Origin of the sequence: Noviherbaspirillum suwonense, from assembly GCF_900182955.1 — a bacterium.
In the GTDB taxonomy this organism is placed as follows: Bacteria; Pseudomonadota; Gammaproteobacteria; order Burkholderiales; family Burkholderiaceae_D; genus Noviherbaspirillum_A; species Noviherbaspirillum_A suwonense.
On record NZ_FXUL01000015.1, the window covers coordinates 1 to 57,671 of the forward strand.

At 63.7% G+C, this 57,671-nt stretch carries 46 protein-coding genes and 2 tRNA genes; 17 read left to right on the forward strand and 31 right to left on the reverse strand.

Annotation, left to right across the window (positions count from 1 at the left end; translation table 11 throughout):
- Positions 1-96, forward strand: a 96-nt coding sequence (locus QOL82_RS29290; RefSeq protein ID WP_430438509.1) for an integrase core domain-containing protein, incomplete at its 5' end; no start/stop codon positions are given.
- A gap of 363 nt (positions 97-459) precedes the next feature.
- Here QOL82_RS29290 and QOL82_RS17705 read toward each other — a convergent pair.
- A tRNA-Leu gene (locus QOL82_RS17705) sits at positions 460-552 on the reverse strand.
- 140 nt (positions 553-692) lie between these two features.
- On the opposite strand from QOL82_RS17705, the gene QOL82_RS17710 reads away from it, so the two are divergent.
- Together QOL82_RS17710 and QOL82_RS17715 are read left to right on the forward strand one after the other, a co-directional pair.
- A complete protein-coding gene (locus QOL82_RS17710) occupies positions 693-1,511 on the forward strand; it encodes a YdcF family protein (RefSeq protein ID WP_283443631.1) in 819 nt (272 codons plus the stop codon).
- A gap of 58 nt (positions 1,512-1,569) precedes the next feature.
- The gene (locus QOL82_RS17715) at positions 1,570-2,334 is read left to right on the forward strand and encodes a S1 family peptidase (RefSeq protein WP_283443632.1); all 765 of its coding nucleotides are present in this window, start codon (positions 1,570-1,572) and stop codon (positions 2,332-2,334) included.
- Between the two features lie 5 nt (positions 2,335-2,339).
- On the opposite strand, the gene QOL82_RS17720 is transcribed toward QOL82_RS17715, so the two are convergent.
- The 7 genes from QOL82_RS17720 to QOL82_RS17750 form a co-directional block, all read right to left on the reverse strand.
- On the reverse strand, positions 2,340-2,639 hold the full coding sequence (locus tag QOL82_RS17720; protein ID WP_283443633.1) for a hypothetical protein: 300 nt from the start codon (positions 2,637-2,639) through the stop codon (positions 2,340-2,342).
- A 147-nt stretch (positions 2,640-2,786) separates the two neighbouring features.
- Positions 2,787-4,220, reverse strand: a complete 1,434-nt coding sequence (locus QOL82_RS17725) for a mannose-1-phosphate guanylyltransferase/mannose-6-phosphate isomerase (RefSeq protein WP_283443634.1) — start codon at positions 4,218-4,220, stop codon at positions 2,787-2,789.
- Positions 4,221-4,333: 113 nt separating this feature from the next.
- Entirely contained in the window at positions 4,334-5,575 is a 1,242-nt protein-coding gene (locus QOL82_RS17730) for a pyridoxal-dependent decarboxylase, exosortase A system-associated (protein ID WP_283443635.1), read from the reverse strand.
- Complete coding sequence (locus QOL82_RS17735; protein ID WP_283443636.1) at positions 5,572-7,170, reverse strand: acyl-CoA ligase (AMP-forming), exosortase A system-associated; 1,599 nt, start codon at positions 7,168-7,170, stop codon at positions 5,572-5,574. Before QOL82_RS17735 ends, QOL82_RS17730 begins: the two co-directional genes overlap by 4 nt.
- A gap of 12 nt (positions 7,171-7,182) precedes the next feature.
- Positions 7,183-8,541 (reverse strand): PEP-CTERM-box response regulator transcription factor, encoded by a 1,359-nt coding sequence (gene prsR / locus QOL82_RS17740; RefSeq protein ID WP_430438510.1) that lies wholly within the window; start codon positions 8,539-8,541, stop codon positions 7,183-7,185.
- On the reverse strand, positions 8,532-10,625 hold the full coding sequence (gene prsK / locus QOL82_RS17745; protein ID WP_283443638.1) for an XrtA/PEP-CTERM system histidine kinase PrsK: 2,094 nt from the start codon (positions 10,623-10,625) through the stop codon (positions 8,532-8,534). Before prsK ends, prsR begins: the two co-directional genes overlap by 10 nt.
- Positions 10,626-10,641: 16 nt before the next feature.
- On the reverse strand, positions 10,642-12,039 hold the full coding sequence (locus tag QOL82_RS17750; protein ID WP_283443639.1) for a TIGR03013 family XrtA/PEP-CTERM system glycosyltransferase: 1,398 nt from the start codon (positions 12,037-12,039) through the stop codon (positions 10,642-10,644).
- Positions 12,040-12,667: 628 nt separating this feature from the next.
- Here QOL82_RS17750 and QOL82_RS17755 point away from each other — a divergent pair.
- Positions 12,668-13,780: a GNAT family N-acetyltransferase gene (locus tag QOL82_RS17755; RefSeq protein ID WP_283443640.1), complete on the forward strand. Its 1,113-nt coding sequence runs from the start codon at positions 12,668-12,670 to the stop codon at positions 13,778-13,780.
- Between the two features lie 68 nt (positions 13,781-13,848).
- Here QOL82_RS17755 and QOL82_RS17760 read toward each other — a convergent pair whose 3' ends face one another.
- From QOL82_RS17760 to QOL82_RS17770, 3 genes are read right to left on the reverse strand one after another with little or no spacing between them, the layout of a single operon-like run.
- Positions 13,849-14,727, reverse strand: a complete 879-nt coding sequence (locus tag QOL82_RS17760) for a hydrolase 1, exosortase A system-associated (RefSeq protein ID WP_283443641.1) — start codon at positions 14,725-14,727, stop codon at positions 13,849-13,851.
- Complete coding sequence (locus QOL82_RS17765) at positions 14,724-15,563, reverse strand: hydrolase 2, exosortase A system-associated (protein WP_283443642.1); 840 nt, start codon at positions 15,561-15,563, stop codon at positions 14,724-14,726. Before QOL82_RS17765 ends, QOL82_RS17760 begins: the two co-directional genes overlap by 4 nt.
- Entirely contained in the window at positions 15,563-15,811 is a 249-nt protein-coding gene (locus tag QOL82_RS17770) for an acyl carrier protein (RefSeq protein ID WP_283443643.1), read from the reverse strand. Before QOL82_RS17770 ends, QOL82_RS17765 begins: the two co-directional genes overlap by 1 nt.
- A 384-nt stretch (positions 15,812-16,195) precedes the next feature.
- Here QOL82_RS17770 and prsT point away from each other — a divergent pair, with 384 nt between their 5' ends.
- Entirely contained in the window at positions 16,196-18,976 is a 2,781-nt protein-coding gene (prsT, locus tag QOL82_RS17775; RefSeq protein ID WP_283443644.1) for an XrtA/PEP-CTERM system TPR-repeat protein PrsT, read from the forward strand.
- Positions 18,977-19,372: 396 nt separating this feature from the next.
- Here the strand turns inward: prsT and QOL82_RS17780 are convergent, their stop codons facing one another.
- The 3 genes from QOL82_RS17780 to rnr are packed head-to-tail and all read right to left on the reverse strand — an operon-like array spanning position 19,373 to position 23,307.
- On the reverse strand, positions 19,373-20,023 hold the full coding sequence (locus QOL82_RS17780) for a YceH family protein (protein ID WP_283443645.1): 651 nt from the start codon (positions 20,021-20,023) through the stop codon (positions 19,373-19,375).
- Between the two features lie 22 nt (positions 20,024-20,045).
- Positions 20,046-20,789: a 23S rRNA (guanosine(2251)-2'-O)-methyltransferase RlmB gene (gene rlmB, locus QOL82_RS17785; RefSeq protein WP_283443646.1), complete on the reverse strand. Its 744-nt coding sequence runs from the start codon at positions 20,787-20,789 to the stop codon at positions 20,046-20,048.
- 1 nt (position 20,790) lies between these two features.
- Entirely contained in the window at positions 20,791-23,307 is a 2,517-nt protein-coding gene (gene rnr, locus QOL82_RS17790; protein ID WP_283443647.1) for a ribonuclease R, read from the reverse strand.
- A 161-nt stretch (positions 23,308-23,468) separates the two neighbouring features.
- On the opposite strand from rnr, the gene QOL82_RS17795 reads away from it, so the two are divergent.
- A tRNA-Leu gene (locus QOL82_RS17795) sits at positions 23,469-23,553 on the forward strand.
- 234 nt (positions 23,554-23,787) lie between these two features.
- On the opposite strand, the gene galE is transcribed toward QOL82_RS17795, so the two are convergent.
- On the reverse strand, positions 23,788-24,807 hold the full coding sequence (gene galE, locus QOL82_RS17800; protein ID WP_283443648.1) for a UDP-glucose 4-epimerase GalE: 1,020 nt from the start codon (positions 24,805-24,807) through the stop codon (positions 23,788-23,790).
- A 230-nt stretch (positions 24,808-25,037) separates the two neighbouring features.
- On the opposite strand from galE, the gene QOL82_RS17805 reads away from it, so the two are divergent.
- A complete protein-coding gene (locus tag QOL82_RS17805) occupies positions 25,038-26,252 on the forward strand; it encodes a VanZ family protein (protein ID WP_283443649.1) in 1,215 nt (404 codons plus the stop codon).
- Here QOL82_RS17805 and QOL82_RS17810 read toward each other — a convergent pair.
- Complete coding sequence (locus QOL82_RS17810; protein ID WP_283443650.1) at positions 26,227-27,132, reverse strand: transglycosylase SLT domain-containing protein; 906 nt, start codon at positions 27,130-27,132, stop codon at positions 26,227-26,229. The two genes, QOL82_RS17805 and QOL82_RS17810, sit on opposite strands and share 26 nt — an antisense overlap.
- A 331-nt stretch (positions 27,133-27,463) precedes the next feature.
- Between QOL82_RS17810 and QOL82_RS17815 the strand changes: the two genes are divergently transcribed.
- From QOL82_RS17815 to QOL82_RS17845, 7 genes are all read left to right on the forward strand, one after another.
- Positions 27,464-28,129, forward strand: coding sequence for a hypothetical protein (locus QOL82_RS17815; RefSeq protein ID WP_283443651.1), 666 nt, complete (start codon positions 27,464-27,466; stop codon positions 28,127-28,129).
- Between the two features lie 29 nt (positions 28,130-28,158).
- Entirely contained in the window at positions 28,159-28,437 is a 279-nt protein-coding gene (locus QOL82_RS17820) for an HPr-rel-A system PqqD family peptide chaperone (protein ID WP_283443652.1), read from the forward strand.
- Positions 28,425-29,363: an HprK-related kinase A gene (locus QOL82_RS17825; protein ID WP_283443653.1), complete on the forward strand. Its 939-nt coding sequence runs from the start codon at positions 28,425-28,427 to the stop codon at positions 29,361-29,363. Before QOL82_RS17820 ends, QOL82_RS17825 begins: the two co-directional genes overlap by 13 nt.
- Positions 29,360-30,451, forward strand: a complete 1,092-nt coding sequence (locus QOL82_RS17830) for a nucleotidyltransferase domain-containing protein (protein ID WP_283443654.1) — start codon at positions 29,360-29,362, stop codon at positions 30,449-30,451. The genes QOL82_RS17825 and QOL82_RS17830 overlap by 4 nt, the downstream gene beginning before the upstream one ends.
- 238 nt (positions 30,452-30,689) lie before the next feature.
- Positions 30,690-31,634 (forward strand): hypothetical protein, encoded by a 945-nt coding sequence (locus QOL82_RS17835; RefSeq protein WP_283443655.1) that lies wholly within the window; start codon positions 30,690-30,692, stop codon positions 31,632-31,634.
- A gap of 33 nt (positions 31,635-31,667) precedes the next feature.
- Positions 31,668-33,110: an oligosaccharide flippase family protein gene (locus tag QOL82_RS17840; RefSeq protein WP_283443656.1), complete on the forward strand. Its 1,443-nt coding sequence runs from the start codon at positions 31,668-31,670 to the stop codon at positions 33,108-33,110.
- 83 nt (positions 33,111-33,193) lie between these two features.
- Complete coding sequence (locus tag QOL82_RS17845) at positions 33,194-34,234, forward strand: glycosyltransferase family 2 protein (RefSeq protein WP_283443657.1); 1,041 nt, start codon at positions 33,194-33,196, stop codon at positions 34,232-34,234.
- Between the two features lie 24 nt (positions 34,235-34,258).
- Here the strand turns inward: QOL82_RS17845 and QOL82_RS17850 are convergent, their stop codons facing one another.
- The 5 genes from QOL82_RS17850 to QOL82_RS17870 form a co-directional block, all read right to left on the reverse strand.
- The gene (locus tag QOL82_RS17850; RefSeq protein WP_283443658.1) at positions 34,259-35,233 is read right to left on the reverse strand and encodes a glycosyltransferase family 2 protein; all 975 of its coding nucleotides are present in this window, start codon (positions 35,231-35,233) and stop codon (positions 34,259-34,261) included.
- A 186-nt stretch (positions 35,234-35,419) separates the two neighbouring features.
- On the reverse strand, positions 35,420-37,711 hold the full coding sequence (locus QOL82_RS17855; RefSeq protein ID WP_283443659.1) for a glycosyltransferase: 2,292 nt from the start codon (positions 37,709-37,711) through the stop codon (positions 35,420-35,422).
- Entirely contained in the window at positions 37,698-39,023 is a 1,326-nt protein-coding gene (locus tag QOL82_RS17860; RefSeq protein ID WP_283443660.1) for a putative O-glycosylation ligase, exosortase A system-associated, read from the reverse strand. The genes QOL82_RS17855 and QOL82_RS17860 overlap by 14 nt, the downstream gene beginning before the upstream one ends.
- A complete protein-coding gene (locus QOL82_RS17865) occupies positions 39,016-40,173 on the reverse strand; it encodes a glycosyltransferase family 4 protein (RefSeq protein ID WP_283443661.1) in 1,158 nt (385 codons plus the stop codon). Before QOL82_RS17865 ends, QOL82_RS17860 begins: the two co-directional genes overlap by 8 nt.
- Complete coding sequence (locus tag QOL82_RS17870) at positions 40,170-41,348, reverse strand: glycosyltransferase family 4 protein (protein ID WP_283443662.1); 1,179 nt, start codon at positions 41,346-41,348, stop codon at positions 40,170-40,172. Before QOL82_RS17870 ends, QOL82_RS17865 begins: the two co-directional genes overlap by 4 nt.
- 463 nt (positions 41,349-41,811) lie before the next feature.
- Here QOL82_RS17870 and QOL82_RS17875 point away from each other — a divergent pair, with 463 nt between their 5' ends.
- Genes QOL82_RS17875 through QOL82_RS17885 form a run of 3 tightly spaced genes read left to right on the forward strand, consistent with a single transcriptional unit; the run spans position 41,812 to position 45,216 of the window.
- Complete coding sequence (locus QOL82_RS17875) at positions 41,812-43,179, forward strand: UDP-glucose dehydrogenase family protein (RefSeq protein ID WP_283443663.1); 1,368 nt, start codon at positions 41,812-41,814, stop codon at positions 43,177-43,179.
- Entirely contained in the window at positions 43,176-44,171 is a 996-nt protein-coding gene (locus QOL82_RS17880) for an NAD-dependent epimerase/dehydratase family protein (protein WP_430438507.1), read from the forward strand. Before QOL82_RS17875 ends, QOL82_RS17880 begins: the two co-directional genes overlap by 4 nt.
- 4 nt (positions 44,172-44,175) lie before the next feature.
- Positions 44,176-45,216 (forward strand): bifunctional UDP-4-keto-pentose/UDP-xylose synthase, encoded by a 1,041-nt coding sequence (locus tag QOL82_RS17885; RefSeq protein WP_283443664.1) that lies wholly within the window; start codon positions 44,176-44,178, stop codon positions 45,214-45,216.
- A 205-nt stretch (positions 45,217-45,421) separates the two neighbouring features.
- Here the strand turns inward: QOL82_RS17885 and QOL82_RS17890 are convergent, their stop codons facing one another.
- The 10 genes from QOL82_RS17890 to QOL82_RS17935 form a co-directional block, all read right to left on the reverse strand.
- Complete coding sequence (locus tag QOL82_RS17890) at positions 45,422-45,571, reverse strand: hypothetical protein (RefSeq protein ID WP_283443665.1); 150 nt, start codon at positions 45,569-45,571, stop codon at positions 45,422-45,424.
- Between the two features lie 753 nt (positions 45,572-46,324).
- Complete coding sequence (locus QOL82_RS17895; RefSeq protein WP_283443666.1) at positions 46,325-48,247, reverse strand: XrtA/PEP-CTERM system amidotransferase; 1,923 nt, start codon at positions 48,245-48,247, stop codon at positions 46,325-46,327.
- Positions 48,248-48,250: 3 nt separating this feature from the next.
- On the reverse strand, positions 48,251-49,381 hold the full coding sequence (locus QOL82_RS17900) for a TIGR03088 family PEP-CTERM/XrtA system glycosyltransferase (protein WP_283443667.1): 1,131 nt from the start codon (positions 49,379-49,381) through the stop codon (positions 48,251-48,253).
- 13 nt (positions 49,382-49,394) lie between these two features.
- Complete coding sequence (xrtA, locus tag QOL82_RS17905; RefSeq protein ID WP_283443668.1) at positions 49,395-50,939, reverse strand: exosortase A; 1,545 nt, start codon at positions 50,937-50,939, stop codon at positions 49,395-49,397.
- Positions 50,930-52,156, reverse strand: coding sequence for a TIGR03087 family PEP-CTERM/XrtA system glycosyltransferase (locus tag QOL82_RS17910; RefSeq protein WP_283443669.1), 1,227 nt, complete (start codon positions 52,154-52,156; stop codon positions 50,930-50,932). Before QOL82_RS17910 ends, xrtA begins: the two co-directional genes overlap by 10 nt.
- A gap of 4 nt (positions 52,157-52,160) precedes the next feature.
- The gene (locus QOL82_RS17915) at positions 52,161-53,246 is read right to left on the reverse strand and encodes a FemAB family XrtA/PEP-CTERM system-associated protein (RefSeq protein WP_283443670.1); all 1,086 of its coding nucleotides are present in this window, start codon (positions 53,244-53,246) and stop codon (positions 52,161-52,163) included.
- On the reverse strand, positions 53,243-54,115 hold the full coding sequence (locus tag QOL82_RS17920) for an XrtA system polysaccharide deacetylase (protein WP_283443671.1): 873 nt from the start codon (positions 54,113-54,115) through the stop codon (positions 53,243-53,245). The genes QOL82_RS17915 and QOL82_RS17920 overlap by 4 nt, the downstream gene beginning before the upstream one ends.
- Positions 54,116-54,165: 50 nt before the next feature.
- The gene (locus QOL82_RS17925) at positions 54,166-55,152 is read right to left on the reverse strand and encodes an XrtA/PEP-CTERM system-associated ATPase (protein ID WP_283443672.1); all 987 of its coding nucleotides are present in this window, start codon (positions 55,150-55,152) and stop codon (positions 54,166-54,168) included.
- Between the two features lie 16 nt (positions 55,153-55,168).
- The gene (locus QOL82_RS17930; RefSeq protein ID WP_283443673.1) at positions 55,169-56,710 is read right to left on the reverse strand and encodes a TIGR03016 family PEP-CTERM system-associated outer membrane protein; all 1,542 of its coding nucleotides are present in this window, start codon (positions 56,708-56,710) and stop codon (positions 55,169-55,171) included.
- Between the two features lies 1 nt (position 56,711).
- A complete protein-coding gene (locus QOL82_RS17935) occupies positions 56,712-57,662 on the reverse strand; it encodes an XrtA-associated tyrosine autokinase (RefSeq protein WP_283443674.1) in 951 nt (316 codons plus the stop codon).
- Positions 57,663-57,671 lie beyond the last annotated feature (9 nt).

The window sequence follows — 57,671 nt, forward strand, 5'->3', positions numbered from 1 at the left end:
GGATGGTTTGAGCACTACAATACAAAGCACCCGCACAGCGCGCTAAAGTACCTGCCGCCACGCAGGTTCAGGGAGAAACAGGCTTTGATTAACTAACACCGGTGGTCCGGGAATACAGGGGCGAGACCAGAGCGGTACTGCAAAAATTAGGTTCGTATTAATCGATGGAGTTCTTGAAAATGACGGGTCCCGAACGCGTCCTTACCTTGATTGCTGTGGCTGCATTGGAACTGTCTTCTTTGGTAAGCACTGGTTAGCGCTCATGGCGCACGTAGTAGCTTCGCCTGCTGCACCGCCAGCCACTTTGATTCTTTTTCTGCCACTTGGCGTTGCCACTTGGCGTTCGCTGCGATCGCCGAGTTTTGCTTGGTCCGATGCGGTCTATGACAAGAAAAAACCCGCCTCTCCTATGAAGAAAGCGGGTTTTGAGATGCCATGATACAAGAAAACACAGTAAATTGGTGCCCGAGACCGGAATCGAACCGGTACGCCCCCTCTCGGGTAAGCGGCGGATTTTAAGTCCGCTGTGTCTACCAATTTCACCACTCGGGCTTGAATGAGGTCAGGATTCTAGCATGCACGGATGTGGCTTCAAGGGAATTCAACGAAGGCTTATTTTGCTCCTTGCTTGACGGGCGCAAGCGCTATGCGGTCTACTTGCGCGGCATTCGCAGACCGGAGCGTAGTTAGCCATGAGCATCACCGCAATCCTTGCAGCACTGAACGACATCCCGCGGGAAATCATCCTGCCGCCCAGCAGCCTTTTTCTATTGATGGCCATCGGCTTGCTGATGCGCCGGCGCTTCCCGATGGGAGGACGGATCATGACGGGGGGCGCGATCGTCGCGCTGTTCGTGTTATCGACTACGGCCGGGGCGCGGCTGTTCGTCAAGCCGCTGGAGCAGCTGACCGCGCCGCTGCAGGTCGTCCACAATACCGGCGCGCAGGCAATCGTGGTGCTAGGCGCCGGGCGGGTGCGGGACGCGCCGGAGTATGACGGGCGGGACATTCCCGACTACATCGCGCTGGCGCGGCTGCGGTATGCGGCTCGGCTGCAGCGCGCGACGAAGCTGCCGGTGCTGGTCACAGGGGGCAATGGCCTGGTGGACGACACGGCGTGGTCCAAGGCCGATGCGATGGCGGCGGCGCTGCGGGACGACTTTGGGGTGCCGGTGAAATGGATCGAGGGCAAGTCGCGCAATACCGCTGAAAATGCGACCTTCAGCGCGGCGATATTGCGGCCGGAAAAGGTGCGCCGGGTGATGGTGGTCACCGACGCGATGCACATGGCGCGATCGCGGACGGCCTTCCAGCGTGCCGGACTGGAAGTGGTGGCCGCCCCTACCCTGTTCTTCAGCTATGCGCCGCTGACCGTCGGCTCCTATCTGCCGAGCGCCGAAGGCCTGCGCCAGTCCTGGTATGCGGTCTATGAATTGCTGGGCATCGCCTGGTACCGCCTGCGCTATCACGAACCGGTGGAAAGTAGTGCAACTTCTTCCGACATGCGATAGGCGCACAGTCTGGTATTCTGTAATCTTTCTTTCTGTTCACATTTCGAGATACATTGCCATGCTCAACCGTTTCCGCTGCGCCTGCCTGACCGTTTCTGCGCTGTGCGCCGCTGTCCCTGCCAGCGCCCAGGACATGGTGGACGTGATCAAGCGGGTGAAACCGGCGGTGGTCGCCATCGGCACCTTCCAGCAGACCCGCAGTCCCTCCGCCGACTTCCGCGGGACCGGCTTTGCGGTCGGCGATGGGCTGAGCGTGATCACCAACGCGCATGTGCTGCCCGCATCCCTCAATACCGATCAGAAGGAAATGCTGGGCATTATCACCGGCGAAGGTGCGAATCCGACTTTCCGGGTTGCCATGGTGGCGGGCGTGGACCGGGAACATGACCTGGCGCACCTGCGCATCAGCGGCGCGCCGCTGCCTGTGCTGCAGCTGCAGGACTCCGAAAAGGTGGAGGAAGGCGAGGAACTGGCGTTCACCGGATTTCCGCTCGGGATGCTGCTGGGCATGCGCCACGTGACGCACCGGGCGATGCTGTCGGCAATCACGCCGATTGCCATCCCGGCGTCCAACGCGCGTCAGCTGGACGCGAAAACCATCGCGCAGATGCAGCGCTCGCCTTTCGCGGTGTTCCAGCTCGACGGTACGGCTTACCCGGGCAATAGCGGCAGCCCGGTGTTCGACCCGAAGACCGGCGGGGTCGTGGGCATCATCAACATGGTCTATGTGAAGGGCGTGAAGGAAAACGCGATCAGCAACCCCAGCGGCATCACCTACGCGATACCGGGTAAATACATCACCCGCCTGCTCAACGGCAAATAATCGCTTCAGCCCTGGTGGCGCCTGCGCTCGCTGGGGCGCAGCAGCACCCGCATGGCGACGTCGAGATGGATGAAATTGTCCTTCAGGAAGGCTGCCGCATGCTCGACGCCAAACTGTTCCTGCAACAACAAGCCGACTTCAACGATATGAGCGCTGAGAAAATCGCGTCGGACGAATCGCGTCGACCTGATCTCTGGCAGGGTACTGGCAAATTGCTCTTGGGTGCTCATCATCTGTTTTATCCTGGTGTGGCAGCTATAGCGCCTTCCGACATGGTTAAGGCCGCCCGGAACGGTTTCATGCATGGTGTGGTCTCCCCCGCATGAACCTCTTACAAACTGTTACAGATGAATGTTAGCAATATCCATGCCCATAAAAGAAACAAGGTGATTCAAACACTTGCGTAATGCCTGTCATCACCCTGTAAGATTTTTCGACAGCAACTGTCCAGTTCAGGCCGATTCAGCCCTTGCATAGATGTCTTCGAAACGGACGATGTCATCCTCGCCAAGATAGCTGCCCGACTGCACTTCGATGATGTCCAGCGGCATCTTGCCCGGGTTTTCCAGGCGGTGGGTGACGCCGATCGGGATGTAGGTCGACTCGTTCTCGCTCAGCAGCTTCACCGTCTCGCCGCAGGTAATGCGCGCGGTGCCGCGCACGACCACCCAGTGCTCGGCGCGGTGGTGATGCATCTGCAGCGACAGTTTCTCGCCCGGCTTGACCATGATGCGCTTGACCTGGAAGCGGCTGCCGGCATCGATGCCTTCGTAATATCCCCACGGACGATAGACGCGGGTATGGTTGAGGTGCTCGGTGCGCTTGCTGTTCTTCAGGTGCTCGACCACTTTCTTGACCTGCTGTACCTGGTCCTTGTGTGCGACCAGCACCGCGTCGTCGGTTTCCACGACGATCAGGTCCTGCACGCCGATCAGCGCGACCATGCGGCTTTCGGCGCGCACAAGCGAGTTCTGCACGTTGTCGGTATAGACGTCGCCGCGCAGCACGTTGCCATTCTCGTCGCCTTGCTGGACTTCCCAGAGCGCCGACCACGAGCCGACGTCATTCCAGCCCAGCGCCGCCGGGACGACCACCGCATGCCTGGTATGTTCCATCACCGCATAGTCGATCGAGTCCGATGGGCAGGCGGCAAATGCCGCTTCGTCCATCCGGCAGAAATCGAGGTCGCCATGCCGGCCGGACACCGCAGCCGCGGTCTGCTCGGCGATGCGCGGCTGGAACCGGGTCAGCTCTTCAAGGTAGCGGGACGCCTCGAACAGGAACATGCCGCTGTTCCAGCTGTAATTGCCATCGTCCAAAAAACCCTGCGCGGTGGCGGCATCCGGCTTCTCGACGAAACGCTCGACCGCATAGCAGCCGTCGAAGCCGGCGACCTGCGTGCCGCGCCGGATATAGCCGTAGCCGGTTTCCGCCCCCGTCGGCTCGATGCCGAACGTGACCAGCGCGCCCTGCCCCAGCGCGACCTCGAGCGCACGGCCGATGGCTGCATGGAAGGCGTCGGTATCGCTGATGACATGGTCGGCCGGCAGCACCAGCATCACCGCTTCCTTGTCCCGCGCGAGCAGGAAATGCGCGGCGGCGGCGACTGCCGGCGCCGTATTGCGGCCCTCGGGTTCGAGCAGGATGCCGATCGGCTTGATGCCGATCTCGCGCATCTGTTCGGCGACGAGGAAGCGGTGCTCATCGCCGCAGACCAGCAGCGGCGGCTGCAATTCCACGCGGCCGGCGACACGCAGCGCGGTTTCCTGCAGCATGGTCTTTTCCGACGCGAGCGGCAGCAGTTGCTTTGGCAGCGCCGCCCGCGACAGCGGCCACAAGCGCGTGCCGTAGCCGCCGGACAGGATTACGGGATAAATGTTGGCCATCAGGTGGCTCCTTTCGTTGAACGCACAACGCTGCGTAATTTGTAAAATACACTCATCATTTTTGTAACTTTTCCATGTCGGCAATACTTTCTGTGCTGCGGCGTCCCGCGACCTCAGACCAGCACTTCGGCTGCGGCCGGTCGGCTCAGGAAACCGGACGGGCTGGCGCTCGGCCCGTAAGCACCCGACTGGAACACGACGACCAGGTCGCCGACATCGGCCTGCGGCAGCGGCATCCGGTCGGCGAGGATGTCGAGCGGCGTGCAGAGCGGGCCGACGATATTGACCGACTCGGTCTCGCCGGCCGGCGCTTCCATCCGCGTGCCGATGGCGACCGGGTAGTTCTTGCGTATCACCTGGCCGAGGTTGCCGGAGGCGGCAAGCTGGTGGTTCATGCCGCCGTCCGTGACCAGGAAAACCTGGCCGCGGGACACCTTGCGGTCGGTGACGCGGGTGACGTAGACGCCGGCTTCGCCCACCAGGTAACGCCCGAGCTCGATCGCCACGTTCGCCTGCGGCAGCGCGTCGCGCATGCGCGGCAGCCAGGCATCGAGGTTGTCGGCGATGGGCCGCAGGTCGAGCGCGGCCTCGCCGGGAAAATACGGGATGCCGAATCCGCCGCCGATATTGAGCAGCACCACCGGCGCCGGCGCATCGTCGGCGAGACGGCGGGCCAGTTCGAAGGTGCTGGACTGCGCATCGACGATGGTCGACACCGACAGGCTCTGCGAGCCGCTGAAGATCTGCAGCCCGTGGAAATCCAGCCCGAGCGCGCCGACTTTGCGCAGCAGCGCAGGCGCCTCCTCGGCATCGACGCCGAACTGGCGCGCGCCGCCGCCCATCTTCATGCCGGACGACTTCATCTCGAAGTCGGGGTTGATGCGCAGCAGCACCCGCGGCCTGAGTCCCAGCATGTCGCCGATGCGCGCCGCCCGCACCGCCTCGTTCGGCGACTCCAGGCTCAGCACCACGCCGGCGGCGATTGCCTGCGTCAGTTCGGCGTCGGTCTTGCCGGGGCCGGCGAAGCTGACCGAGGCCGGCGGCATCGGCGTGTCCAGCGCGACCCGCATCTCGCTGGCGGACGCGACGTCGAAACCGTCGACCAGTCCGGCCATGTGCTGCACCAGCGCCGGCATCGGGTTGGCCTTCACGGAAAAGTGCAGCTGGATAGCCTGCGGCAGGCTGGCGCGCAGGTGCGCGACGCGGCCGGTCAGCAGGCCGCGGTCATAGGCGAAGAATGGCGTGCCGCCGACGCGCTGCGCGAGGCGATGCAGCGGGATGCCGCCCACCTGCAGGCAGTTGTCGACGACGCCGAAATGGGTCTGCGGCGCGTGTACGGGTTTGCTGTGGCTCATGATGCGGCGTTGCTCGTGTCCTGGTTGTGCCGGCCTGCAAGCTCGGCCTGCAGCAGCTTGCGGTCTATCTTGCCGTTCGGGTTGCGCGGCAGGCTGCCGTCGCGGATCTCGACCGACATCGGCACCATATAGGCCGGCAGCGCGCGCCGGCAGGCGTCGAGCACGCTGTCGGCGCTCGCCGGCGCTTCGGGCAGGGCCACCGCCACCACGGCGATGCTCTGGCCCAGCGTCGGATGCGGCAGGCCGATCGCCGCGACTTCCAGCACGCCGCCGGCCCCATGCACGACTTCCTCGACCTCGGTCGGGCTGACGCGATAGCCCGACACCTTGATCATGTCGTCGCTGCGGCCGATGTAGTACAGGAAGCCGTCCGCATCCATCCGCACCGTGTCGCCGGACCAGACCGCGATTTCCGGCAGCGGCAGGCCGGCATCGCGTCCCGGCGCGGGACGGAAGCGCTCTGCCGTGCGCGCCGGGTCGTTCCAGTAGCCCATCGCCACCAGCGCGCCGCGGTGCACCAGTTCGCCCGGTTCGTCCGGGTCGCACGGGCTGCCGTCGGGACGGACCACCATCACCTCGGCGTTCGGGATCGCGCGGCCGATCGAGTCGGGCCGGCGCGCCAGTTCGGCCGGCGGCAGGTAGGTCGACCGGAATGCCTCGGTCAGCCCGTACATCAGGTAGATCTCCGCCTGCGGCAGCACGGCGCGCAGCCTGGCGACGGTGGTGCGCGGCATCGCGCCGCCGGAATTGGTCAGGTAGCGCAGCGTGCCGCCTTCCGGCCAGTCCAGCTGCGCCAGCTGTATCCACAGCGGCGGCACCGCGGCCAGGCCGGTGATGCGTTCGCTGGCGACCATCCGCACGATGTCCCGCGGCAGCAGGTAATTGATCAGCACCGCGCAGGCGCCGGACAGGAAGGCCGTGCTCAGCTGCGACAGGCCGTAATCGAAACTCAGCGGCAGCACCGCCAGGATGCGGTCGTCGGGCCGGTTGTGCAGGTAGGCCGCCACGCTGCGCGCGCCGGCGACCATGTTGCGGTTGGACAGCACGACGCCCTTGGGCTGGCCGGTGCTGCCCGACGTGTAAAGGATGGCCGCGACATCGCTGTCGATGCGCCGGTGCGGCAGCCGCGGCGGCACCGGCGCCGGCAGTCCGGCGGCGGCGACCAGGCGCACGCCATGCGGCAGCATGACGCCGCCCGGCTGGCCGGTGGCGATCACGATCCGCAGGCCGGGGCAGCCGGCCAGCGCCGGCGCCAGCGCGGCCAGCCGCTCGGCCGACGTCACCAGGATGCGGACGTCGCAGTCGGCCAGGATGTAGGCGACCTGTTCGGCCTTGAGCAGCGGGTTGACCGGCACGAACACCGCGCCGGCGTCGGCCGCGCCATACATCGCCGTCACCGCCTCGATGCGTTTCTCGAGATAGATCGCGACCCGCTCGCCGGCGGCGATGCCCAGCGCGAGCAGCGCGCCCGACCAGGTCTCGACCTCGCGCGCCAGTTCGGCATAGGACAGCCGCCGGTCCTGGAAGACCAGCGCCTCGGCGTCGGGCGTGCGGATCGCCGAGGCGTGGATGAAGTCGCTCGTGCGCAAGCTCATTCGGTCTCCCGCCTACTTGATGCCGTGGCGGCTCATCAGGTCGTACAGCGTCGGCCGGCTCACGCCCAGCAGTTCGGCGGCGCGCACGATGTTGCCGTCGACCCGGGCCAGCGCCTTGATCGTGGCCCTGTATTCGGCTTCGTCGCGCACCTGGCGCAGGTTCATGAACTCGTCGGTCGCCGGCGAGTCGCCCAGTCCGAGGTCCTCGCCGACGATCTGCGGGCCGTCCGCCATGATGACGGCGCGCTTGATGATGTTTTCCATCTCGCGCACATTGCCCGGCCACGGATGCGACTCGATCATCGCCATCGCATCGTCGCTGAAGTTCAGCGACGACCGGCCTTCCTGGTTGCAGAAGCGGTTCTTGAAATGATGCGCCAGCAGCGCCGCGTCGCCGATGCGGTTGCGCAGCGGCGGTATGGTGATGACGATTTCCGACAGCCGGTAATACAAGTCCTCGCGGAAGCGGCCGGCGCTGGCCAGCTCCTTCAGGTTCTGGTGGGTTGCGCAGACGATGCGCACGTCGACCGGGATCTCTTCCCTGCCGCCGATGCGCTCGATCACCCGCTCCTGCAGGAAGCGCAGCAGCTTGGCCTGCAGCGGCATCGGCAGGTCGCCCACTTCATCGAGGAAGAAGGTGCCGCCGTTGGCCGTTTCGATCTTGCCCAGCGTCTGCTTGGCCGCGCCGGTGAACGCGCCCTTCTCGTAGCCGAACAGCTCGGACTCCAGCAGGTTCTCCGGGATGGCCGCGCAGTTGATCGCGACGAAGCGTTTCTCGGCGCGCGGGCTCAGCTGGTGCAGCGCCCTTGCCAGCACTTCCTTGCCGGTGCCGCTCTCGCCCAGCAGCATGACGCTGGCCGAGGTCGGCGCCACCTTCTCGATGCTGCGGCACAGCTTCAGCATGCCGGGGTCGCGGCTGATCACGCCGGCCAGCGGCGAATCGGCCTGGTTCTGCAGGATCTTGCGGTTTTCCTTCTGCAGCGCATGCAGGTAGAACGCGCGGTTGATCACCAGGCTCAGCATTTCCGGGTCGAACGGCTTGTGGTGAAAGTCGTAGGCGCCCAGCCCGATTGCCTTGACCGCATTCGCGCGGTCCTGGTTGCCGGTCAGCACGATGACCTTGGCGTCCGGCGTCAGCGACAGGATCTGCTGCAGCGTCGCGAAACCCTCGGTCGCGCCGTCCGGGTCGGGCGGCAGGCCCAGGTCCATGGTGATGACAGCCGGCTCATGCCGCCGCACCATGGCCAGCGCGGCGTCGCGGTCGCCTGCGACCAGCACGTCGTAATCGTCCAGGCTCCAGCGCAGCTGCTTTTGCAGGCCTGGGTCGTCTTCGATAATTAGCAGGTGTTTCTTGGACTGGCTCACGCAGATTCCTCTTGCTGTTCGTCTATCCGCTGTCCGGCGCGCGCGCCGTTCAACGGTAATGTCATGGTGAAGGTGGTGCCCTCGCCTGCACGGCTGGCTACATCGAGCCTGCCGCCCAGTTCCTGGATATATTCGCGGCTTTCGAACACGCCGACGCCCATGCCGGCCGACTTCGTGGTTTCGAAGGGCTTGAACAGGCGCGAACGCATGAATTCCTCGGTCATGCCTGCGCCATTGTCGCTGATCTCGATCACTGCGTTCTCGTCCTGCCGGCGCAGGGCGACCAGCACGCGGCCGTCGCGGGGCGAAGCCTCGATCGCATTCTGGATCAGGTGTCCGACCACCCGTTCCATGCGGCCCCAGTTGGCCAGCAGCGTCAGGCCCTTGTCATGCAGTTCCAGCGTCGGCCGCGGCTCGAACTGCGACTTCAGCTGCACCGCCTGCGCCAGCAGTTTATCAAGCGAAAGCGGCGCCGGTCCCTCGATCGAGTCGCCGCTGTTGAGCTTGTGCAGCAGCAGCTTCATTTTCTTCACCGAGTTATCCAGCGTATCCATCATGTCCTTCTGGAACTCCGGGTTGTCGCGATGCTTTTCGGCATTGGCGACCAGCAGCGACAGCTGGAAAATCAGGTTCTTCAGGTCGTGGACAATGAAGGTCGACATCCGGTTGAAGGACTCGAATTGCCGGGCCACCATCAGCGCATTGGCCGACTGCTGCTGCGCCAGGTAGCTGGCGGCCTGGTTGCCCGCGATCTTCAGCAGGTCGGTGACTTCCCAGTTGAGCCGGATGCGGCTGCGCGGCTGCGACAGCACGACGAAGCCCAGCAATTCCTCGTGCATGATCAGCGGCACCACCAGCCAGGCGCGCGGCAGCTTGCGCAGCCATTCGGGCGCGACCAGGCCTTCGTATTTTTCCGGGTCGGCCTCCAGTTCGTCGAGGTCGACCACCCATTGCCGGCCTTGCAGGAAGCTGCAGAATGCGCTGTCGGCCGGTTCGCTGCCGGCCGCGTCCGGCATATGCCAGTGCGCCAGCAGCGCATGATGCGCACCGTTGCTGAGCCACAGCGCGCCGGTCGGGCTCTCCACGAGGTCGGCGATCGCCTGCACCGCGCGCTCGCCGAGGTCCGGGCCCTTGGTCGAGAGCGTGCGCGTGAAGCGCAGCCATTCTTCCCGGTAATCGTAGTTGTAGTTGTAAAAGTTCTTGCTGATGAACACCTTGAGCCGCGAGCGCACGGTCCCCGAGAACACGATGCCCGCCAGCAGCGCCAGCGCGGCGGCGAAGAAGGTCACCTGCATCACCGAGCCCCAGCTGCCGCCGAAGAAGCGCAGCCAGTAGCCTGCCAGCGCCATCATCAGCAGGTAGAGCGCGGAGCCGACCACGGCCGCCGAATGGAAGATCACGCGGCGCGACACTGCGATGTCGAGCGACCACTTCGGGTTGCGCGCTGCCGACACCGCGATCAGCGGCACCGCCAGCGCGTTGACCATGCCGCGCGCGGCCCAGATATCGACATTCAGCGCGCGGAACAGCATGGCGTCGCTGTACAGGTAGAAGTCGTAGACATACAGGCCGCCGACGCCCAGGCAGGCGAACTTGATCGCCCAGCGTTCCTGCGGCGGCGTGCTGCGGTACAGCTGCTCGACCAGCAGCATGCCGATGACCGCCATCGCAACGCGGCCGACGAAGTTGGCCATGAAATAGATCTGGGTGTCGACATCGCGCAGGATCCAGCGGCTGTAGACGGTGCCGGCGGCGCAGAGGATGTAGAGCATGGCCAGGCCGGGCGCCAGCAGCCGCGACTGCACCACCGGCGCGCCGCTGTCCTTGCGGTAAGGACTCAGCACCGCCACCAGGAAGATGGTCCATGCGGCATTGCGCGCCAGTTCCAGCATGTCGCTTGCCAGCGAAAGCTGGATGCCGGCGCTCGCCTGCTGGGCGACCACTCCGGCCCACAGCGCGGTGATGCCGCTGGCCGCCGTCAGCGCCATGCCGTGCAGACGGCCGCGCCAGCTGGTCAGCAGCAGCAGCGTCAGCAGGAGGAAAGCCGCCGCCGCGATGCCGTAGCTGACCGCGATGACGTTGACTACCATGGCAGGGCTGCCCGGGTCACCTGCTGCCCTTGCTCAGCAATACGACCTGCAGCGTATCGAGGAGTATCAGCAAATCGAGGAACAGGCTGTTGTTCTTGACGTAATACAGGTCGTACTGCAGCTTCTGCACCGCGTCCTCGACGGATGCGCCGTACTGGTAGCGGACCTGGGCGAGGCCGGTGATGCCGGGCTTGATGCTGTGGCGCATATTGTAATAAGGCACTTTCTCGCACAGCTGCTCGACGAAGAATGGCCGTTCCGGGCGCGGACCGACGAAGCTCATCTCGCCCTTGATCACGTTCAGCACCTGCGGAATTTCATCGATGCGCAGCTTGCGTATGACGCGGCCGACCCGGGTCGTGCGGGTGTCGCCGGTCTTGGCCCAGATCGGCGCGCCTTCCTTCTCGGCGTCGGTGCGCATGCTGCGAAACTTCAGGACCATGAAGGTGTTGCCGTCCTCGCCTACCCGCTCCTGGCGATAGAAGATCGGGGAACGGTCCTCGAGCCAGATCAGCAGCGCGGTGATCGAGGTCACCGGCAGCGTGCCGATGAAGATCAGCAGGCTGGCGAACAGGTCGAAAGCGCGCTTGACGAAGCTGCGCATGAAGGTCTGGTCGAAACCGCTGCCGAACACGAACCAGCTCGGCTGCAGCGAGTCGACCCGGATCTGGCAGGCTTCGCGCTCGAAGAAGGTCGCGGAATCGATTACCTTGATGCCGTTGAGCTTGCAGTCCAGCAGTTCACGGATCGGGAAAGAGCCGCCGCGGCGGTTCTGCACGGCCACGACGATCTCGGACGCATTGTGCTCGTTGGCGATGGCGACCAGCGAGCGGCCCACCGGCAGTACGGAGGCGGCCGGCACCGAGGTCGTTTCCTCCGGCATCGGCACGAAGCCGACCACGTCGTATTTATGGTAACCGCCGTTGTTGCTGGCAAGGTCGGCGCACTCCTTCGCCAGCGGGCCGGCGCCGAGGAACAGCACGCGCGACTCCAGCAGACGGGACTCGGAAGACTTGAACAGCACGACCCGCACCAGCAGGATGCCGCAGGCGGCAAAGCCCAGCATCAGCATCAGGATGCCGCGGCCGAAGTAGAAGCCCGGCATGATGTAGAACACGAAGGCGGTCAGCATGAAGCCGAGCAGGAAGGACGGCATCATCCGCAGCAGCGTGTTGCGGAAGCCTTCGCGGAAGTCGTGCTGGTACATGCCCAGCGCCGTCATCGCGAATACCATCGAGATGGCGAAGGCCATCGCGGACGGAAAGAACTGGTGATCGTCGGTCCGGAAAAATCCGGTGTCGCCTGAAAAACGCACGGCCGCCGCCAGGTAGGCCGACGCGATCAGGATGCCAATCTCGATGAGCAGCAGCGCTGACGCGATCTTGGATACGTAATGGTTAGAAATCTTTAACACGTTTCTCACTCCAAACTTGTTCCAGGCACTGGCCAGGCCGGCCAGTACCCGTGAATTGACGCGGTGCATGCAAGCGGGGCCGGCGATACCAGGCACAGCTCCCCTATGACACTGTCAATTTATTTCTTTAAAACAATATTACTATGAAGAAATGATTTAGGAAAGATTATTTGAACATATAAAATTTGCCAGACCTTCGGAATGTGCTGCAGTGCATCATACTTATCATCAAGCTTTGTTCTAACGGGGTGCGATTGTCGCATGTAAGGTACATAAACATATCAACCCATCAATGTATTGCCATGATGGAATTCGCGTTTGATGCCATAGACATAAGACGCCAGGAGCATGGTCACATTCCGCAGCAGGTGTTGTAAAAATCGATCTAGCGCAAGTCCGTGCATCGCGCATTCCAGATGTTGCATTTTGGAATGCTAAGAATTGTACCGATGTGCGTTGAACGAACCTCGGAAAAAATCTGGCCGCAATCACAACTACCATGATAGCCAAATTGCAACAGTCTGGCCGGGACTTGTGAAATAATATTGATAAGAAGCAATGGCATCCGCGGTGCGGTGGCCATAATCCGCAGCCTGACGCACGCGCCACTCCCCTTTTCTTCCTCCCCATGCCTATCGTTGAAAATTATCCTGACCTGGACGCCCTTCCCGCGGATGCCGACCGCGTGTTCGATGCGGCATCGGCGTCGAACGGCCTGTTCCTGTCGAAAGCATGGTTCGGGAACCTGGCTGACCGCGGGCTGGAAGCGCCGGCCAGGCTGCGGATCTACGGCGTGCGCGACCAGGCCGGGGCCGCGCTGTCGCTGCTGCTGCCGCTGCGGCATATGACCGGCCGCTTCGGCCTGCGCCGGCTCGAAGGCCTGGCCAACTGGTACAGCTCGCTGTTCGGCGTCGTCGCCGCGCCGGCGGACCTTCAGCCGCAGCGCCTCCGGCAGCTCGCGCACAGCCTCGCCGCCGAACGGCCGCGCTGGGACGTGCTGGACCTCCATCCGCTTGACCCGGCCGACCCGCTGTTCCAGCCGCTGCTGGACGCGCTGGCCGCAGCCGGCATGGCGACCCAGCGATATTTCTGCTTCGTCAACTGGTACCTGGACGTGGCCGGCCGTTCGTACGACGACTATGCCGCCAGCCTGCCCTCCAAGCTCAGAAGCACGCTCAGGCGCAAGGGCCGGCAGCTGGAGAAATCCGGCCGCGCGCAGTTCGCCATCGTGACGGGCGACGACAAGGCCGATGCGGTGGAGGCAGCCATTGCCGCCTACCAGGCGGTGTATGCGCGCAGCTGGAAGTCGCCGGAGCCTAGCCCGGAATTCATGCCGGGACTGATCCGCACCTGCGCGGCGCACGGATGGCTGCGGCTGGGCGTCGCCACCGTCGACGGCAATCCGGCGGCGGCGCAACTGTGGATCGTCTGCGGCGGCGTCGCGGCCATCTACAAGCTCGCCTATGACGAGCAATATGCGAGCCTGTCGATCGGCTCCCTGCTGACTGAGCGCCTGATGCGGCACGTGATCGACATCGACAAGGTGAAGGAGGTGGATTACCTGACGGGCGACGATGCGTACAAGCGCGACTGGATGTCCGCCAGCCGCGAGCGCTGCGGCATCGTCGCCTTCAACCTGCGCTCGCCGCGCGGGCTGGCCGCCGCCGCGCTGCACCTGGGCGGCGCCAGGGTCAAGGCGATGCTGCGCCGCCGCCGGCAACGAGCGCCGGAGAATGCCTAGCATCCGGCATGCGGCGGGAGGATCGCCGCTCGGTACGCCTGGTTCGCCGCCGCTCCGGCATGCAATTCCTACCAGCGTCGCAGCCAGTCGGCGGTCCATTGCGCGACCTGGTCGCGCCAGTCCGGGCGCGAGAACGTGTGGTCGGCCTGCGGCAGGGTCTGCCGGCTGATGCGCTGGCTGCGCATCAATTTGCGCCAGGCCGGCGCCGCCGCCATGTCCGAGAACTCGCGGCCGGTCAGGTCGGCGCCGCTGATGATGATCAGCGTGCGGCCCTGGAAACGCGAGAATCCGGCCAGCATTCTTTCCGGCAGCGATGGCGCCGTGCTTGCCGGCTGCGCGGGCGCGCCGTCGCTCCCGCCGGCCGCGTTCCCGCGGCGCAGCACGCTGCTGCAAAGCTGGAGGAAGGAACGCGCCGCCGCCGCGTAGTCGAACTGGCCGCGCGCGATCTTGCGCCACAGGCCGGCCTGCATCAGGCGCGACAGGTAGTAATGCTTCAGGTAGGCGCGCGCCTCGCCTTCCTCGGTCCGCGCCCACGGATTGAGCAGCACCAGCCCGGCCACTCGCGGGTCGCGGTGCGCATACAGCATGGCGGCGGACGCCGCGTCGCACAGACCCCACAGCACGATCTCGCGCACGGCCGGCACGCTGGCGGCAAATGCGTCGATCGCCGCCTGCAGGTCGGCGTCCACATTCAGGAAATCCCGCATCTCGCCTTCGCTGTCGCCCATGCCGCGATAGTCGAAGCGCAGCACCGGCACGCCCTGCCGCGCCAGTTCGCGGGCCAGCAGGGTGAACTGGCGATGGCTGCCGACCCGGTATTGCGGGCCGCCCACCACCAGCACGACGCCGCGCTGCGACGGCGGCGACGAGTCCGGCGGCAGCGACAGCACGCCATACAGCCAGCAGCCCTGGCAGGCGAAACTGATGCCGCGCTCGATTGCGCTCATTGCGCCTCCGCACCCAGCAGCATGGCGCTGGCGTCGAGCAGCGCCGGCGCTTCGGCGATCTCCTGGCTGGACCAGAACGCAGCACCCTGCACCACGCCCGTCTGCAGCGTCCAGCCTTGTTCCGCCAGCCGCGCGGCGACCGCCGCGCGTCCGGGCGCCATCGCGCGCCCCGGCTGCGCGGCCAGGTCCAGCCAGTGCACCGGGCAGCCGGGCGGCTGCATCGCGCCGAGCGCGGCGGCGTCGAGCGCGCTGGCCAGCGCCGGGGAAATCGTGTAGCCGGCGATGTCCAGGCTGGCGCCGCCGGCCAGCGCCTGGCGCAATGCGCCGGTGTCGCCCGTGCCGCCGGACGCCGTCAGCATGTCCGCCGCCAGCCGCAGCCGCAGGAACTGGGTCAGGTAGGCCGCGCCTTCGGTCACCGGCTGCCACAGCAGCACCGACGCCAGCCCCCCGTCCTCCTGCGCGGCGTCCAGCGCCAGCAGCGCGCCGAGGCGCAGGCCCCAGAGCGAGATCGGACCGGCGGTGCGCGCGCGCAGCCACGCCAGCGCGAGCAGCACGTCCCGCCGCCAGATTTCCCAGCGCGCATCGGCGGAAAGGCCGTCGCTGTCGCCGCAGCCGTACAGGTCCAGCTGCAGCACGCCCAGGCCCTGCGCTGCCAGCATCCGTGCCTGCCGGGCCACCATCCGCCGCGACTTGTTCATTTCCTCGGCATGGGCCGGCACGTGCAGCACCGCGCCGCGCACCCGTCCCTGCGGCGGGTGATACAGGCAAAACCGCCTGCCGGGACGCGCCTCCAGGAAAAAAGCCTCGGCCGGCGGATGGCTGGGCGCCGCCTGCATCAGCCCAGCTTGCGCCCGACGAAGGCAGACAGGCTGCCCAGGGTTTCGAACACGTCGGCGCTGATTTCGTCGTCCGCGATGGAAAACCCGTAGTGTTCCTCGAGCGCGGTGATCAGGTTGATGACGGCCATCGAGTCGAGTTCGGGCAGCGCGCCAAGCAGCGGGCTGTCCGCGCCGAGCGCGGCGCCGCGCTCGCGCAGGCCGAGGGTGTCGATGACGATCTGTTTCACTTCTTCAAGGGATTGCATGCCGTTGTGCCAGTCTGTAATTCGGTTGAACGAGTCGCGCGCGTTGGAAAATTTCAAGACCGCGATGATACAGCAACGACAATGTCTGCCGGACGCCGTAGGGAGACGCGGCGCGGGCCGCCGATGCGTTTCCTCAAAACAAGTGCAATCTTAGAAAGAATTCGGTTACAGGGGCAAGCGCTTGGTGTACTCTCCCATCAGGTCCAATTCAGCAGGCAGCCTGCGCCGCTACGCGATGAAGTTTGTTGCTTTACGGAATCTCTCGTGTCATTCTTGCAGTTATTCTTGCCAATTCGGCAGTGCGGTGCGGCATATTTGCTCCCGCACGTCGCGCTGCGCCTGATTACCCCCACATCAAGTTGTTCTTAGTTCAAAGGAATACTCATGTCAGTTAAAAAGACAAAAATGGCCGCATCGGCCGTGATGGTCACCAGCGTTCTGCTTCTCACCGGCAGCCTGGCGTCCTGCGGTCGCGGCGACAACCCGGAGCAGCTGGTCGCCGAAGCGGTCAAGTACCAGCAAAAGGGCGACCGCAAGGCCGCCATCATCCAGTTGAAGAATGCGCTGCAGAAAAAGCCGGACGATGGCGAAGCGCGCTACCTGCTGGGCGTCGTCTACAACGAAACCGGCGACACGCTGTCGGCGGAAAAAGAAATTCGCCGCGCCATGGAACTGGGAATCGCGAAAGCCAGGACCGCCCCGGAACTGGCAAAGTCGCTGATGGCCCAAGGCCAGTTCCAGAAGGCGCTGGACGAACTGGCCGCTGCCGGACCGGTCCAGGATGCGAACGTCGAAGTCATCCGCGGCGACGCCTATGCCGCGCTGAACAAGCAGGCCGAGGCCAAGACCGCCTACGAACAGGCATTGAAGCTGAAGGCGGATGCGCCGCTGGCCCTGGTCGGTCTGGCCAAGATCGCCTACTTCAACAAGGATGTCGAGGGCGCGACCCGCCTGATCGACCAGGCGGTGTCGAAGAATCCGCAAAATACCGAAGCGCTGGTCGCCAAAGCCGAACTGCTGCGCGCGCAGAACAAGAATGACGAGGCGTTGGCTGCCTACGACATGGCGCTGAAGATCAAGCCGGATCATGTGCAGAATCACATCGCCAAGGCCAATCTCGACATTTCGATGCGCCGTTTCGACGACGCCGCGAAGGAAATCGACGCTGCGCGCAAGCTCGCGCCGTCTGCGCCCATGGTCACCTACGCGCAGGCCCTGCTCGATTTCACGCAGGAAAAGCACAAGCCGGCGCTCGAGGCCATCCAGCAGGTGCTGAAGGTCGCGCCTGACCACATGCCCAGCGTGCTGCTGGCCGGCGCGATCCAGTACGCGCTTGGCGCCAACGAGCAGGCAGAGCAGTACGTGAAGCGCTACATGGAAGCCAACCCGGGCAATGTATACGCAAGCAAGCTGCTGGCGTCGATCATGCTGAAGAATAACGACCCGCAGCGCGCGCTGTCGGTCCTGAACCCGGCGATCCAGCAGGCGCGCGGCACCGATCCGCAGCTGCTGAGCCTGGCGGGCGAATCCTATATGCGCTCGCGCGACTTCCCGAAAGCCACCGAGTATTTCGAGAAGGCCAGCGCGCTGTCGCCGCAGACGCCGATGCTGCGCACGGCGCTGGGCATGAGCAAGCTGGCGCAGGGCGAGAACGCCAGCGGCATGGCCGAGCTGGAAATGGCCAGCAACATGGACACCAAGAACGCCCAGCCCGGCATGCTGCTGGTGATGAACCACCTGCGCATGAAGGAATACGACAAGGCGCTGGCGGCGGTCAAGAAGCTGGAAGCGGAAAAGCCGAACGACGCGATGGTCAAGACGCTGAAAGGCAATGTCTACCTGTCGCGCAAGGAATTGCCGCTGGCGCGCCAGAGCTTCGAGGAGGCGTCCAAGCTGCAGGCCAACTATTTCCCGCCGGTCGCCAACCTGGCCCAGATCGATTTTGCGGAGAAGAAGCCGGACGCGGCGCGCGCACGCATCGAGGCTTTCCTTGAGAAGGACAAGAACAACGTCGAAGCGATTACCGCGCTTGCCAGCCTGGCCCAGTCGCAGGGCAAGACGCCCGAGGCCGTCGCGCTGCTCGAGCGCGCGTCGAACGCGCAGCCGACGGACATTCCTGCGGCGCTGCGCCTCGGCGTCGCCTACCTGCGCACCAACGACAAGCAGAAGGCGTCTGCACTGGCGCAGCGCCTGATCGTCAGCTACCCGAGCAACCCTGAAGTGCTGGATTTCTCGGCGCAGACCCAGCTCGCCAACGGCGACAAGGACGGCGCGCTGGATACCTACCGCAAGCTCGCCGGCGTCGTGCCCAACTCGCCGGTGGCGCAGTACCGCGTCGCGACCGTGCAGATGAGCCTGCAGAACCAGCCCGGCGCAATCGACGCGCTGAAAAAGGCGATCGCGCTGAAGCCGGATTATCTCGACGCCCAGGTAGCGCTGGCGGCGCTGCACGTGCGCAACAACAAGGCGGCCGACGCCGTGGCGATTGCACGCCAGATCCAGACCCAGCGTCCGAAGGCGTCGGTCGGCTACTCGCTGGAAGGCGACATGATGATGCTCCAGCAGAAGCCGGCAGAGGCCGTGAAGCCTTATGAACAGGCCATGGCTGCGAATGGCGACAACGGCGTGCTGCTGAAGCTGCATGAAGCGCTGACCAAGAGCGGCAGGGCCAAGGATGCAGACGCCAAGGTCGCCGCCTGGCTCAAGGCCCATCCGGAAGACAATGCGGTGCGCCTGCATTTCGCTACGCTGAGCATGGCGACCGACAACAAGGCGGCGATCAGCCAGTTCGAGGCCATCCTGAAGCAGGAGCCGAATAATGTCGGCGCGCTGAACAACCTCGCCCTCGCCTACTACAAGGAAAAGGATCCCAAGGCGCTGGAGTATGCGGAGAAGGCGGCTGCGCTGGCGCCGGCGAACCCGGCCGTGATGGACACGCTGGGCTTCCTGCTGGTCGACAAGGGCGACGCCAAGCGCGGCCTCTCCTACCTGGAGAAGGCGGTTGCCGCGGCGCCGAACGCGATCAACATCCGCTACAACCTGGCGCTGGCTCAGGCCAAGACCGGCGACAAGGAAAATGCGCGCAAGAGCTTCGAGGAAGTGATCGCCAAGGGCGGCAACTCGCCCAAGGTCGAGGAAGCCAAGGCGATGCTGAAGTCGCTGTAAGCCTGGTTCGGCAAAAGAAGATGGCGCCCGCGGGCGCCATTTTTTTATGCAATCCGCTTGGAAACAGCGCGATGGGTTGATACCGATCCCAAGTCATGGCATGCCGGATGAGATCGATGGTTCCGATTCGTCTGCCTCGGTTGTAGGCTCGTAGGCTCGTGGGGTGTAATAAGCGCAGCGCATTACACCACTCGCCAATCAACCGCCATCGCCCGTTCGCAAGCAATGGTGTAATGCGCTTGCGCTTATTACACCCTACGCATTTTTGTGGCGTTTTGGGAACCGGGACTGGAGTAAGGGCTGCGGTGTCCCGCTCCGGGCGCGGATGCGCTGGGTTGCGCGCATAGGCAGAGCGATGGCGGCTTCGGGGCCGATGCGATTGGCCAAGCCTTGTCGCTAGTCCAGCAGGCGCCTGATTTCCGCGAACGCCTGGGACAGGCTCGCGAGTTCTTCCTTCAGCGCCGCGACTTCCTGCTCCAGCGCCGCGATCCGGTCCTGCCTGGGGCTAGCCGCCGCCTCCGGCGCGGCCTGCGCTTCCGGAGCCACGTCGCCGGAAAGCAGGTGCGCATAGCGCACTTCCTTGGCGCCGGGCGCGCGCGCCAGCCGGCATGCCAGCGGCGGATATTTGTCGATCAGGAATTGCAGCGCGCCCTCGGCCGCGGCGACGCTGTCGAACTCGTGGATGCGCCCGGCGCGGCTGCGCACTTCGGCCGCGGTCTGCGGGCCGCGCAGCATTAGCATGACCAGCGCGGCCAGCTTGTCCTGCTCCAGCGTCCAGCGCAGCCGCATCCGGTGTTCGTATTTCCTGACGCGGGCGCCGGCCTGGCTGACTTCCGCCACCAGCCGGGCGGCTGCCAGGGTGTCCAGCGACTGCTGCACGTCGGCTTCGGACACCGCCATCACCGGGTCGCGGCTGGTCAGCTGGTTGCAGCCGTTGGCCAGCGCATTCAATGAAAGCGGGTAATTGTCCGGCGTCAGCCGCTCTTTCTCGGCAAGCACGGCCAGCACGCGGATGTCGACCGCCGCCAGTTCAAGATCGTCCGTCATCGTCTGCGCGCCTCGTCCGGGCTCAGACGCCCTTGACCATGCGCTGCCGGCGCGCTTCGTACAGGCAGACGCCCGACGCCACAGACACGTTCAGGCTTTCCACCGAGCCCAGCATCGGCACCGACACCAGCAGGTCGCAGGTGTCGCGCGTCAGCCGGCGCATGCCCTCGCCTTCCGAACCCATCACCAGCGCAGCGCCGCCGCTGAAGTCGGCTTCGTACAGGCCCTTGTCGGCATCCTCGGTGGTGCCGATCAGCCAGATATCGCGTTCCTTCAGTTCGCGCATGGTCCGCGCGAGGTTGGTGACCGTGATGTAGGGCACCGTGTCGGCCGCGCCGCTGGCCACCTTGGCGGCCGTCGCATTGAGGCCGACAGCGCGGTCCTTGGGAGCGATGACCGCATGCGCGCCGGCGCCATCCGCCACGCGCAGGCAGGCGCCGAGATTGTGCGGGTCGGTGATGCCGTCGAGGATCAGGATCAGCGGCGGTCCGACTACCATGTCCAGCAGTTCATCGAGATTGCGCGCCAGCGAGACCGCGCCGGCCTTGGCCACCACGCCCTGGTGGCGGCGGCTGCCGACCATGCTGGACAGGCGGGTTTCGTCGGCCTGGATCACGCGCACGCCCGCAGCGGCCACGGCGCGCAGCAGTTCGCGCATGCGCGGGTCGTGCCGCGCCGCATCGACATAGATTTCCTCGATGCTTTCCGCCTCGTGGCGGAGTCGCGCGGTCACGGCATGGAAGCCGAAAATCAGTTTGCTCTTCATCTTATTTCTGCCGCTTCTTCCTGCTGCCCGACTTGTCGCCGGCATTTTTTCCTGACGTCCGCGCTTTTGGCGCCGATGCCGCATGCGCACCCAGCCCAGGCTCGCCATGACGGCTGCGTCCCTTGCGGCCGGCCGCGCCCTGGTCCTGCGTGGTCGGATAAGCCGGCGCGGGCGCATCCTGCCCGCCCTGCCCGTCGTCCGCCTTCTTCGATGGCTTCGCCTGCCTGGCCTGCTTGTTTTCCTGCTCGGCGTCGGCGCGGCGCGCCTCGTTTTTCAGCTGCGTATGGATGCCGGGTTCGGACACCAGCCGCAGGTCGATCTTGCGGGCGTCGAGGTCGACACGGCTTACCTGCACCGTCACGCGGTCGGTCAACTGGTAGCGCATGCCGGTGCGCTCGCCGCGCAGTTCATGGCGGGCATCGTCATACTGGAAATAATCGGCGCCCAGCTCGGTGACATGCACCAGGCCTTCGATGAACAGCGTGTCGAGCTGCACGAATATGCCGAACGAGGCGACGCCCGACACGGTGCCGGTGAACTCCTCGCCCAGGTGGTCGCGGATGAAATAGCACTTGAGCCAGGCTTCGACGTCGCGCGAGGCTTCGTCGGCGCGGCGCTCGTTGGCCGAGCAATGCACGCCCAGCGACTCCCAGATGGCAAGCTCGCCTTCCAGCTTCTTCTTGCCGCTCAGCTTGTCCGCGGCCTGCTTGCGGCGCGCGGCCGGCGACAGCGTCGTGTTCAGTTCGCTGACCTCGATGCCGCGCGGGTCGTAGCGCTTGCCGGCGATGATGGCCTTGATTGCACGGTGCGTCAGCAGGTCCGGGTAGCGCCGGATCGGGCTGGTGAAGTGCGCATACGCCTCATACGACAGGCCGAAGTGGCCGATGTTTTCCGGGCTGTAGACCGCCTGCTGCATCGAGCGCAGCAGCATGGTCTGCAGCAGCACCGCGTCCGGGCGCAGCTTGATCTTCGGCAGCAGTTCGGCATAGTCGGACGCCGACGGCTTGTCGCCGCCGCCCAGGTTCAGGCCCATCTGCTTCAGGAAGGTGCGCAGCTGGTCGAGCTTTTCCTTGCTCGGGCTTGCGTGCACGCGGAACAGCGTCGGATGCTTGTGCCGCTCCAGCAGGTCGGCCGCGCAGACGTTGGCGGCCAGCATGCATTCCTCGATCAGGCGGTGCGCGTCGTTGCGGGTGCGCGGCAGGATCTGCTCGATCTTGCCCGAGCCGTTGATGACGATATAGGTCTCGGTCGTCTCGAAGTCGATTGCGCCGCGCGCATGGCGGGCCTGCAGCAGCACGTGGAACAGCTCGTACAGGTTCTGCAGGTGCGGCACCAGTTCCTGCCGCTTGGCCGCCTCGATGCCGCGGGTATTGGTCAGGATGGCCGCGACCTCGTTATAGGTCAGCCGGGCGGCCGAGTGGATGACTGCCGGGTAGAACTGGTAGGCCTTGACCTCGCCCTTGGCCGTGATCACCGCGTCGCAGACCAGCGTCAGGCGGTCCACGTCGGGGTTCAGCGAGCACAGGCCATTGGACAGCTTTTCCGGCAGCATCGGGATCACCCGTCGCGGGAAGTAGACCGAGGTGCTGCGTTCCAGCGCGTCGGCGTCCAGCGCGTCGTTCGGACGGACGTAATGGCTGACGTCGGCGATCGCGACGATCAGGCGATAGCCCTTGCTGCGGCCGATCTTGACCGGCTCGCAATACACGGCGTCGTCGAAGTCGCGCGCATCTTCACCGTCGATGGTCACCATCGGAATGTCGCGCAGGTCGACCCGGCCTTCGAGGTCGCTTTCGCGCACTTCGCCCGGCAGCTTCGCCGCCTGCTTCTTCGCATCCTCGGAAAATTCGTGCGGCACGCCGAACTTGCGGACCGCAATCTCGATCTCCATGCCCGGGTCGTCGATGTCGCCCAGCACCTCGATCACCCGGCCCACCGGCTGGGTATAGCGCGACGGCTGCTCGGTCAGCTCGACGCTGACCACCTGCCCGCTCTTGGCCTTGCCCGGCGAACCCGCCAGCAGGATGTCCTGGCCGATGCGCTTGTCCTCGGGAACCACGATCCATGCGCCATTTTCATTCAGCAGCCGGCCGATGACACGGGTATTGGCCCGTTCCACCACCTCGACGATGGTGCCCTCGGGCCGTCCACGGCGGTCGGTGCCGGTGACCCGCGCCTTGACGCGGTCGCCATGCAACACCTTCTGCATTTCCTTTTCCGACAGGAAGAGGTCGTCGCCGCCGTCGTCCGGTATCAGGAAGCCGAAGCCGTCGCGATGGCCGCTGACCTTGCCCGCAATAAAATTGGGCGCGTTGCTCAGCTTGTAGAACCCGCTGCGCTCCAGCACGATCTGGCCGTCGCGCTCCATTGCATTGAGCCGGCGCGTGAGCCCCTCCATCTCGTCAGGCCCCACTTGCAGCGCGGCGGCGACCGATGCGGCGTCTTGCGGCTCGCTGGCGGTGCGGAGGATGCCGAGAATGTCCTCGCGACTTGGTATGGAGTAGGGAAATTGGCTCAAAAGCGTGGGGTTTCAGGTTAAAAAATAGAGCGGGTAGTGTACCGGACTAAGGCAATATTCGCCTAGCACAATGCCGGCCGCCGAAATTCGCCTCGCCGAATTGACTTCGGGAAGTTTTTCTCTATAATGCCAGTCTTCTTTGGGAAGCAGCATCTCCCCGAGCCCACGTGGCGGAATTGGTAGACGCGCATGGTTCAGGTCCATGTGCCGCAAGGTGTGGGGGTTCGAGTCCCTCCGTGGGCACCAAAACAAGAAAGGCCGGTTGCGCAAGCAACCGGCCTTTTGCGTTTGGCGCCCACGAGCAAAGCGCCTGCGCGCTTTGCGGGAGGGACTCGAAAGCCCGGCCCCGCAGGGCCGGGCGGGGTCGCGGAACGTGACCGAGCTCCCTCCGTGAACAAAAGACTGGCTTGATTTCATCAAGCCAGTCTCTGACCAGACCCGCAATGATCCGCCCCGCGGATCATTCAAATCAAAACAGCCCTACCCCCCAAACCCTTCCGGATTCCCTTCCTGCCAGCGCCAGTGATCCTCGCACATCTCGCGCATCCCCTTCTCCGCCTGCCATCCCAGCAGCTCCCTGGCTTTCACCGGCGACGCATAGCAGCTCGCGATATCGCCAGGACGGCGCGGCACGATCTGGTACGGCACCGGCCGGCCGCTGGCCGCCTCGAATGCCTTGATGGTTTCCAGCACGCTGTAGCCCTGCCCGGTGCCGAGGTTCACGGTAAAGCCGCCGTCGTGCGCGAACAGCCGGTTCAGCGCGGCCACGTGGCCCTTGGCGAGATCGACCACGTGGATATAGTCGCGTACGCCGGTGCCGTCGGGCGTCGGATAATCATTGCCGAACACCGACAGCCGCTCGCGCCGGCCGACCGCCACCTGCGCAATGAACGGCATCAGGTTGTTCGGTATGCCGCGCGGATCCTCGCCGATCAGCCCGCTTTCATGCGCGCCGACCGGGTTGAAGTAGCGCAGCACGCCAATGCGCCATGACGGGTCGGCTTTTTCCAGGTCGCCCAGGATCTGCTCGACCATCAGCTTCGAACGCCCGTACGGATTGGTCACCGACAGCCGCGCGCTTTCGACCAGCGGCAGCACTTCCGGGTCGCCGTAGACGGTGGCCGACGAACTGAACACGAAATTCTTCACGTTCGCCGCGGCCAGCGCCTCCAGCAGGTTGATGGTGCCGCCGACATTGTTATCGAAATAGAACAGCGGCTTCTCGACCGATTCGCCGACCGCCTTGAGTCCGGCGAAGTGGATCACCGCGTCGATCTGCTGCGCCGACAGGATCGCGTCCAGCGCCGCGCGGTCGCGGATGTCGGCTTCCTGCAGTGGCAGGTCCTTGCCGGTGATCTGGCTGACGCGGTCGAGCGACTTGCGCGAGCTGTTGCACAGGTTATCCAGCGCGACCACCTTGAAGCCGCTCTGCAGCAGCTCGACACAGGTATGCGAGCCGATAAAGCCGGACGCGCCGGTCACCAGTATGGTTTTAGACATAAAAAAAGAAACCTTCCGAAATTGGGATAGCGCCGACCGGTCAGGTACGGCGCGCAATTGGCCCCGGGGCCAGACGCACAACGCAGAAAGACTTGCCGTTGTGCACGGAAGCAATTCTACTCGCGTACAATCCCGCCTCACTCCTGTCTGATCAAAGCCTTCCGCTTTCCTTCATGCCGCCAGCCAGCACTCTCGAGCCGCAATCCCGCCAGCGCGCGCATGGCCAGCGCATGGCCCTGGCCGTCTTCGCCTACCTTGTGCTCCTGTTCTACGGCAGCCTCTATCCGTTCAGCCAATGGCATGCGCCCGCCTATCCGCTGATGCAGTTCCTGCCGCTGTGGCCGGACCACCTGGACAAGGGCGACGTGCTGCAGAACGTGCTGGTCTATGCGCCGTTCGGCATGCTCTGCACGCTATGGCTCGCGCAGTCGATGCCGGTGCTGCGCGCGGCGCTGCTGGCGGTGGCGCTGGGCGCGCTGGTCAGCTTCAGCATTGAAACCCTGCAGCAGTTCAACAGCGCGCGCGTCGCCTCGTCGGTGGACATCGTGATGAATACGCTGGGCAGCGCCGGCGGCGCCACGCTGGCGACCACCGTCCTGCGGCACACGCTGTCGGGAAGGCTGGTGCTGGCCTGGCGCGACCGCTGGTTCCGCGACGGCGCGCTGGCCAACACCGGGCTGGTCGTGATCGGCTTCTGGATGCTGTCGCAGACCAGCCCGCTGGTGCCCACGCTCGATATCGGCCACCTCCGGCATGCGCTGGGCGGCCTGTGGCGCGCGCTGCACGACCCGCATCCGATCGACCTCGCCCGCCTGGCGCGCTACACACTGATGACAGCCGGCATCGGCCTGATGCTGATGCTGCTGGCGCGGCCGGGCCGTGCGGCCTTGCGCCTTCTGGCGGCGATGCTGGCAGCGGTATTGCTGGCCAAGATCATCGTGGTCAGCCGCGTGCTGTCGCTCGAGGCGATCGGCGGCTCGATGCTGGCCCTTGCGGCCTGCTGCGCGATGCGGCTGCTGCCGGCCAGGCTGCTGCCATTGGCCGGCATCGCGCTGGTCGCGGCGGGCTTCACGGTTTCCGAACTGGCGCCGGTCGACGGCGGCGGCATCGGCCTGTCGTTCAACTGGATTCCGTTCGCGGGCCACATGCGCTCCATTACGGCGCTGGAGAACATCCTCGAGCTGCTGTGGCCGTTCATGGCGATCGCCTGGTTCACCCGCTGGCATGCGCCGGCCCGGCTGTCGAAGCCAGGCATCGCCGCCGGCGCGGTGCTGGTCGGTGCGGCGGTATTCGCGATGGAATGGCAGCAGCAGTGGATGCCGGGCCGTTATGGCGACATGACCCAGGTGCTGCTGTGCGTGGTGGGCTGGATCATGCCGTGGTGCGTGCGCGAGGACGGCGCCGCGAGCGTTGCCCCGCCTAGTCGGCAGCCACCACGCGGCTGACCATCGGCGACGCCGGCACCAGGTTCTGGCGGTACGGGTGGCTGGTCTTGCGATACAGCGCGGTGATGCGGCGGACGTAGTCGCGTGTTTCCGGATAGGGCGGAATGCCACGGTACTTCTCCACCGCCCGCTCGCCTGCATTGTAGGCAGCCGCCACCAGCGGCACGTCTCCCTTGAAGAAGGCCAGCAGCCATTGCAGGTAGGCGACGCCGCCCTTGATATTGTCCTCGGCATTGAACGCGTCCTTCACCCGGAAGCGGCGCGCCGTTTCCGGGATCAGCTGCATCAGGCCCTGCGCATTCCTGGGCGAGACCGCGTTGGCATTGAAACCGGACTCGACGGCGATGAACGCCAGCACCAGCTGCGGGTCGACCTCGTACTTGGGCGACACCTTGCCGACCATGTTGTAGATATGGCCGCGGGGATAATTCGGCTCGCGGCCGGCCGGCAATTCCGCCGGCGCCGGCGCCTGAACGACTTTCGGCGGCGGCACCAGGCAGGGCGGCATCACCGGCTTGGCCGTGGCAGCCAGCTTCTGCATGTTCTGCGCCTGCAGATGCCCCTGCTGCGCGGCCAGGTTGAACAGGTAGGCGGCAATGGCGTCGTCACGATCGACGCCGCGGCCATTCGCATACATCCAGCCAAGTCCATACTGCCCGTCCGGATGGTTGGCCTTTGCCGCCGCGCAGTACAGGGAGATCGCACGGCCGTAGTCGCGCGGCACACCTTCCGCGTGTTCATACCGGGCCGCTTCGCTTACAAGCGCCGCCGCATTGCGGGCGGCGCCTTCCGGCGCGGGCTGGTTGTTGTCGGCAAGCGCAACGCCTGTCACGAGCAGGGCTGCCGTCAGGAAGGCCAGTTTGGAACGGGCAAAATGCATGAAGCCACCTTTCATCAGCGCTTTGTTGATGGAGTTCGCATCCCACCGGGCAAATGCGTGGGATAATTATTTCAATAATTGCAACTATTCTGGCACGGCGCAGAGTATAGCGAACTTTTCGCACGCATGTTCGACCCGGCACGGATTGCTTTCTGGTTGGGTATAATGCCAACTATTGCGAAATACATGTGATTTTAACAATATCCGATTGCGTGACATCAAGCAGATAGCAAGATGGCATCATTCTTGATATCAACTATTTGAACGAATCTGTTAGTATCTGCATAGCTTCATCTACGCAGCAGCGAACCGGATAAGACGGAGTAACTATATGACGATGGAAAATTCAGGGCACGAAGACAAGAGCCAGGCGGCTGACCAAGCACAACCGCCGGCCCACGCAGTCGTGCCAAATCCATCGCGTCGGCGTTTCACCCGCGTCGGCGTTGGCGCATCGGCCGTCGTCGCGACGCTGGCAAGCCGCTCGGTGCTGGCGAACCTTGCCTGCACCACGCCTTCCGGTTTCACTTCGATGAACCAGAGCCATCGCGCCGCTGACGGCGTTATCCAGTGCAATGGGCTCAGCTATATGGACTGGATGCGCACCGAAGGCTGGGCGCCGCCAGGCACGGCGATGTTCTCCATCGAATTCAGCCCGGCGCGCCCCGATCTTCTCGTGGGCGAGCCAGTCACCGGCACCGGCATTGCCGATACCGGCGGCGGCACCAGCGGCCTTCTGCTGGACAAGGCGACGCTGCGGCAGGCATTGTTCGGCACCCAGACGCCATTGATCGTCAAGCACCTGATCGCTGCGCTGCTCAATGCCAGCACCAACAGAAGCACCTACCCGACAACAATCCAGGTCAAGGAAATTTTTCGGGACTGGAATGCGAACAATTCCTATGAAGTCACGGCGGGCGTGCGCTGGTCCACCGATGAAATCATCAAGTACCTGAGCTACACGCAAACGCCCGGCTCGCCACTCAACAACTCTTGAACCTGCCCGACCCGCAAGGCCGTGCCCGGATGAAATGGAAGCTGCGCGACGGGCAATCGCTGCGCATGCTGGCCGGACAGGATGAGTCCGTTGTCTACAACGATCACTCCGGCGACACCCATCTTCTCAGCGCCATTGCCATTGCTTTCCTCCAGCACCTGCGCAAGAGCCCGGACAATCTCGCCGGCATCTGCGCTGCCCTTGCAAACGACTGGGAATTCGAGTCCGACGACGAACTGCAGCAGCTTGTCATGTCGCTCGCGGATGAACTCGATGGCCTCGGACTGATAGAACCTTGCCTGCCCTGACGATCTCCGCCTTGCCTGCGGCCGAACTGCGCCGGCGCCTGAAATCGGATGGCGTTTACTTCCGGACCGGGGTATTTACCGCCTGCCTGAAGACACGCCTTGAACATGTCGCCTCCTCATTCGCGCTGCTCTACGGCGACTATGCGCTGGCCGACGGGGCCTATGCCGACTTCCACGTCGCCCTGACGACGCCGCGCGGGCTGCGGCGCTGGTTCCGGCCGCAGGTGGACTTCATTGCGGATGGCGCCTCGCCGTTTGCCGCCCTGCCGCGCGACCAGGCATTCCCGATGTTCGAATGGGGCCTGAACTGGTGCGTATCGAGCAATGCGCATCATTACCTGATGATTCATGCTGCGGTCATCGAAAGGAACGGCCGTGCGGCCATCCTGCCGGCGCCGCCGGGCTCGGGAAAGAGCACGCTGTGCGCGGCGCTCATCCACAACGGCTGGCGGCTGCTGTCGGACGAGCTGACGCTGGTGCGCCGCAGCGATTCGCGGCTGATTCCGCTGCCGCGGCCGGTGAGCCTGAAGAACGCGTCGATCCCGCTGATGCAAGCCTATGCGCCCGGCGCGGTCTTCAGTCCCAGTGTATCCGACACCGTCAAGGGCACCGTCGCCCAGATGAAGGCGCCAGCCGACAGCGTCGCCCGCGCCGGTGAAGCCGCCCTGCCCGGCTGGATCATCTTTCCCCGTTACGAGGCCGGCGCGCCGCTGACGCTGACCCCAGTGCCGCGCACGCGCGCGTTCATGCGCGTCGCCGACAATGCATTCAATTATGCGCAACTCGGCGTGGAAGGCTTCAATGCGCTGGCCGGCGTGGTCGGCGCTTCCGATTGCTACGACTTGCATTACAGCAGCCTGGACGAAGCCATCGCCGCGTTTGAACAGTTAAGCAGCCAACCGAGCAGCCAGGCAGGCAATCCGTGATCCCGACCCCTGTCATCGTCCGGGTCCTGCGCGACCCGCAGTCCGTGCGCAGCCTGGCGCTTGCCGAATGGGACCTGCTGCTGCGCCAGGCCCGGTCGGCCAACCTGCTGGCGCGACTGGCGGACCTGCTGCTGCGGCATGACCTTGCCGGCTGCGCGCCCGAAGCGGCGGCAATGCATCTCGAAGGCGCGACTGTTGTCGCCGCGCGCCACCGCGTCGCGGTCGAATGGGAAATTTCGCGGATCGGCCAGGCGTTGGACAGCGCCGGCTTGCCCCTGCTGCTGCTGAAAGGCGCCGCCTATGTCGCGGCCGACCTGCCGCCTTCCCATGGACGCACGTTTTCCGACATCGACATCCTGGTGCCCAAGGCGCGCATCAATGAAGCCGAAGCGGCGCTGATGATGCATGGCTGGGCGTCGTCCCACCATGACGCCTATGACCAGCGCTACTACCGCGAATGGATGCACGAACTTCCGCCGATGCAGCATGGCAAGCGCATGACGGTCATCGACGTGCATCACGCCATCCTTCCGGAAACCGCGGCCAGCAAGCCGGACTCGGCGAAGCTGATCGCCTCGTCGGTGGCCGTGCCCGGCCGTCCCGGCATCCATGTGCTGCAGCCGGTCGACATGGTAATCCACAGCGCCTGCCACCTGTTCCACGAGGAAGAGCTGGACAAGGGCCTGCGCGACCTGACCGACCTCGATGCGCTGCTGCGCCACTTCGCCGGCCAGCCGGACTTCTGGCCCCAGCTGGCGCAGCGCGCGCAGGAACTCGACCTGGCCCGCCCGCTTTACTATGCGCTGCGCTACGCGATGCGCCTGCTGCACACGCCGGTGCCGGACGCAGCGATCCGGGCCATGGCCGCGTCCGGTCCGCCGGCGTTGCTGGCGCCGCTGATGGACGCGCTGTATGGGCGCGCGCTGCTGCCCATCCACGCCAGCTGCGGCGATCCATTTACCGGCGCGGCGCGGCGCAGCCTGTTTTTCCGGGCGCACTGGCTGCGGATGCCGCCGATGCTGCTTGTGCGCCATCTGGCGCACAAGGCGGCGATGGCGATGAAGCAGGAGCCGGAAAACCAACCATGAAACTTGACCAAGGGTGCCGGAAATTCGCCCTGATCCCGTCTCGCAGCAAGCTGCCAGACGAATGCAGCACATACAGGTTGGCTCAATAATTCAGCAGGTTCACCATGATATACTTCGTCCTTATATTTCCTTATGACATCATTCATTTGAGCAATTACTTGACGTAACAACGTTATGTAGCGCTAGTTGTCGCACCTGCCTGCCTATCCCATCATTCCTACCCGTATCTGGAGACGCCATGGTTTCTGTTTCTTCAATTAAGCAACGTCTCCGGCGTGACTACTTTCGCTGGCAGCATAAGCGCGCCGTGCGCGCCGTGCTGAAAACTCCGGCCTTGAGCGTCGGCGACCTGCCCTTCACGCTTTTGTCGATGGTTCAGAAGCGCGACGTGCTTTCCTATTTAGTTGCGCTAAAATCGTTTACCACTTTTGCCAACCCGGCCCGCGTCGTCGTGGTGTGCGACCCGTCCATCGATGCGAAAGACAGGGATGTGCTGCGGCAGCATGTGCCGCACATCGAGTTGCGTAAAGCAGGGGAATTCGTGCATCCGGAAATCCCGCGTGGCGGTTGCTGGGAACGATTGCTGGCTATATGCAGCTATGCGGCTGAATCCTACGTGATCCAGCTTGACGCCGATACCGTTACGGTACGGTCACCTGGCGAAGTTCTGGATGCCATTTCCAGACAATCGGGGTTTGTCCTCGGAGAAGAAGCTGCGCAGACACTAATCACGCTGACGACGACCAGCAACAATGCAAAAGCAGATACTTGGGGCCAGACCCATATACAAGGCTATTCCGAGGCTTGCATGGCCGAAGTAGGCTTGCCGCCTGGATCGATGTATGTGCGCGGCTGTGCCGGGTTCACCGGATTTCCACCGTCGACAACCATGCTGACGCAGTTGCTGGACTTTTCCTCGCGCATGTCCGGCAAGATTGGCGCCGTACGATGGTCATCATGGGGAACTGAGCAGGTCGCCTCGAATTACCTGGTAGCCAATGCCCTTGGCACACAGTTGCTACCTTATCCAAAGTACGGAACGCCCGACGTTATGAACGAAGATGCAACTTTTGTCCACTTCATTGGTTCCTTGCGTTTTGTGAACGATACGTACGAAAAGACATCACGCACGGTAATCCAGCGTATGTCTGGCCCTGGCTATCGGCCAGGCCTGTCTTCCTGACAGTCAGGATTTTTCGAAAGATGTTCGTTATTCATGGTTAACCTTCGCCGTTCCCTGGTGATCAATTTTTTCTCGTCATCCGGTGCGACGATAGCCCAGTTCATTGTCAGCATCCTTCTCGCGCGGATGCTAAGCCCAGGTGAAATCGGTGTGTTTTCAATGACCATCGTGCTGGTTAATATCGTGCATATATTCCGCGACTTCGGGGTCGGGACTTACTTGCAGCGCGAACCTGACCTGACGCCCGAAAAGATGCGCGCGGCGACCGGCGTCATGTATACGACCTCCTGGATCATCGCCGCTGGCCTCTACCTGAGCAGCCCATGGATCAGCCAATGGTTCAAGGAGCCGGCTATGGTTCCAGTCATGAAGGTGCTTGCCGTCGGCTTTATTTTCATTCCGTTCGGCTCAATCACTCACTCGCTTCTGACACGCGAATTTGCGGCGGGAAAGCAGGCCATCGTGAACGTGGTTGGCACCGGAGCATTCACCGTGACTTGCCTAACGCTGGCCTACCTTGGTTTCGGCACAATGAGCATGGCCTGGGCTAACCTGGCCAACATCATTGCCTGCGCGATTGCCTACACGCCGCTGCGGCCCAAGAACCTTCCTTGGCTTCCTTCGTTCCGGAAATGGCGCAATGTGCTGCACTTCGGTATCGGCACGCTGCTGTCAAATTGCATCGGGGCGATCAATAATGCGGTTCCCGACATCCTGCTCGGAAAACTGGGCAATGCGACCATGGTTGGCCTGTTCAGCCGCGCTAGCTCTACGGTGTCCATCTTTACCTACATCGCGGGCAGCACCGTGAACTACGGGTCAGTGTCTTATATATCGCAGGCTTATCACCGGCGCGAACCTTTGGGGCCGCTGCTCAACCGGGTAACGGCACTTGTGACCGGCGTCGGCTGGCCCGCGCTTGCATTGACCTATGTGTTCAGCGCGGAAATCGTCACTGCGCTCTATGGCGAAAAATGGCTACCGGCGGTGCCAGCCATCGACGCGTTGGTCATTGCCGGCATGATCAGCCTGATATTCAACTATACGCCCACGGCCCTGACCGCGATCGGCCGTCCCTACTTGTCGGCGACGCCGCTAATCGCCACGCTACTGACCCGGATTGCCTTTGGCGTGGTGCTCTTCAATGGAGATATCCGGAACTTCTCCTGGGCAATCTGCGCGGCGACCGTGCTCGCGGCGCCGGTCATGATCTATCAGCATTACGTATACCTCAGCCACCGTTTCGGCACCATGCTCACGGCGCTCATGCCGAGCGCCTTGGTCGCCATCGCCTGCATGGCTGCGGCCATGCTGTTCAAAATGATGCTGCCGACATCGTTGCATGCGATGGCAGTGCTGCTGATCCTGACACTGCCGCTCGCAAGCGTCTGGTATCTCGCCTTGCGGCTGACAAGGCATCCGTTGATGGCGGAATTGCATCTGGTTGCCAACGGGTTGAAGGCCCGGCTGGCCTGAGCCGGGACTGCTGGCGGCCCCGTAAATCCACACCTGCCCAGCAACGCGCGAGGCCGCTTGGGCGAATCTATGGAGAACATCGGTTGAATCCTCTACCCATGCTATCGGACAAGACAAGGACACAGGCCGCCGCATGCTCAGTGCTCGTAAGCGTGCTGAACTGGAATTCCGCGGAAGTGACGCTGGAATGCTTGTCGTCGCTGATGCGCATACGTATCGAACCATCGGTCTCAGTGCGGCTCGTCGTCATCGACAATGGCTCGGACGAAGCTGACTACCACCGCCTCGCGGATGGTCTGGACCAAGGCAGGGTCATGCTGCTGCGCCAGAAAGTCAATGTTGGCTTTGCAGGTGGGCACAACGTCGCCACCCGGATCGCGCTGGAAGATGGAATCGACTTCATCTGGCTCGTCAACAGCGATGCGGTAGTCGATGCCGACTGCCTTAGCAGGCTAGTCGCATTGATGCAGGTACGCCCGGATTGCGGAGCAACATCGCCGGTCATCGTGTCGCTCGGGAATGACGCGGAAATTGACTTTTGCGGCGCCCGCCATGACTGGGGCCGCCTGGAATGCGAGCGCGCGACTAGCATTGCCGAAGCACGCAGGTGGGAGGCGGAAACGCCGGAGGCGATGTGGCTTGCTGGTACCGTGGTGCTGTACCGCGTCGCTGCGCTGAAGCAGGTGGGCATGCTTGACGAACGCCTGTTCGCCTACTACGAGGACGATGAGATCGGCGCGCGGCTGGCGCATGGCGGCTGGCGCAGCCTGATGACATTTGACGCGATGGCACGTCACCTGCATCCGGCGGACAACATGGATCATCGTCCTCCGTATTATTTCTATCTGATGACCCGCAATGCCATTCTGTTCTGGCTTCGGCACACGCCATCAACCCAACGCCGCCTGCTCCACCTGAAGTTGCTGGACCGGTCGATGTATCTCGCTAATATCCTGGAGAGCAAGGGCGAGCATGAAAAAGCACGCGCCTGCATGCTCGGTCTATCGGATGGCATGTTGGGCAAGAGCGGGCGGCCGAGGTTGGAACGCCGCGTGCCCAGGATCATAGCGCTGCTGCGCAGGATCATGATGGTCCAGCATGCTAGGCATATCGCGGCACGATAGGCTACCGGCCGCTCCTGCCAGCCGTCAGTGGTGGCCGACTGACTGGGTGAGACGCCAGGCCATATCGCGCATGATGCCCGGAAAATTGCTGATCGCTTTCTTGATGCGGAAATTGGAGTCAGTTGGTGCTACGCTGAAGTGAGCGGCCGTATAGATCGCCGAAGGAAAGTCGCCACGGGCGTAAGCAATGTCGAACGCTTGGCGTCGCCTCTGATCGACGCTAGCCCGGATAGCAGCGCGCTGTTGTATGGCGCCGGGATGATGGACCAGCGAATATTCCAGGATCTCCGCTTCGCCATTCAGCGAGCGCAACGTATCTTTCGAATCGTTGTGATCATGTTTGCGCACTGCTGCAAGTGGCAGGGTCGCATAACCCAGTTTGCCGTTGCAGATAACGCGCAGCAGGAATTCGAAATCTTCGGCGCCGACGCCGTTGAAGCGACGGTCGTAGCCGCCCAGTCTCTGATAAAAGGTTTTCCGGATCACGCTGCCGGTCGGGAAAAAAGGCTGAAACTTCAATACGCGTTCGTAAAGATTGGGAATGTTGACGCAGTAATCGTCGCCGCGCGTCGCGCCGTTCAGAAAACCCTCCGGCGCTTTTTCAAGTTTTTCCCTGTCCACAGCATCCGACGAGAACAGAAAAAAATTGGCGTACCAGGCGTCTACTTCCGGGTGCTCGCCGATACCTCGGAGCATGACCTTCGTAAATGTCGGCTGCAGTAAGTCGTCGGAGTCGCAGAAAGCGACATAGGGAGTACTGCATGCCGCAACGCCAATATTACGCGCTTGCTGGACGCCGCCCCTTGCAGACCTGATCAGCTGTATCCTATCGCCGAATGCGGCAAGACGGGCGACGGTGTTATCGGTAGAACCATCGTCGACCACGACGATTTCAGCGAATCCACTTTCCTGTGCCAGCGCGCTGGCGATCGTCTCTTCGATCAACGGGCCACGGTTGTAGGTAGGAACAACCAGGGATATCGGATAACTTTCAAACATGGAACACCTTTCATCGAATCAGCCTGTTGCAAAGGCGTTACGGGAAAGAGTGAATCAATTTCGTCAAGTTCCACTGCATTGCAGCACCCTTGTTCCACAGCAAGGATTTTGCTATTTATTGCCATTTCAACAGTTCCTGGCCACGCGGTCAAAAGCTTCGATACGTTCGCACCCATCACGCGGCGCTCAGCGCTGCCTCAGCACTCGCTCGGCAATTTGCACAAATCGCGATGCGACTTCGCGGGTGTTACTGGCCCTGGCTATCTCCAGGCCGCGAGCACCCAGGTGTGCGGCAAGGGCTTCGTCATCGAGGACATCGAGCACCCTTGCTGCGATGTCATCAACATTCTCGCCATTGACCAAGTAACCGGATTCGCCATCCACCACAGCCTCCACCGCGCCGCCGGCACGCCCGCCGATAACCGGCTTGCCACAGGCATTGGCTTCGCGGAACACGAGTCCAAAGCCTTCGGTGTCGCCGTCGGGCATCGTGCGATTCGGCATCAAGAACAGGTCACACAGCCGGAAATAACGGACTAAGTCCGGCTCCGAGACCGATCCCACCAGCGTCATCTGGGCGCCGAGGTCTTCTTGCGCAATCAGGCGTTCGAGTTCTGGACGAAGCTCGCCGTCCCCGACAATCAGGTAATGCACGTCTGGACGCTGCCTGATCACCTTAGCCATTGCTCGGACAGCCATATCCGCACCCTTGCGCGGCACTAGGCGACCGAGCGTCAGGACGACTTTCTTGCCTCCCAACCCATGCTTCTGCACCAGTTTCTGGTCCCGCTCACCTGGCGTGAAACGGTCAGTGTCGACGCCGTTGTGGACGAGCGACATCTGTTCCGCGCGCAATCCCATCTGTTGGGTCAGCGCATCGCAGGTAAAGGCGCTGACAGCGATCACCTTGTCCGCCGCATGCAGGTAATCGCGCCGCTTGTTGCCATGCATCCGGCCGCTGGTCGCAGTGGTGATTTCTTCGCCATGGACATAGATCATTAGGCGCGTGCCGAATACCTTGCGGAGCGCGATTCCCAGCCAAGTTCCGTACACCAGTTCGCCGATGCAGATGACATTGATCTGATGGTGCCGGACCAGCCTTGCCGCCGCCAGCAGAACGCGGGCGTACAGCGGTATGTCAGTAAACGCGAATCGAGCCATTGACACGCCGATATTGGCGGGCGGCGGCTGCATCAATGGTCGCAGCAGCGGAATGCGGTCTACCGGAAAAGATGCCGCCCGGTCATACTCGCGCCAGTCTTCGATCTCGTGGCCGGTCAGGTAATTGATTTTTGCGGAAAGGACCCTGACGCTCCCCGCCGGCATGTGCTTGCAGAGGTTTTCATATACCACGGCGGAGCCGCCGTGCAGCGGCGCGAATGTGCTTGCCACCAGCAGGCAGCGCACCGGTGTGGCGCGAACTTCGTGCTGGAGCGCGACTACTGCTTTGCGTTCGCGCTCGACCAGGTTTCTCGCCAGCTGCAGCGCCATGCGCTCATTGGTTGCGCCCCATGGGGTAAAACGCGGCAATTGATAGATGTCCGAGTCCTGCCGCGCCGCGCCGCCGCTGGTCGCCACCGCCACCGTGTAGCCGCAGGATTTCACCATGGCGACGTGGCGGCCATCGTAATCCTTTAGCGGCCGGCCGTTTGGATAGGCAAAAGCATGAACTTTGCCGCCGATGATTGTTTCAAGCTCATCCTTGCAGCCGGCAATCTCGTTCGTCGCCTGCGCGTCGCTGCACTCGTTAAGGATCGGATGGTTGATGGTGTGGCCGCCAATCTCGAAACCCTGGCTATGCAGCGCGCGCACCGACTCACGGTCGAACGGCCGAGGCCAGACCAGCGGCGAACGCGCTTGCGCTTCGATCATTTCTATAGCACCCAGTCGCTCCGGCAATGGTGCGTATTTCAACCGCTCCTGCAGTTCGGAAATCAAGCGTATCCGGCTGCTCGTATAGCGCAAGTCGTCATAGCTGGCGAATCCATAAGGCAGGCGCGCGCCGTGGTCGGGCAACGCTCTTACTGCGGCGATGATGCGCTCATGCCAGAGCGCTGGTCCATCGAGCTGCTCGGTGGTAACGAAGAAAGTCGCGTGCATGTTGCGCGCCCTGAGCGTCGGACTGACCGTGGTCAGCCACTCGTCGTAGCCATCGTCAAACGTCAATGCGACAGCCTTGCGAGGCAACTTCCCGCGCGCAAGCGCGGATGCGGCATCTGCCAGTGGCAGCACGGTTGCGTTGTCCTGCAGGAAGTCGAGGATATGCTCGAACTGACTGAACGTCGGCTCGGTTGGCGTCAGCGGGTCGGCCGCGAGCGGCACCTTGTGAAATAGCAGAACGGTCAGCTTGGCATTCTGGCCCTGCCGGGAAAGCAGCGAGAACAGGCCGCTGGATACCCGCGCGCCAACGCCCTGCCGGGCGGCGGAACCGCTGCGGCGCAGCGGCGACGAACCGTTCAGGATGTCAGGACCGTGCATGGACGGTTCCGGAATCGGTTGCAAGTGCCGGCTCACGCACCAACTCGCGACCGGTCATGTCGAAGGCGACGGCCGGTTTGAGCTTTCTGGCGACAATACGCTGGGTAATAACCAGCGCTGCAACGACATACCAGAAATAATCGTAGTAGGCGAGCGACAGGAATGCGCCGCCGACGACGTAGCCGATTAGGCTGACCTGGGCCATCGCTGCGAAATCGCTCGCCCACTTCAATTCGGCGTGCTTGCGGGTGGTCCTGATGATCTTGTTCGCGGTGAGCCATGCAGTGCCGATGATAGAGACGAAGATCACGAGTCCAATGTAACCATGCTCGCCCAGTACCTGGAAAAAAATGCTATGCGCGGCATGGAAGTCGGTGGGGTTAGGCGCATAGATACGGAACATCGCCGGATTGAAGACCATGAAGCCACCGCCCATCAGATGGGTCTTCGCCACCTCCATTGCAAAATACCATGCGTTGATGCGGCCCATTGCGGAGCCGTCCGTCTGGTAATCGTTGATCGTGGACATACGGTCGTGCCACTGTTCAGGCATGGCCAGCCAAACCAACGGAATGAGCATCAGCAGTACGAGGCCGGTGCTGACCTTGTTGCGGCTTTTTAGCCAGAGAAAACCCATCATCGCCGCGCCGGCAAGCAGAGCCCCGCGCGAATAAGAACCCGCGGCGGCTATCATGGTGAGACCGGCCATCGCGGTGAGGCCGTAGCGCATCCAGCGCTGCGTCGCCTGCAGACGCAGGTACCAGATCATCGGTACCGCCATGACCATTGCCAGCGCCAGCGAATTGTTTTCGGCGATATAACTGCCGGCAGGCCCGAGCACGCGGTAGCTACCACCGGTCGCGAGGGTGAAAATACCGCCCTTCAAGCCGAAGATGCCGAGTGAAATGACTAAAATCCAGGCCATTTTCTTCAGATCGGCTTCGGTTTGAACCACCATGATGGTCACTGCCACCATCAGCAGGGTCTTGATAACGCGCGACCATTCGTAATTAACCACCCAGGGCGGCGATATCGCAAACAGGGTCGTGATCGTAACCCAGACCATGAATATCACCAGCAGCACCGTCACCGGGGTGGCCGGATAGCTGCGCGGCTCGCGGGAAAAGAGGATCGCGCCGATCGTGATGACCGCCACCACCATCGCGAACGGAAAGTCGTACGCCGGTCCGTACGCCAGCCGGTGCGGATTCATCAGGCTGATCCACATGAACACCAGCGCCCCGATGGCGGGCCGCTTGATCATCCACGGCACCAGGCCGAATACGATGGCGAATATGACGACGTCACGCATGTTTCGGGATCCTCTTGAATAGTTCGACCGCGCGCAGCGCATTCTCGCGCCAGGTCAGTTGCTTCTCGCCTATGGTCTTTCTGGCATTTTCGCCGACGCGCTGGCGCAGGGCCGCGTCCGAGGTCAGCTTGCTGATCGCGCCGGCCATGCCATCGGCGGCGTCTGGATCGAACAATACTGCATTCTGGCCATCGGTGAGAATTTCCATGAGATTCGGTTGCGCCGGCCCAATGATCGCTTTTCCGAGCGCAAGATATTCAAACAGCTTCAGCGGGGACGCATATTCGACGACCGCCGGCTGCAGCGCGATGTCGAACGCGGCCACGTAGCGGGCGACCTCGTCGCGTCCTATCACGCCGGTGAAACTGACGCGATGCCGGATGTCGAGCGCATCGGCCTGCGCTTCCAGCGCCGCCCGCGCCGGTCCGTCGCCCACCACCAGCAGGTGACGGCTGGACGCTGGCGGGTCGTTCGCAATCATCGAGATGACCTTGTCCAGCCCGTGCCAGTCGCGCACGAAGCCGGTGAAGCCGAGCACGATGTTGCCGTCCAGCCCGAGCGCCGCCTTCGCGGCCTGCGTCTCGGGTGCCGAGCTGAACTGGCTGGCATTGATGCCGTTGGGGATGACGACGATGCGCTCCCGCGGCACGCCGTAGGACGCGACGATGTCACCCAGCACCTGGGTCACCGGCAGCACATAGTCGGCCGCCTTCCAGGTGTAGGCCTGCGACCAGCGCGCCAGGCCTTTCAGCGCCAGCCCGTCGTAACGGGTGCGCTCCTCGAAGATGGGCGCATTCACTTCCAGCAGCATCGGCAGATTGTATTTGCGCTTGAGCCAGATGCCGGCCGGCAGGAACAGGTTGTAGCGCTCGTACAGGCAGTCGGGCCGGTGCTCCCTGACCGCTTTCGCGAGGCGGCGGTAGGCCACCACGCTGTAGGCCAGCTCCATGATTTCGTAGACGAACTTCGGCAGGCTGCGCTTGAGCCAGGCGACCATGCCGGCGTCCGAGCCGAACGACTCGGTCTCGGCGCTCGGCGGCGCGACCACGATGACCTCGTGCCCCAGCTGGCGCAGCGCCCTGATCATTTCCTCGATGTGCACGTATTGGCCGTCCTTGGAACGGGTGCGGTGGTGATACAGTATTTTCATGCCCTGCCCTGTCCGGCTACCTTCTGGAATAATTCGATCTGTCCCTGCGTGGTGTCGTCCCAGCTGAAACGTTCGGCATAACGGCGTGTCGCCTCATGCGATGGATAAGCGGCCCGCAGCTGGCGCAGCGCGGCGACCACGCCGGCCGGCGTGCGCTCCGGCATCAGCACGCCGGCCTCGGGCGCGGCCACGACTTCGGGCGTGCCCCAGACATTGCTGGCGATGACGGGCGTCCCGCATGCCATCGACTCCAGCAGCACGTTGGCCCAGCCTTCGCGGCTCGACGCCAGCACCAGCGCGTCGGCGGCGCCGTAATACCGCTGCAGCTCGCTCTGCGGCAAGGGCCCGAGAAAGCGCACCCGGTCCTGCACGCCGATGCTGCGCGCCAGTTCTTCGAGCTTGGCGCGGTCGGGGCCGGTGCCCGCAATCCACAGGTGGACATCGGGCATCTCGGTCAATGCCTGTACGGGCAGTTCATGGCCCTTGCGCGGCTCCAGGTGCCCGACCGACATCAGCGTGAAATCGCGCATGCCGAGCGCGGTGCGCAGCGCGGCCCGGTCGCCGGGCTGGAACAGTTCGAGGTTGACGCCATTGCGCAGCGGCGTGATGCGCGCGCCATCGATGCCCAGCCCGACCATCTCGTCCTTCAGCGCATTGCAGACCGTGATCATGCCGGCGGCGTGCGAAGCGGCCCAGCGTATCATCCGGCGCGGCAGCTTGTACTGCGGCACCAGGTTGATGTCGGTGCCGCGCGCGGTGATGACGACGGGCTTGTTGAAATAGCGGCCGAGCATGACGGCAGCGACGCCGTCCGGGTAGAAATAATGCGCATCGATCACGTCGAAGTCGTAGCCCTCGTCGATGATGCGCGCAAGCGTCGATTTCATCGCCGCGGCCAGCAGCGCCGGCGCCGGCGCCATGCCCACTTTCGGTATGACCGGGTAGCGCGGATGGCATACATCGATGCCATGCCGCACTTCCTTCGCCGGCACTTTCGCGTAGGTCGAATAGAGTCCGAAACGCGGGTGGCTGAACGGAAACCATGGCACTGGGGCGACCACGCGCGACGTCACCTGCTGGCTGGCGAGCAGGTAACGGAGGCGCGTCTCCACGAAAATGCCGTGGTTGGGACGTTGGACATTGGGAAACAGGGTACTGAAAGTCAACAATTTCATCGTGTAATCTTGAACAACAGGTGTGCGCAGCGGCCTGCCGGTAATCTTGTGACGAGCATTCCGGCAAACCGCGGAATCATGCCTGAATGGCAGCATCGCTGCCATGCGCCGCCGCATAGTAAAGCAGTTTTGCTGCAGTGCGACTATTCTTGCGTTAAATCAATTGGAAAATCGGTGCGCTTGAATGATAATTCATTCTTGATAATATTTACATTGAGCAATATCCAAAGTATAGCGATTTCGCCCGGTTGCTTGCGAAAATTGTTGCCTCTGCGCTCTCGGAAGACCCCGGAGGCACTAGCTCCCGGGTCATTTGATCGTGCGAACAACGGATTGATGTTCGTTTGGACGTCATCAGGCGGTCGCGCGCCAACGGTCGTTATACTTGTCGCTTTGCTTGTTGACGCTTTTGTCGCGCCTGTTTTCCCGCGATGTTTCCAATTCCTCCTCATTAGATGCGCTTATGAAAATTACGATTATCGGTACTGGCTATGTTGGCCTGGTTTCCGGAGCCTGCTTCGCCGACGTCGGCAACACCGTGCTGTGCCTGGATGTCGATTCCCGCAAGATCGACATGCTCAACGCCGGCGAGATCCCGATTCATGAGCCTGGCCTGGACAAGCTCGTCGCCACCAACGCGGCCGCCGGCCGGATCCTGTTCACCACCGACTACGACCGGGCAGTGGCCCATGCCGACGTCATCTTCATCGCGGTCGGCACGCCGCCCGACGAAGACGGCAGCGCCGACCTGCGCCATATCCTGTCGGCCGCGCGCAGCATCGGCCAGCGCATCACCCGTCCGATCGTCGTGGTCGACAAGTCCACCGTCCCGGTCGGCACCGCCGACCAGGTGCGCGCGGCGATCAGCGAGGAACTGCAGAAACGCAATGCCACGACGTCCTTCACCGTCGTCAGCAACCCGGAGTTCCTGAAGGAAGGCGCGGCCATCGAGGACTTCATGCGCCCGGATCGCATCGTCGTCGGCAGCGACGACCCGGAAGCGACCCGCATCATGCGCCAGCTCTACGCGCCGTTCAGCCGCAACCATGACAAGCTGATCCACATGGACGTGCGCAGCGCCGAACTGACCAAGTACGCGGCCAACGCCATGCTCGCCACCCGCATCAGCTTCATGAACGAACTCGCCAACCTGGCCGAAGCGCTGGGCGCGGACATCGAGGCCGTGCGCATGGGCATCGGCTCGGACCCGCGCATCGGGCCGCATTTCCTGTATGCCGGCATGGGCTACGGCGGCTCCTGCTTCCCCAAGGACGTCAAGGCGCTGCTCAAGACCTCGGTCGACCATGGCCGCACGCTGCATCTGCTGACCGCGATCGAAAAGGTGAACGAAGCGCAGAAGAGCGTGTTGTTCGACAAGATCACCGGCCACTTCGGCGGCGTCGACGCGCTGCGCGGCAAGACGCTCGCCTTGTGGGGCCTGTCGTTCAAGCCCAATACCGACGACATGCGCGAAGCGCCGAGCCTGGTCCTGATCGGCAAGCTGATCGCCGCCGGCTGCAAGGTGCGCGCCTATGACCCGGTGGCGACATCGGAAGCGCGCCGCCTGCTGCTGCAGGAAAACGGCGAGGAAGCCTGCGGCCGTTACCTGACGCTGTGCGACAGCGCAGCGGACGCCGTCAGCGGCGCCGACGCGCTTGCGCTGGTCACCGAGTGGAAGGAATTCCGCGCGCCCGACTTCGAGCAGCTGGCTGCCTCCCTGGCCGGCAAGGCGATCTTCGACGGCCGCAACCTGTACGACCCGGCGCTGGTCGCAGCTGCCGGCATCGCCTATCACGGCATCGGCCGGCGCGGTCACAACGACGCCAAATGATGGGCCAGACCATACTGGTGACCGGCGCTGCCGGTTTTGTCGGCAGCTTCGTCGCCGCACGCCTGGCCGACATGGGCCATCGCGTGATCGGCTGCGACAATTTCAACGACTACTACACGCCGCAGCTCAAGCATGACCGCGTGGCTGCGCTGCTGGCGCCGCGCGGCATCGAGTGCCATGCCGTCGAGCTGTCCGATGCGGCGCAGGTGGCCGGCCTGTTCGAGGCCCACCGTCCGACGCACGTGGTCCACCTGGCGGCGCAGGCCGGCGTGCGCTACTCGCTGGAGAACCCGGCGGCTTATATCCAGTCCAACCTGGTCGGCTTCTCGCACATGCTGGAAGCCTGCCGCCGGCACCGGGTGGAGCACATGCTGTATGCGAGCAGCAGCAGCGTCTACGGCGCCAATGCCAAGGTGCCGTTCTCGGAAAGCGACCAGACCGACTCTCCGGTGTCGCTCTATGCGGCCACCAAGAAGTCCAACGAGCTGATGGCCTATTCGTACAGCCACCTGTACGACCTGCCGATGACGGGCCTGCGCTTCTTCACGGTCTACGGACCGTGGGGCCGGCCGGACATGGCCTACTTCAGCTTCACGCGCAAGATCATGGCCGGCGAACCGATACCGGTGTTTGCCGAAGGCCTGCTGCGGCGCGACTTCACCTACATCGACGACATCGTCGAAGGCGTGGTGCGGCTGCTGTTCAAGCCGACGCCGGCAGCTGACGGCGCGCCGGCGCATGCGGTCTTCAACATCGGCAATCACCAGCCGGTGATGGTGATGGACTTCATCGCCACGCTCGAACAGGTGCTGGGCCGCAAGGCCGTGATCGATTTCCTGCCGATGCAGCCGGGCGACGTTCCGGCCACCTATGCCGACACCGAGCGGCTGCGGAACTGGGTCGGCTTCGCGCCGGCCACGCCGCTCGCGGACGGCCTGCTGGCTTTCGCCAATTGGTATAATCGCTGGTCAAACAACTCAGGCGTCCACTAGTTACATGAAAAAAGTCCTTATCCTCGGTGTAAACGGTTTTATCGGCCATCATCTTTCCAAGCGCATCCTAGAAACCACGGATTGGGAAGTCTATGGCATGGACATGCAGAACGACCGCCTGTCCGACCTGATGGCGCATCCGCGCATGCACTTCTTCGAAGGCGATATCACCATCAACAAGGAATGGGTCGAGTATCACGTGCGCAAGTGCGACGTGATCCTGCCGCTGGTCGCCATTGCGACGCCATCGACCTATGTCAAGGAACCGCTGCGCGTCTTCGAGCTGGACTTCGAAGCCAACCTGCCCATCGTCCGCGCCGCGGTCAAGTACAAGAAGCACCTGGTGTTCCCATCGACGTCGGAAGTGTATGGCATGTGCACCGACGGCGAGTTCGACCCGGCGTCGTCCAACCTGGTCTACGGCCCGATCGAGAAGCAGCGCTGGATCTATGCCTGCTCGAAGCAGCTGATGGACCGCGTGATCTGGGGCTACGGCATGGAAGGCCTGAATTTCACGCTGTTCCGTCCGTTCAACTGGATCGGTTCGGGACTGGATTCGATCTTCACGCCGAAGGAAGGCTCCTCCCGCGTCGTGACCCAGTTCCTCGGGCATATCGTGCGTGGCGAGAACATCCAGCTGGTCGACGGCGGCGCGCAGAAGCGCGCGTTCACCTTCGTCGACGACGGCGTCGATGCGCTGGTGCGCATCATCGCGAACAAGGATGGCATCGCGTCGGGCAAGATCTACAACATTGGCAACCCGGTGAACAATTACTCGGTGCGCGAGCTGGCAACGATGATGCTGGAGTTGGCGGCAACCTACCCCGAGTACCGCGACACGGCCAAGAAGGTATCGCTGGTCGACACCACGTCGGCGGGCTACTACGGTAATGGTTACCAGGACGTGCAGAACCGCGTGCCGAAGATCGAGAACACGATGAGTGAGCTTGGCTGGAAGCCGCAGTTCCTGATGCAGGACGCGTTGAAGCGCATCCTGGATGCCTACAAGGACAAGATTGGCGAGGCAGCCAGCCTGAACGACTAGTCCAGGTCCGCGCAGCGGCGGTTGCGGTTGCGGTTAGCGCCGCGCAGCGACAGTTGCTGTTGTAGTTGGCACCGCGCAGCGACTGTTGCAGTTGCAGTTAGCACCGCGCAGCGACCGTTGCAGTTGCAGTGGCAGTATTTCGCCGTTACCTTTCCCGCTTCCTTTTGCCCTGAATGCTCACGCAGTGAGTGTATCGAAGGGTTTCCTACGCCAGCCGGATGTCGTTGCTTTTGAAGTGGTCGTTGCCGTTACCGTTGCCGTTGCCGTTGCCGTTGCCGCTGCCGTTGCCGTTGCCGTTGCCGCTGCAGTTGCCGTTGCCGTTGCCGTTGCAGTAGGTCCCCGTTGATGACGCCACGTCGCTGGTGCCGAAATCGGATAAAGAAGCGTCCGCTGTCTGAGCGAAGCGAGTTTCGGACGCTTCCCGATTTCGGTGCCAGCGGCGTGGGCACCCCGCGCAGCGGGGCGGCATCTCCGGGGTCGCCTTCTCTTGCCTACTTCTCTTGGCGAAGCAAGAGAAGTAGGTCGGCTGCCGGGCCGAAACCCGGCCAGGTCGTCCGGCAGGCCAGCCGGTATCGCTTCACCCGCCAGCAGGCGTACCGTCGCGAAGCCGCTTCTGCAGTTTACGACGGCTGCACGTTACGAAAACGCGCCACAACGCAAGACGCCGATGCTGCGTCTGCTGACGGATGAAACGTTGAGGGTTCACTGCCGTGGGGAGTAGCCGGGTGTTCGGCCCGGCAGCCGACCCGCTTTTTTGCTTCGCCAAAAAAGTGGGCAAAAAAGGCGACCCCTACGATGGCGGTCCGCTGCGCGGACTGCACGCGCCGCCAGCACCTGAAACGGGAAGCGTCCGAAACTCGCTTCGCTCAGACAGCGGACGCTTCTTTATCCGTTTCAGGCACTGGCGACGCGTCGCCATCTAACGGGGATTCACTGCAACGGCCACTGCAACGGCAACGGCAACGGCCACTGCCACTGCAACTGCAACTGCAACTGTCGCTGCGCGGAGCTAACCACAACGTCAACTGTCGCTGCGCGGGCAAAGTGCAATAGCCCGCGCTGACAAGCCCTACCCTACCCAACCCATCAAATCAAAACCGGCCCGCCGTCATGCCGCCGCCAGCGGCCGCTGCTCCTCCACCCCCATGCAATTCCTCAAAAACGCCTCGAACATCAGCAGCGTCCACATCGGCGCCGTATAGTCGCGCCGGCCAGACTGGTGCTGCTCCACCATCTCCTGCAGAAAGGCCATGTTGAAGAACCCGGTGTCGGCCAGCGTCGACCCCAGCAACGCCTGTCGCACATGCTCCCGCAACGGCCCCCGAAACCAGCTCGCCAGCGGAATCGAAAAGCCCATTTTGTCCCGGTACAGGATGTCATGCGACAGGTGCGGCTCCAGCGCCTTCTTCAGCACATACTTGCCTTCCTGCCCGTGCAGCTTCATGGCCGACGGCACGCCCGACGCCCACTCGACGAACTCATGGTCCAGCAGCGGCACCCTGACCTCGAGCGCATGCGCCATGCTCGCGCGGTCGACCTTGGTCAGGATGTCGCCGGGCAGCCAGGTCTTCATGTCGACATACTGGATGATGGACAGCGGGTCGTCGGTCGGGCTGTTGGCCGCATGCTTGCGCATCACCTCGATCGCGCTGTAGCCCTGCAGCGAGCGCTTGAAGCCGTCGGAGAACAGCTGTGCCCTGACCCGGTCCGGCATGACCGAGACGCCATGGAAATAACCGTCCACCAGGTCCCGCGCCAATGCCTCGAACGTGGTCTTGGCCCGGAACATGCGCGGCGCCCAGTCGGCCTTTGGATAGACATTGCCGAGGAAGCCGAACATGGGCTTGCGCAGCGATGCCGGCAAGGCCGACCGGACGCGCTCTTCCGCCATTGCATACCGATACCGCCGGTAGCCTGCGAAGTTCTCGTCGCCGCCGTCGCCGGACAGCGCGACCGTGACGCGCTTGCGGGCCAGTTCGCATACCCGGTAGGTCGGGATGGCCGAGCTGTCCGCATACGGCTCGTCGTAGAGCCGCGCCAGCGTGTCGATCAGGCCGTAGTCATCCTTGTCCACGGTCTCGCGGTAATGGCTGGTCTTGTACTGCTTGGCGACCTCGGCCGCATAAACCGACTCGTCATAGGCCTGGTCGTTGAACCCAATCGAACAGGTGTTGACCGGCTCGCTGGTCATGCCGGCCATCATCGCCACCACCGCGCTGGAGTCGACGCCGCCGGACAGGAAGGCGCCCAGCGGCACGTCCGCCACCATGTGGCTCTGGACCGCGTCGCGCAGCTTCACGATCAGCTCCTGCTCGGTGTCTTCGGCCGACATCGGCGCATGCGCCTTGAACGGCACATCCCAGAATTTCTGCTGCGCGGGCAGCGCGCCGCCGACCTTCAGCGTCAGCGTGTGCCCGGGCTGCAGCTTGAACGCGCCCTTGAAGATGGTGCGCGGTTCCGGCACATAGCCATAGGCGAAGTATTCCTCGACCGCGCACGGGTCGAGTTCGCGCGACAGGCCGGGGATGGCCATCAGCGCCTTCAGTTCGGAGCCGAACAGGAACATGCCGTCGTCCAGCAGCGCGCAGTACATCGGCTTGATGCCGAGCCGGTCGCGGGCGAGGAACATGGTCTGCTTGTTGCGGTCCCACAGCGAGAAGGCGAACATGCCGCGAAAGCGATGGACGCAGTCCTTGCCCCACTCTTCCCAGGCATGGACGATCACCTCGGTGTCGCAGCGTGTGCGGAACGTGTGTCCGAGCCGGGTCAGCTCTTCCATCAGCGCGGCAAAGTTGTAGATCTCGCCGTTGAACACCACCACGACGCTGTGGTCCTCGTTGAACAGCGGCTGCTGGCCGGAAGACAGGTCGATGATGGAAAGTCGCCGGTGCCCGAAGCCGATGCCGGGCTCGCGATGCACGCCGCCTTCCACCGGGCCGCGGTGATGCTGGGTTTCATTCATCCGGGTCAGCAGCTGCAGGTCGATGTCCCGCATCTGCCGCATATCGAAAATTCCGACGATTCCACACATGGTTCAGGCCTTGCTGAGTTTGGTTTTGGATGCGCGCAAGGTGTCGTACAGCCGGGCGTAGCCAGCGACCATTGCGGCGATGCTGTTGCTTCGTTCGACCCGCGCGCGGCCGGCGGCGCCATGCCGCGCGGCGAGCTGCGGGTCTTGCACATAGATGGCCAGCGCCTCATCCAGCGCAGCGGGGTCGGATGGCGGCACCAGCAAGCCGGTCGCCATCTGCTCGACCACTTCGGGGATGCCGCCGACCTTCGATGCGACAACCGGCAGCCCGCAGGCCATCGCTTCCAGGATCGTGACCGGCGTGCCTTCGGCGATGGAAGGCAGCGCAAAGACGTCGAAGCCGCTCATCAGGTCGGCGATGTCGGTGCGCGAGCCGGGCAGCCAGACGACCTCGTCGAGGCCGGCCGCATGGACCTTGTCCCGGATGCTGCCGAACAGCGGGCCGTCGCCGACGATGGCCAGGCGCAGCCGGTGCCGCTGGTCCGGCAGCAGTTCGCGCAGCCGGATGAACGCGTCGACCAGGCCGCTGTGGTTCTTCACATCCTGGACCCGGCCCACCGTGCCGATGACAAACTCGTCGCGGCCCGCATGCGCCTGCGGCAGGAAGCGTTCGGTGTCGACGCCGTTGGCGATCATCAGGGTCTTGGCGTCCGGTACGCCGACGACCTGGCGCAGCCAGCGCTGCAGGTCTTCAGACACAGGGACATAGCGGTCGATGAAGGGCGTGACGCCGCGCCGAAGCAGGTTGTGCTTGCGGTTCAGGCCATGCGGGTCGCCGGCGTCGCGGTCGTGCTCCGCATGCACGCGGACCGGCACGCCGGCCATCGCGGCCGTGAACGCATATTCGACGGCGGACAGGTTATAGCTGTGCAGGACCGCGGGCTTCAGGCGGCGCAGCAGCTTCCACAGCTTCAGGTGCGTGCCCAGCCCCAGCCCCGGCTGCTTGTCCAGCGCGATGATCTCGACATCGTCGCGGCTGATCTTGCGGGCGAACTCGGTGTAGCCGGTCAGGCAGACGACCGCGTGCCGGTATTGCTGCGGCGGCATGCGGTTGATGCATTCCGCCACCAGCGTTTCCAGGCCGCCGAAGTCGAAGCGGTAGATCAGGTGGACGACGAGCGGTGCGGGCTTCAAGGCAGAGGCTCCTTCAATGCCTGCCATTCGCCGCCAGCGCGCTTTCCATCGCCGGCAGCTCGGTCGCGAGGAAGCTGCGCAATGCGGTGCGCGCGGTCTCGGGGTTCTCGTCGAAGCGCGCATACACCATCAGGCCGGCGCCGTCGTCGCCGCGCATCAGCAGGCGTTCCTTGGCCTGCAGCACCTTGCCGAGGTAATCGTTGGCAGTGAAGCCGCCGTCGATCCAGTACCACTGCCAGACGACCAGTGCGCCGTCCGGCCCGCGCAACCGGGTCTCGCGGACCTGCAGCTGGCGCTCGCCGATCTGCTCGATGCGCGCGCCGGAGCCGGTGCGCCGCCATGGGTCGGTCTCGCTGTCGCCGACCAGCTGGTTAGCCGAGCTGATCAGCCCGGCACCCGGGGTCTGGTTGCGGTAGTAGCGCATCGACAGGCCGACCCGCTGGCCATCTTTCTGCAGCGTCTGGTTCAGCGTGGCGGCTGCCGGGTTGAGGCGCGGCGTCCAGTTGGTGAACGGCTGGCTGGCATTCCACGACGGCTTGAAGCTCTGCAGGCTGGCCGGCGTGTCGCTGGCGCTGGCGCGCAGCGAAAAGCTTGCGTACAGCGGCCAGAAGGCGAGGCAGGCGATGACGGCCAGCGCTGCGCCGGCGACCTGGGCCGAGCTGGCCGCAGGCGCGCCGGCGGTGCGCAGGGCCGCGGCGTCGGCGTCGGCCAGGTCCGCGGCGCTGATGTCCTCGCGCCAGCGCCCGCCTATCCAGAACATGATGAACATGACCAGCCCGAAGAACAGCCAGCCATAGATGATATGGTCGACGCCGGTCGCCAGCGCCATGCCGGACAGGTGGCCGATCATCACGATCATGTAGGCGCGCAGTCCGTTGGCGACGATAGGCACCAGCGTGGCCAGCAGGATGAACATCAGTTGCCGCTTGCGCGAACGGTAGGTCAGGTAGGCATACAGGCAGCCCAGCGTGATCGACGCAATCAGGTAGCGCACGCCGCTGCAGGCTTCCACCACGGACCAGTTGCCGGTCGGGATAGAGAAGTTGGTGCCGTCGCGCAGCACCGGGATGCCCGTCATCTGCACTGCCCAGACGGTGAAGTCGGCGGTCAGGTTGATCAGCGGGTCGATGAAGACTTCGCCGAACGGCACGGCCAGCAGCACATAGGCCAGCGGGAACGCAATCGCCCAGCTGATGCGCAGGCCGCAGATCACGACCACCGTGAGCGGCAGCATCGCCGCAAATGCATACTGACGCACGACCTGCACGTCGCCCATCTCGGCCAGCAGCCAGCCGAAGCCGCAGACCGCCAGCGACAGCAGCGCCGGCCAGTACGGCGTCGGCGACATGCGTGCCAGCACCTCGCGCCGCTTCCAGATCAGCCACAGGCTGATCGGCAGGATGATGTAGCCGTGCGCGAAGGTTTCCGAGCTGTTCCAGATCGAGACGATCGACTGCGCGGTGCCGGCATAGATGATGAACGGCGCAAGCACCGCCATCAGGATCGCCAGCGTCTTGACCATGTCGCGCGGCGCGGTACGGGTTTCTGTCAGGAGCATGTCGCCGCCATAGCAGGTTGATGTTCGTCCAGGTCGAGCAGCGCATCGACGCGGGCAATATTGGTGTCCCAGTTATAGCTGGCCTCGACCTGCGCACGCGCGGCGCGGCCCATGTCGACCGGCGTCGTTTCCAGCGCGGCGCAGGCCAGGCTGGCGAAGCCGGCGGCATCCGCGCCCAGCATCAGGTCCCTGCCCGGCTCGGCAGCGATGCCTTCGAGCGCCTGAGGCGTGACGATGACCGGCTTGCCCATGGCCATCGCCTCGAGCACCTTGTTCTGTATGCCGCGGGCGATCCGCAGCGGGGCCACGGCCAGCCGGGCATGCGCCAGGTAGGGACGCACGTCCGGCACGGTGCCGGTGACCGTGACGCCGGCCTGCGACCCCAGCGCCAGCACCTCGCGCGAGGGCCGGGCGCCAACGATGTAGAACCGGGCATCCGGATGGCGCTCGCGAATCGCGGGCAGCATCTCGGCGGCGAACCATTGCACCGCGTCGATGTTGGGCCAGTAGTCCATCGCGCCGGTGAACGCCATCACCGGGCCGCCGTCCGGGTAAGGCGTATCGAAGTCGTGGTGCGGTGAAAAATACGCGCTGTCCACGCCATTGCTGAACCAGCCTATCCTGGATGCGCTGTCGGGCGCCATGCCGGAAAACAGCGCGGCTTCCTGGCTGGAGACGAACAGCGACGCATTGAAGTCGCGCGCGACCTCGCGCTCGTAGCGCAGCAGCTGCCGCCCTTCCCTCGCATAGATGCGATTCATCGGCCAGGACTTCTGCGCCGCATATTCGGTCCACTTGGCCGAATCGACATCGACAAAGTCGATCACGCGGCGGGCATAGCGCCCCGGCTTCACGAACTGCGCCATCGGCGACGAGAACACCAGCACCCGCGACACCGGCAGCTTGGCATGCAGGCGCGTGATCCAGTCGGCCATGCCGCGGCTGCGGTAGTAGTCGAGGCTGAGCGGCCGGTTGCGCAGCAGCGCGGTGGCGCTGCCGATGCGCGCGGTGCGGCTGTCCAGCCTGGCGAAATAGGTTTCCCCGCACAGCTTCTTCACCGCATCGACATACTGCCAGTCATCTGGGTCGTCGATGAAGGTGCCCAGATGCACCCGGTAGCGCTGCGCCAGGTGCTTCAGCAGGTGGTAGGAGCGGATCTTGTCGCCCTTGTTGGGCGGATAGGGAATCCGGTGCGCCAGGTAAAGAAGATGCTCCACCGTGTCAGCCCAGGTTCTTGACGATATGGGGGCCTATCATGTTGGCCAGCGCCAGGGGCATCTTCTGCCAGGTGCGTATCATCAGCTGGTACTTGGGATTGAGCGGATTCGTGTCGGGCACTTCCGTCGACGCGACCAGCTTGTATTCGTAGTGCAGCTGGGTCGGCTCGAAGCCCCAGTTCTTCTTGAAGTCGTGCGAGCCCGTGCCCTTCTTGCTGCGGCCGAAGTCGAAGATGCGGCAGCCGCGGGTGCAGGTGCGGCGCATCAGCTCCCAGTACATGAAGTCGTTGCCCGCGCATTCGCGGGCTTCCGGCATGCCGCCGCCGTAGTACGGCAGCACTTCATCGCGGAAGTAGAAGCTCATCACGCTGCTGATCAGCTGGCCGTCGCGGGTGATCGTCATCAGTTCGCAGTCGTCGCCGAAGGTTTCCTTGAGCAGCCGGAAATACTTTTTCGAGAACACCGGCGTGCCCAGCCTGTGCACGCTGGTCGAGTAGGCGGTGAAGAAGCGCTCGACATCCGGGTCGATCTCGCTCTGCAGGTTGGCCTTGATCCCCTTGCGCACCATCGCGCGCTGCTTGCGCGGGATTGCGTTCATGTTCTTCTCGGGGTCCGGGTCCATCTCCTTGCGGAAGGTGACGTACAGGTCCTTCGCATGCCAGTCGGCATGGCGCGGCGACACGTTGTGATATTCGAGGTGACCCACCTTCAGCGTCGCAGCGAGCTGCTGCGCCTGCCTGTCGAGCGCGTCGGCGGCTGCCTCCGAGCTGGCGGCCGGACCGCCGTAGACGCAGAACGGCAGCGAGCCCAGCGAATGCCCGAACAGCCGGCTCTTGATCTCGGCCAGCGGCAGCACGCCTTCGATGCGGCCGTCGACTTCGGCATAGTAGAAATAGGTCTTGTGGCCAAAGGCCTGTTCGATCACCCGCTGCCATCCGGCCCGGTGAAAGAAACTTGCCTGCGGACAGCGCAGCACGAACTCGTCCCAGCGCGCCGCATCCTGCGGCTGCATCAGTTTGATCTGCGGAATGCTGGCACTGGCATTGAGGGCGCGTGCGCGTTCCTGTGAAGCTTCGATAATGGCGCTCATGTGTTCTGCAAAAAGATCCGGTCCATGCGGTCCCAGGCGAAGTCGCGCGTCAGCGCGCGCAGCCTGGTTTCCATGCGTTCGAGGTTGACGTAATGGCGGAAGCTGGTCTTGAGACCGACGCCATGCTGGCGCGGCTGGCCAGGGTCGACTTCCCACGGATGAAAATAGAAGATGCCCGACTGCCGGTCGTCGCGGTTCACCTTGTTGATGAAGAAGCGCGACACCGCGTACGGGAAGAATCGGAAATAGCCGCCGCCGCCCGCCGGGAAATTACGGTCCATCATGCGCACCGTGGTGATGGGCACTTCCAGCAGGCCGTCCTTGCCGTTCGGGTAATACGCGAAACGGGGCGCGTCGGGCATGCCGTAATGGTCGTGCGCAATCGGGTAGATGCTCGAGCTGTAGCGGTAGCCGGCTTCATGCAGCGTATCCAGCGCCCACATGTTCTGCTTGCCGATCGAGAAGCTCGGCGCCCGGTAGCCCAGGACCTGCTGGCCGGAGATCTGCTCCAGCAGCGCCTTGCTGCGCGTGATGTCTTCGCGGAACGCGTCGCGGCTCTGGTCCGATGCGCGCAGGTGGCCGTAACCGTGGCTGGCAAGCTCGTGCCCGCCATCGACGATGGCCCGGACGACCTGCGGATAGCGTTCGGCGATCCAGCCCAGCGTGAAGAAAGTCGCCTTGACATCGCGCTCCCTGAGCAGCGCGAGGATGGTCTCGACATTGCGCTCGACGCGGCATTCCATGCCGTCCCAGCTGTCGCGCGCGATATGCGGCGCAAATGCCGAGACCTGGAAATAGTCTTCCACGTCGATCGTCATGGCGTTGCGGATTTTGCCGGGCGTGGCCGGCCGTGTTGTGCTTGTTTGCATGTTCTGCTCCTGTTCCGGGCTGGCGGCAGCATTGCCGCCAGCCGTACGGCTCAGATTTTCGAGGTTGAGATGAGCCGCTTGAGCACATCCAGCACCGAGGTCACCGAGCGCTCGATCTTGGACAGCCTCTCGTCGAGGTGCTCCAGGCTTTCGGCGGCGGTGTCGGTGAAGCCGTTGGGGATGCCGGCATAGGCTGGCATGGCGCCGGGTTCCGGCGGCGGCGCGGTGAACTCTTCCTGGATGTCCTTGATGACTTCGCCCACTTCGTCGGCGCCGAACTGGTGCAGTTCTTCCAGGTAACCCATCAGGAACAGCCGGTCGCACAGCGTGTTGATCTTGCGCGGAATGCCGCCGGAGTAGTCGTAGATCGCCGCATAGGCTTCCGGCGTGATGACCGGGTCGCCCTTCCAGCCGGCGGTCTGCAGCCGGTGCTCGATATAGAGCTGGGTCTCGGCGGCGTCCATCGGACCCAGGTGATAGGTCGCGATCACGCGCTGGCGCAACTGCTGCATGCCTTCGCTATGCAGCGTGCGGCGGAATTCCGGCTGCCCCAGCAGGAAAGTCTGCAGCAGCGACTTTTCATTGGTCTGGAAATTCGACAGCATGCGCAGTTCCTCGACCGTCTGCGGCGTCAGGTTCTGCGCCTCGTCGACCACCAGCAGCACGCGCTTGCCCTGCTTGTCGCTGTAGCGCAGAAACTGCTCCAGCCGGGCCAGCAGGCCGGTCTTGCTGGGATCGTCGAATGGCAGGCCGAAGGCCGCGACCACCGAGCGCAGCGTGTCGTCGGAATTCAGATGCGTATTGACGATCTGGGCGGCGATGATGCGGTTGGTTTCGAGCTTGCGGAACAGGTTGCGCACCAGCGTGGTCTTGCCCGCGCCGACTTCACCGGTGATGACGATGAAGCCCTCGCCTTGAGACAGGCCGTACTCCAGGTAGGACATCGCCCGCTTGTGGCCCTTGCTGCCAAAGAAGAAGTTCGGATCGGGCCTCAGCTGGAAAGGCTTGGCATGCAGCCCGTAAAAGGTTTCATACATCGGGTCAGGTTCTCCGCTATAAGCGCATGGACAGATAGGCCGAGATCGCGTTTTCGGTGAAATCGTTGCCCGTCTGGTTGAACGACCCCTGGTAGCGTCGCAATTCGACCGTGCCGCTCGTGCGCGATGAGAACTGGTGGGACAAACCCAGCGTCACGAGCTTGTTGTCGTCGGTGATATTGCTCAGCAGCGAGGTCGTGCGGTAGTACTGCGCGTTCAGGTTCATCGTGGACAGCGTCGAAAGGCGCAGGCTGTAGAGCCCGCTTACCCCGCGCTGCCGGGTTTCATCGGAAAAGAGCAGGTTGCCGTTTCCAAAACCGCTGTTGCTGTTGTTCTCGCTCTGCGGCTTGCGCAGAGTGTCGTAGGCGCTGAGCACCGCGGTCGACTTGCCGCCGGTATAGGCGACCGATGCCTGCAGGCGCTTTTGCAGGAAGAAGCGGTTGGACAGGCCCTGGTTGCCGTTGGCGAGGGTGGCCGGCAGGTTGGTCGCCCGGATGAATGCGTCGACCGCCTGCGACCGCGCCACCGGGTCAGGGATGTTGGCCAGGAATGCCTGGTTGAGGAAGCTGGACGTGCTGACCGAACCGGAGTTGGCGAACTGCTCCTGCTGGCTCGTGATGTCTTCGTTGTAGCTGATGTTCCAGGTCGTGTAACGGCTGCGATGGGTGCCGTTAAGGGTGTACGCGCTGCCGTAGAAACGGCGGCCGGCAGTCGCCGCCAGGCTGGTGCGCGACGATGGCTTCCAGTCGAATCCGACCGACCATGAAGGACCCGACGGCGCATCGCCCAGGGTCTGGTAGGTGTAACGCTCGTAGCCGGCCGAACCGGTGAGGCTGAACTGCTCGGTCAGGCGGTAGCGCAGCGTGCCGTTGACGTAGTCGCTGCGGACCGAATCGACGTCGCTGTAGCGGCTCTGCTGCGTCGAACCCGACACGTCCCAGCCCAGCGAGCGGTAGGACTCGCCGCTGGAGAGGCTGCCGTTGAGCCGGTCGCTGTTGTAGTTGGCGAATCCGCCGGTGTCGCTGCTCACGCCCTGGTGGGTGTAGCGCAGTTCGCCGCGGGCGTCCGACCCGAAGCGTTTCCGGATGTACGGGCTGATGGAATAGCTGCGCACTTCGCTGCGGTTGCCGGTCGCGTAGGTGCTGTCCAGCGCCTGCGGACCGAAGGCCGACGTGCTGACGTTGCTGATGTTGGCTGTGCCGTCGATGAACATGAAGTCGTCGACCAGCTCGGCCCTGCCGCTGGAGTCCAGGTAATTCTGGAAATTGCTGCCGCGGCCGCCGCTGTAGTTGACGCTGCGTCCCTGGTAGGTCGCGCGGAACTGCGCGCGCCGGCCCTGCCCGGTCACGGTAAAGCCCGGGGCGATTTCCGTGACGAAGCCGGACTGTTCGCTGCCCGACGGCGCGAGGTTGTAGTTGTCGCTGTAGGTTTCGCGCAGGGTCAGTTCGGGCGTGAAGCGCCACTCGGCGGCCAGTGCGGGCGCAGCCTGCGCACCCAGCAGGGACAGGGCTGCCAGCGCCAGAGGGCGCAGCCGGATACTTGCTTTGCCACGGGCCATCTTAGTTGTACCCGTAGCCATAATTATTGCCGGAGAACGCCTTGGTCTTGTTGTAGACCAGGCTGACATTGTTGTCGGTGCCGAGCTGGCGCAATGCATCCTTGACCGCGTGCTGGGTCGTGGTTTCGGCTTCGACCACCACGATCACCTGGCCCATGTGGCTGGCCAGCACCTTGGCTTCGGTCGTCATCAGCAGCGGCGGCGAATCGAAGATCACGATACGGTCCGGATAGCGGCGCGCGATATCGTCGAGCAGGTTGCTCATCGACAGGCTGGCCAGCAGTTCGGTGGAGTTCTTGTGCGACTGGCCGGCCGGCAGGATGCGCAGCGTATCGACGTTGGTGCGCAGCATCACGTCCGACAGGTCCAGCTTGTCGTTGAGCAGCACGTCCATCAGGCCTTCGGTGGCCTCGATGCCTAGGTAGCGTGGCACCGAAGGACGGGCGACGTCGGCGTCGACCAGCAGCACGGTGTGGTCCATCTCCATCGCAATGCTCATCGCGAGGTTGATCGCGCAGAAGGTCTTGCCCTCGCCCGGCAGCGCGCTGGTCACCATGATCAGGTTGTTGTGGCGGTTGGTGCCGCCGCCCTTGGACAGCGCATGCTTGATCAGCGGGCGCTTGATCATCCGGAATTCTTCGGCGACCGGCGTGCGGCCGCCTTCCGGCGTCACCATGCCCAGCCGATGCAGCTGCTCAAGGTTGATTTCGACGCGGCGGCTCGGATGCCCGCTCGGCTGGCGGATTTCCGGAATTGGCTCGCGCGGCTGCGCGTAGGCCATCGTCGGCTCGACCTTTTCCATGCGTTCGAACGCGTGGTTGTCCGGATGCTCGAACGGCTGGCTCACGGAGTCGTTCAACGGGTTGTTGAGCGGGTTGCTCAGCTCATTCACTGGCGGCAGCTCCGCCTTCTTGCGGTCCAGCCGGCCTGCGGCTTTTTCAATAATGCTCACGCTTTCTCC

Excerpts from the sequence above, each read along its gene's own strand:
- QOL82_RS17780 (WP_283443645.1), bottom strand. The coding sequence starts at position 20,023 with ATGACGGACGATCTTGAACTGGCGGCGGTCGACATCCGCGTGCTGGCC.
- QOL82_RS17710 (WP_283443631.1), top strand. The coding sequence starts at position 693 with ATGAGCATCACCGCAATCCTTGCAGCACTGAACGACATCCCGCGGGAA.
- QOL82_RS17875 (WP_283443663.1), top strand. The coding sequence starts at position 41,812 with ATGAAAATTACGATTATCGGTACTGGCTATGTTGGCCTGGTTTCCGGA.
- prsK (WP_283443638.1), bottom strand. The coding sequence starts at position 10,625 with ATGGTAGTCAACGTCATCGCGGTCAGCTACGGCATCGCGGCGGCGGCT.
- prsT (WP_283443644.1), top strand. The coding sequence starts at position 16,196 with ATGTCAGTTAAAAAGACAAAAATGGCCGCATCGGCCGTGATGGTCACC.
- QOL82_RS17770 (WP_283443643.1), bottom strand. The coding sequence starts at position 15,811 with ATGCAATCCCTTGAAGAAGTGAAACAGATCGTCATCGACACCCTCGGC.
- xrtA (WP_283443668.1), bottom strand. The coding sequence starts at position 50,939 with ATGCTCCTGACAGAAACCCGTACCGCGCCGCGCGACATGGTCAAGACG.
- rlmB (WP_283443646.1), bottom strand. The coding sequence starts at position 20,789 with ATGAAGAGCAAACTGATTTTCGGCTTCCATGCCGTGACCGCGCGACTC.
- QOL82_RS17735 (WP_283443636.1), bottom strand. The coding sequence starts at position 7,170 with ATGAGCTTGCGCACGAGCGACTTCATCCACGCCTCGGCGATCCGCACG.
- QOL82_RS17920 (WP_283443671.1), bottom strand. The coding sequence starts at position 54,115 with ATGCAAACAAGCACAACACGGCCGGCCACGCCCGGCAAAATCCGCAAC.
- QOL82_RS17720 (WP_283443633.1), bottom strand. The coding sequence starts at position 2,639 with ATGCATGAAACCGTTCCGGGCGGCCTTAACCATGTCGGAAGGCGCTAT.
- QOL82_RS17835 (WP_283443655.1), top strand. The coding sequence starts at position 30,690 with ATGGTTTCTGTTTCTTCAATTAAGCAACGTCTCCGGCGTGACTACTTT.
- QOL82_RS17840 (WP_283443656.1), top strand. The coding sequence starts at position 31,668 with ATGGTTAACCTTCGCCGTTCCCTGGTGATCAATTTTTTCTCGTCATCC.
- QOL82_RS17865 (WP_283443661.1), bottom strand. The coding sequence starts at position 40,173 with ATGAAAATACTGTATCACCACCGCACCCGTTCCAAGGACGGCCAATAC.
- QOL82_RS17805 (WP_283443649.1), top strand. The coding sequence starts at position 25,038 with ATGGCCCTGGCCGTCTTCGCCTACCTTGTGCTCCTGTTCTACGGCAGC.
- QOL82_RS17895 (WP_283443666.1), bottom strand. The coding sequence starts at position 48,247 with ATGTGTGGAATCGTCGGAATTTTCGATATGCGGCAGATGCGGGACATC.
- QOL82_RS17730 (WP_283443635.1), bottom strand. The coding sequence starts at position 5,575 with ATGAGCCACAGCAAACCCGTACACGCGCCGCAGACCCATTTCGGCGTC.
- QOL82_RS17915 (WP_283443670.1), bottom strand. The coding sequence starts at position 53,246 with ATGAGCGCCATTATCGAAGCTTCACAGGAACGCGCACGCGCCCTCAAT.
- QOL82_RS17755 (WP_283443640.1), top strand. The coding sequence starts at position 12,668 with ATGCCTATCGTTGAAAATTATCCTGACCTGGACGCCCTTCCCGCGGAT.
- QOL82_RS17765 (WP_283443642.1), bottom strand. The coding sequence starts at position 15,563 with ATGCAGGCGGCGCCCAGCCATCCGCCGGCCGAGGCTTTTTTCCTGGAG.
- QOL82_RS17860 (WP_283443660.1), bottom strand. The coding sequence starts at position 39,023 with ATGCGTGACGTCGTCATATTCGCCATCGTATTCGGCCTGGTGCCGTGG.
- QOL82_RS17725 (WP_283443634.1), bottom strand. The coding sequence starts at position 4,220 with ATGGCCAACATTTATCCCGTAATCCTGTCCGGCGGCTACGGCACGCGC.
- QOL82_RS17810 (WP_283443650.1), bottom strand. The coding sequence starts at position 27,132 with ATGCATTTTGCCCGTTCCAAACTGGCCTTCCTGACGGCAGCCCTGCTC.
- QOL82_RS17930 (WP_283443673.1), bottom strand. The coding sequence starts at position 56,710 with ATGGCCCGTGGCAAAGCAAGTATCCGGCTGCGCCCTCTGGCGCTGGCA.
- QOL82_RS17855 (WP_283443659.1), bottom strand. The coding sequence starts at position 37,711 with ATGCACGGTCCTGACATCCTGAACGGTTCGTCGCCGCTGCGCCGCAGC.
- QOL82_RS17715 (WP_283443632.1), top strand. The coding sequence starts at position 1,570 with ATGCTCAACCGTTTCCGCTGCGCCTGCCTGACCGTTTCTGCGCTGTGC.
- QOL82_RS17925 (WP_283443672.1), bottom strand. The coding sequence starts at position 55,152 with ATGTATGAAACCTTTTACGGGCTGCATGCCAAGCCTTTCCAGCTGAGG.
- QOL82_RS17760 (WP_283443641.1), bottom strand. The coding sequence starts at position 14,727 with ATGAGCGCAATCGAGCGCGGCATCAGTTTCGCCTGCCAGGGCTGCTGG.
- QOL82_RS17880 (WP_430438507.1), top strand. The coding sequence starts at position 43,176 with ATGATGGGCCAGACCATACTGGTGACCGGCGCTGCCGGTTTTGTCGGC.
- QOL82_RS17870 (WP_283443662.1), bottom strand. The coding sequence starts at position 41,348 with ATGAAATTGTTGACTTTCAGTACCCTGTTTCCCAATGTCCAACGTCCC.
- QOL82_RS17815 (WP_283443651.1), top strand. The coding sequence starts at position 27,464 with ATGACGATGGAAAATTCAGGGCACGAAGACAAGAGCCAGGCGGCTGAC.
- QOL82_RS17850 (WP_283443658.1), bottom strand. The coding sequence starts at position 35,233 with ATGTTTGAAAGTTATCCGATATCCCTGGTTGTTCCTACCTACAACCGT.
- QOL82_RS17885 (WP_283443664.1), top strand. The coding sequence starts at position 44,176 with ATGAAAAAAGTCCTTATCCTCGGTGTAAACGGTTTTATCGGCCATCAT.
- galE (WP_283443648.1), bottom strand. The coding sequence starts at position 24,807 with ATGTCTAAAACCATACTGGTGACCGGCGCGTCCGGCTTTATCGGCTCG.
- QOL82_RS17820 (WP_283443652.1), top strand. The coding sequence starts at position 28,159 with ATGAAATGGAAGCTGCGCGACGGGCAATCGCTGCGCATGCTGGCCGGA.